This is a genomic window from Chryseobacterium shigense (genome assembly GCF_014207845.1).
GTDB lineage: Bacteria > Bacteroidota > Bacteroidia > Flavobacteriales > Weeksellaceae > Chryseobacterium > Chryseobacterium shigense_A.
This window is the reverse complement of the sequence record NZ_JACHLC010000008.1, coordinates 1-57,671: the sequence shown is the minus strand read 5'-3', so window position 1 is coordinate 57,671 and position 57,671 is coordinate 1. Positions and strand designations below refer to the sequence as shown.

Here is a 57,671-nt window from a genome sequence, read left to right as displayed (position 1 = left end):
AAAAATTGATGAAATAGGCAACATTAATATCCTGCCTCCTACTACCAACAGTGTTAAGCTTAATATCCTGACAGAAACAGGAGCTGCCGTTACAGTAAACGGAGCTACTCCTCCTGCCGCCCAGGGCCCATATCCTGTATCCGGAACCTCATCATGGGTATCCTACTCTGTACCGAACGTTACCGGAAATGTAACGATCACTTCTTCGAAAGCAGTAACCGCAGGGATCTCCGGGGGAAGTGGTGTAGTGGGTTATGGCGGATATTTCGCCGGCTTCTCTTCTATTCCGGTGATTGCCAAACAGACTGGCGACTGTATTCCCGGAATTGTACTGGAACTGGATGACAGCTTTGATTCTTATCAATGGTTCAGGGATAATACACCCATTGCCGGAGCCACAACCAATTCCTATATTCCGACACAGTCAGGAAACTATACCGTAAAAATAACGGTAGGCTCCTGCCCTCCTGTAACTACTCCTGTATACAAAGTATTTACTTGTCTTACAGAAACCACATCAAACCAAACTGTATGTGATGGCGTTAAACTTATTGTCCCGACATTTACAAATTCTACCCAATCGGTAGTCCCTGGCAGTGTAATTATCGTAACACCACCTGTTAACGGTAATGCGGTAATTGATCCGGCTACAGGGGTTATCAGTTATGCTCCTGCTTATAATTATGTGGGACCTGATTCTTTTGTTTATAAATTTTGCGGCAATAACCCAGACTTTACAGACTGTGAGGAAGTAACACTCAATTTAACAGTTTCTGAAAGTCCTATCGTTAACAATGCATCTCTAAGAACGTGTTATTTAGAGGCCAATCCGGCTACAGGGTTATTTAATCTTACTAATGCATCGGTAACCACACAGGTTGGAGTTACCAAAAAATATTATCCTTCCCCTACAGATGCCGATAACAGCACGAATGAAATCCTGAATCCGGCTAATTATATTGCCCCTACCGGAGTGGCTTATGTAAAGGTAATCAATGCCAACGGCTGCTACAGAATTGCAGAAGTTTCACTTACCGTTCTTCCACCTGTAAAATCTACTGTTCTTGTTGATAAAATTATTTGTGTAGAAGATAAAACAACACTTGACGCAGGCCCCGGCTTTAATGGATATGAATGGAGTACGGGTGCAACCACACAGGCAATCCAGAATGTAGGAGTAGGAACCTATTGGGTAAAACTGAAAACCGGAGACTGTATCACTTTGCAGACAGTAAAAGTATACGCCTCCGAACAGCCGGTTGTCACCAATATTGACATTTCAAATACTACGGTTACGGTATATGCAACAGGCGGAAATCCTCCATACCAATATTCACTTGATAATATCCTGTGGCAGGATTCCAATATCTTCACAGATGTGGCGAGAGGAATATCGGCTGTGTACGTAAAAGATAGTTATAACTGCGACCCGATTAAAGTGGAAATCACCATTCCTAACCTGATCAATGCAATTACCCCTAACGATGACGGGGTAAATGATGTTCTTGATTATTCATTATTATCAGGTAAGAAGAATCTGGAGTTCACTATTTTTGACAGATACGGCAGCAAAATATTCCAGGGAGATCAATCAAACGGATATAAATGGAACGGAACATTAGGCGGAAGCAAAAGAGTTCCTACCGGAAACTACTGGTTTGACATTCACTGGAACGAACCTACTGGTAAACAGACTGCTGTAAAATACACCGGGTGGATTCTTGTTAAAAGCAGAGAATAATCTCTGAAAAAATACAGCTTTTTAAACCGCAGTTTCAGTACTGCGGTTTTTTTATTACTTTTTCGAGGTATAAATCCATTTTATTATTAAATTTGTGTTAAACCCTCCCCACTGAATGAAAAAAATTTTATCTTTTTTGTTTATACTTTTCTTTTTCACCTATTCCTTCGCTCAGTTGGACAGGGAACATTGGTTCGCACCAATGATGGATAGAAGTGCAAGCCCCAATCCTTATCAGAAATTATACTTATCTACCAACAGAACAACTCCTTTCCCTGTAAACATTTACAGCGACAATGTTCTTATCGGTACAGTAACCATCAGTAAAAATAATCCCCAGAAATTTGATGTACTCAGAAAATACATTATTACTACCCTTCAGGCAGATATGTTCACTCCTACCACGAAAGGATTATATCTGCAGGCAGAATTCCCTTTTTATGCCAATCTGAGATTTTCCGTATTCAATCATGCGGAGATCATAACTTCGAAAGGTATACCTTCTACAGGAAAAAACTTTTATGTGGCCAATGCACCCATAGCAGTTGTGAATCCCATCTTAAACTTCATGGCCAGCGTTCTTGCCACCGAGGACAATACAACGGTTACAGTAAGCGGTTATAAACCAACAGTACAGTTTTCAAACGGAACTACCGGGGTTACCAATCCCACAATGACTTTTACTCTTAACAAGGGACAATCCTATATTATAGACGGCTCCGGTACCACCAATACTGACGGCTTCATCGGGGCTAAAATTACGGCCAATAAACCTGTGAACGTTACCAATGGAAATTTCAACGGCCAGTATGCTGGAAATTTCCCTTCAAGCTCTGACATCTTAATGGATCAGGCTGTTCCTGTTGAAAGACTTGGAAGCGAGTTTGCCCTCGTAAAGGGAAACGGCAGCGTAGGATCCAGTATGGAAGGAGCCATAGTAATTGCTACCGAAGACAATACCCAGATCTTTGTTAATGATGAAATTCCTCCGCTTGCCACTTTAAATGCAGGCCAATATTTTATCATTCCGAATACAAAATATAAGCTACAGGGAACCTCACATTATAACCTTTACCTTAAAACATCAAAAAATGCCTACGTCTACCAGGTTCTTGCGGGAGATTCCGTTTCAGGAAGTGAAGTAGCAACCGGCGGATTCAATTTTATTCCGGCACTGAACTGCTATCTCCCAAAACAGATCAATGAATTGGGTTTTATTGATGAAAATTTTGTTCATTCCACTGCTAACCCTTCAGGAATTCTTAATATCCCGACAAAGCTGAATCTTATTACGGAAAGGGGCGCCACCGTTACAGTAAACGGAGCTGTTCCACCTGCCACAACGGGTCCATTCAACATGACAGGAACCAACAATTGGGTTACCTACGGCATACCTAATGTAACAGGGACCATCACTGTGATTTCTGACAAAGCAATTACCGCAGGAATTAATGCGGGAAGTAATGCGGTAGGATACGGAGGTTTCTTCGCCGGCTTTCCTACGCAGCCCGTTATTTTAAGATCGGGAGGAACCTGTGCTCCGGGAATTGTACTTACGGTAGATCCTGTAATTTATGACACTTATCAGTGGTATGTGAATGGAAATCTTATTCCGGGGGCTACAGGGTCATCTATCAGCCCTACGCAGTCCGGATATTATACCTGCTCAGTAACTATGGGCAGATGCGGTGCTTTGGTAACGGAACAGGTTAAGGTACTGAACTGTACAAAACTGACGACATCAATGTATAATGTATGCAGCTCACAGACCATAACTCCTACATTCAGCACCTCTCCCCAGACGCCTGTACCTTCTACGGTTGCCATCCTCACCCCTCCTACGTTGGGAACTGCAGTAATTGATCCTGTGACTGGTGCTATCACGTATACAGTCAATAATCCCGGAACTACCGGAACAGATACTTTTACCTATACTTTCTGTGGAAATGATCCCGTTTTTCCGGATTGTGAAACAGTAACTGTCACCGTGAATGTTCTTGCCCTTACCGTGACCAATGTTACATTGCATGCCTGTAATATCAACGGGCAGGGAACCTTTAATCTTACTTCCGCCAATGTAACCAATAACTCACCTGTAACCATTACGTACTACCCTACTTTAGCAGATGCCCAGACAGAAAATCCGGGAGCACTTATTACTTCTATAAATGCTTATACCGCACCGGACGGCACGGTTGTATATGCTGTGGTAAAAAATAATCAGGGTTGTAAAAGTATCGCCCAGATCACCCTTTCATTATACAATCTGGCTATTGTAGTGAATAATTATAATGGGACTTTCTGTGATGACAATATGGACGGAACAGTTACTGTCATGCTATCCAATATAACGGGCATCGTGCTGAATAATCCCGGTTACTTTACCAACGTAAGATATTACGCCACTCTTACCGATGCCAATGCCGGAAATGCCAATACACTCCCTAACAACTGGAGTTATACCGCAACAACCACAATTTACATCAGGGTGGAATCTCCTGATGGCTGCGCTGTAGTTGTGAAGCCTTTACAGTTCAGTATCGGAGCCCGTATTACTTTACTGACACCAGCAGTTGTTACAAGCATGTGTGATGATGATCTTGACGGAATAAAAACAGTAAACCTCACCCAGTTTATTCCACAGTTTACAGCAGATCCCGGTGTAACATATACTTTCCACGGAAGTTTAGCTGATGCTCAAAATAATATTAATGCCCTGTTAAGTACAGTCAACGTTACAGGCACACAAACTTATTATATCAGATTCGAGAAAAATGGTGTCTGCCCTGAGGTAGGATCTATCAAAATCACCATTAAAACCCCTAAAAAATCTGACATTTTAAAAGACCAGATCATCTGTCCAAAAGCTACCACTAAACTGGATGCCGGCCCTGGATTTGAAAAATACCTGTGGAGCACAGGGGATACTTCTCCTTCCATTTCCAATGTTCCTGTGGGTAGTTACTGGGTAGAGCTTACATTCAACGGATGTGTTTACAAACAATTTGTTACCGTTACAGAAGCTCCTCTTCCGATGATTGCTTCTATTGAAATTAACGGATCTACTGTAACTGTTGGAGCAAGTGGCGGAACTCCTCCCTATGAGTACTCTCTGGATGGGGTTAGTTGGCAGAGCTCAAACGTATTCAATAATGTACCGAGAGGAAGTCATATTGTCTTTGTGAGAGACTCCAAACTATGCGATGAAGTCAGTAAGCCGTTTGCCATCATCAATCTGATCAATACTATTACTCCTAATGGTGACGGGCATAATGATGAAATAGACTATTCTGCTTTAATGAGCAATACCAATCTGGAATTTAGAGTATTTGACCGCTACGGAGCCGAAATTTTCAGGGGAAGCCCGAGCAACCGATATACATGGGATGGAAGAATGGGCGGAAGACCTGTACCTACGGCTACTTACTGGTATTTTATCACCTGGACGGAATATGGCACTTCCACTTTTGTAAAATATACGAGCTGGTTGCTGGTAAAGCATAAATAATACTGTGTTTTTCCATTTAAATCTCATTTATAACATTCATTAACAGTTTAATGTTAAAGTTTAATATAACTTTAACCTGTAATCACTATCTAAATAGGTATAAATTGCTGTATTTCTACGTAATTTTGCCCTAATTATATGAAGAAGCTAATTACCCTTTTGCTGCTGATTTTTCTGGCAAAAATCCATGCACAGACCTATTCCGGAGAGGTATTTTTGAGAGACAATTCAATCTTGTATCTCAACCAGGTTTACGTAACCAATCTGAATACTCAGAAAACAGTGCTTACGGACTACAACGGTACTTATAATATTCCTGCAGTTCCCGGAGATGTCATCCGTTTTACTTCCATCGTCACAGAGCGGAAAGACGTGAAGCTTACTCCCCAGATGATGGAACAGAAGAACCTAATTGAATTAAAAATTGCCTATTACGAGATCCAGGAAATTGTACTGAACAGGTTTAAACCTACCGGAAATCTGAGGTATGATGTAAATTCCATAAGAAAAGAAGACAAGGGGCTGGCCATTAAAAAAGTAATAGGATTGCCTGAACCAAAAGGTGACGGAACTTCTCCTGAGCTTCCCGTTGCAGGGTTAAGGGATGGAGGACTTACTTTCAGCCTGGAAAGTATCTATGATATCCTTTCGGGGGACAGAAAGAAGAAACAGCGCTACATGGCTTATGAAAGAATGAATAATTCTGTGACACAGATCAAAAATTATCTTGGTAAGGACTATTTTGCAAAGTTCAAAATTCCGGAAAACCTCGTTGACAACTTCCTTCAGTTTGTTTATACTTCTGAAAATATTGAAGCTTATGTACTGTCCGGTAATTTTGAAGCGATAAAAGTTCCTATAGAAAAATACCTGCCGATCTACCAGAAAAGGCTTAAAACTTCAAACCTCCAGGAAATCGTAAAATAGACTCTTTAGTATATAACTTTCAAAGAAATGTATGTCAATGATAATTTTATAGTGTACATTTCTTTTTTTATTTAAAATTATGCTTAATTTTATCTTCCAGTTAGGGAATTAAAATAAAAACAATAGTATTTCCGTTATTGTAATAAACTAATTGCAGAAAACACAAATTAAGAAAAGAATATCAGCTTTTAACTTAATAATTGTTAATGAAAAAATTACTTTTACTTTTTGTTTCTGTACTATTTTTTAATATGTCTGCCCAGAAAAGAGGGAAAGACTACAGCAATATTTTAAAAAGTAAAAATATCTATGAGATCAATGCGTTTCTCAGAGATGCACACCCTGATGATCCCCGAAGATCTGTTCTGAAGCCCCGGGTAATGGAAATGATGACCCAGTACATCAAAGAGGCACACCCTGCCGACCAGAAAGTAAAAGATATGCAGGAAATGCTTGCCCTTCTGAAAAGAAGGCCTTCCACAAAGATCAGTTTTGATGAGATGAATGCCATCATCAAACAAAAGCAGATTGCCAAATACAAGGCAGAGCTTGCCGCAAAACAATCTACAGTAGTGTATACGCCAAGTACCTCTCAAAATACTTTTGTTGTGAATACAACCGCCAATGCCGCCGTTCCGAATGCGGAAGCAGAAGAGTTTAATATGCTGATGGCTGAAAATCCAGTTGAACACAAGAATAAAACCGTAAAAATATTAAACTCACTGTTTGATAACGATCCAAGCAGTAAAGTAAGTATAGTCCTTATAAAAAATAATTCTGACTGTAATATCATCGTAAGAATGGAAGGGGTAGGAACCACTAAATACAGGCTTGCAGTTCCGGCTCACGATGACAGCACAATTGTTATAGATAAGGGGCAGTACCTTTTCACCAGTCTTGTTTGCGGCGCCCAGTATGCTTCTCAAAAAACAATTGAAAAAGCTATTATGGTTACATTGGGAAGTTCCGCAACACCGTAAACTTTTCTTAAATACACACAGGTCTGTCTTTTAAGTACAAAAGACAAGGTAGTCTATGTAAAATTTGCTATTTTTGCGGGATTTTATAAATGACTCGATGGGCAAAAATAAATTAGCAAGATTCGCAGAAAACAAGATTTTACCAAACGTAATCCAACCGACAAGAGAAGATGCATTAAACGGTTTTCCACTTAAAGGAAACTGGAGAAAAGATTTCTTTAAGAATGACCATCCAATTGTACTGGAACTGGGTTGTGGAAAAGGAGAATATTCTGTGGGACTTGCAAAAACTTTCCCTGAAAAAAACTTCGTAGGAATAGATATCAAAGGAGCCAGATTCTGGTTCGGAGCTAAAGAAGCTGTGGAAAAAGGAATGAATAATGTAGCATTTCTCAGAACACAGATTGAGCTTGTAGATCATTTTTTTGCAGAAAATGAAGTAGATGAAATCTGGATCACGTTCCCTGATCCTCAGATCAAATACAAACGTACGAAGCACAGGCTTACCCATCCTGACTTTTTAGAACGATACAAAAAATTTTTGAAACCTGGTGGAATTATCCATCTGAAAACGGATTCAGAATTCCTGCATGGCTATACATTAGGCTATCTGCAGGGTGCCGGCTATGAAATTATTACCGCGCACCACGACATTTACGGTGCTCCTGAATATGATCCCAATACGGAGCACCTGAGAGACATAAAAACATATTATGAAGAACTTTTCTCAGCTAAAGGAAAGACTATAACCTATATAAAATTCCGGATAAGCTGATGAAATAAAAAACAAATTGATGAAAAAAATTTTAACGACCCTCCTCTTCCTGATCCTTGCTTCAGGTTCTGCTTCTGCGCAGAAAAAAACCAAAGACATTTTAAAAAGCACAAATATCAAGGAAATTGAAGAGTACCTCAAGAATGCGCATCCTGATGACCCTAAAAAGATTGTGCTAAAACCTAAGCTCATTGCCTTAAAGAATTCTGCATGGACAAAAGGTGCCCAAACGGCAAAACCTATGGAGGCAAGGCCAGTAATGACTGATATCCCGAACAGGTTTATGAGGAATTCTAATTCCAGTGATGCGGAAGAATTCAAAAAACTTATTGCCGAAACTTCTGACCAGCACAAAGACAAAACGGTAAAACTTCTGAACGCTATGTTTGATGAAGATATTACGGGAAAAGAAGCTGTACTTTTGTTCAGAAATAACTCGGACTGCAATCTCGTCCTGAGAATTGAAGGAAAAGATTTTTACAACCTGGCAGTGCCGGCTCACGGAGAAAATTTCGTCACCCTCAATAAAGGTTCGTACACCCTGAACAGTAATGTTTGCGATGTAAAATATACCTCTCAAAAAGACATAAAAAAAAGTATATTTGTAGTAATTGAAAATCCGGGCACACCTAAATCTGAGGTAAATAAAGATGCGGCAAAAGCGCAAAAAGAAGAAGCACCGGTAAAATCTTCAAAAAAGAAAAGATCAAAAAAATAACTGTATGAAAAAGCTGTTTGCTTTCTCCGGAATTTCACTTATTCTCATGAGTTGCAGTGTAAACTACAACAATTATCCTGTAACAAGAACACCTTCTATACCCGGCACAGGAGGAAGTACTGCAATGAGTACGGAAAGAGAATATGCGGAACTTATTAAAACCTATAAGCCTGAAACTGCAGACGTTTTAAATGACCTTCTCAATGAGGACTCTCCTACTAATCCGAGAACTTCTATTTCAGTGGAAAACAAATCCCCCTGCAATATGGTTCTTACTGTAAGCAGCAGTGGCTTCTTTAAAAAAATTCCGATAGGCTCCGGTAAAGTTGGCTATACAATGGTTCCTAAAAACAAAAATTACCGGCTTTCGGGAATGCTCTGTAATTCGTCTTATGAAGCTACAAAGTATGTTACAACCTCTTATGCTATAAAGATCAGCAATTAAGGATAAAAAACCGCTCTGTTAAGCGGGGTTTCTTATATATTGCCGGATAAGCTTTATTAAATATCAATAAAAAAACGCCGGACAAAATATCCGGCGTTTTTCCTATATTAAAGAAAATCTTTAATTATTCTGCATCGAAATCAGCATCTGTATCAGCAGATACTTTTTCTCCTTCTTCTTTAGATTTTTCTTTATCAGCTTTTCTTTGAGACTGACCTTCTTTGATAGAATCAGAAACGATGTTTAAGATCATATCGATAGATTTAGAAGCATCATCGTTTCCTGGGATAACGAAGTCTACTTTTCTTGGATCAGAGTTTGTATCAACAATACCGAAAACTGGGATACCTAATTTCTTAGCTTCAGTTACAGCAATATGTTCTCTCATAATATCTACAACGAAGATTGCAGAAGGAAGACGAACCATGTCAGAGATAGAACCTAAGTTTTTCTCTAAGTTAGCTCTTTGTCTGTCTACCTGTAATCTTTCTTTTTTAGATAAAGTTTCGAACGTACCGTCTTTTTTCATTTTGTCGATATGGTTCATTTTCTTTACAGCCTTTCTGATTGTAACGAAGTTCGTTAGCATACCTCCAGGCCATCTTTCTGTAATATAAGGCATATTAAGTTCAGCAGCGTGCTTAGCAACTACTTCTTTCGCCTGCTTTTTAGTAGCTACGAAAAGAACTTTTTTACCTGCAGAAGTTAATTTTTCCAAAGCGCTGCACGCTTCATCCAGTTTAACTGCTGTTTTATGTAAGTCTACAATGTGAATACCGTTTTTCTCCATAAAAATGTATGGAGCCATATTTGGGTTCCACTTTCTGGTCATGTGACCGAAGTGTACGCCAGCCTCTAAAAGGTCTTTTACATTTGCTTTTGCCATGTTTTCTGTTTTTGTTAGTTTACTTTCCGTCTTTTAAACAATCAACAACTTCTTTAGATGGGAGAAGCGTTTGGATGCTAAACGTAACGGGCAATTTTTTTGTTTAGATAATAGAGCCAAGAACCAAGAGTAAAGATTTGCGACCAAAAAGTCTTGAATCTTGCGTCTGATATCTTGAATCTTGATATTAACGTTTTGAGAATTGGAATCTCTTTCTTGCTTTTTTCTGACCTGGCTTCTTTCTTTCCACCATTCTTGCGTCTCTTGTAAGTAAACCAGCTGGTTTCAAAGCTAATCTGAATTCAGCATTGATTTCGCATAAAGCTCTTGAAATACCTAATCTGATAGCTTCTGCCTGACCTGTATTACCACCACCGAAAACATTTACGGTAACGTCATACTGACCAACAGTCTCAGAAAGGATGAACGGTTGGTTTAATTTGTAAACCATCACGTCTGTAGAGAAATATTCTTTAGCATCTTTACCGTTTACTGTAATGTTTCCAGAACCTGGCTTTACATAAACTCTAGCTACAGAAGTTTTTCTTCTTCCGATTTTGTGAACTATAGACATAATTAATTATTTAAATTCGTTAACATTAATTGTTTTAGGCTGTTGAGCTTCATGTTTGTGCTCAGTTCCTTCATATAAATAAAGGTTCTTCAATAAAGCTGATCCTAATCTGTTTTTTGGCAACATACCTTTTACAGATTTTTCCAATACTTTTAAAGAATCTTTCTTTTGAAGTTCAGCCGCAGTCATAGACTTCTGTCCACCAGGGTAACCTGTATGCCAGATGTAAGTCTTATCAGCCCACTTGTTTCCGGAAAGTGTAATTTTCCCAGCATTCAAAACGATTACGTTATCACCACAATCTACGTGAGGTGTAAAGTTCGTTTTGTGCTTACCTCTCAAAATCTTTGCAACCGTAGAAGCTAGTCTTCCTAACGGCTGTCCTTCAGCGTCTACCACAACCCATTCTTTATTAGCAGTAGCTTTGTTCGCTGAAACAGTTTTGTAACTTAATGTATTCACACGTTTTAGTTAAAGATTAAACATAATTTTCCCCTAAAAGGGTGTGCAAAGGTACAAATTATTTCTGTAACCCAAAAACATATTTTATTTAATCTATCCCAGTGTCTGTATTTCACCTGTTTTTAATAGATTGTATCAACTGTTTTGGCATGGAACCTGTAAAATGAGTGGCGGATGAATGTTGCCATTTCTACATTCTGTTTTCTATCATTTTATAGAAATGTTTATAATCGTATCAATGTACAAATTTTCTAGCCGTAGGCAGGCTTGGCAGTTTCTCATTCACTTATGAGATTAAATTTATCTAAAGCTGTATACTGTGTATCCGTATTTTTTCATTGTTAAATATTGCCTCTTTTATGATTTCAAACTTAGAATAGTAGTGTAATTGAATTCTCTTATTACATTCAATTCTTAAATAATCATAATAACTCACTTCTATTGCTTTTTCAGTAGGCTGTTGGGGTTCAATAGTAATAAATATGAAATAATGATCTATATAATTTGGACTTGTATTGAGTGAATCGCCTGATGAAAACGGTATAATTTTTTTACTTTCAACCATACATTCATCTTCAATTAATTTTACATCGGAATTATTTAATAATCTCATATACCGAAGCAACCTGGTGACAATATATATCAAAATAAAAACAATCCAACTAATTCCTAAACACACTACAGATATACCAAATCCCGCATTACCCTTACCATCATTTATAAGATAAAACAATACACCAATTACTATAACTGAATATAATAAATGTGCTCGAATTTTTCTCTTATTTTCTTTGTATAGAGCCAATTTAATAAACTTTTTATCAGTGCTTTCAATTGTTTTTACGATCATGTATTGGTCTAAAATTTAGTTAAAACGATACTATTGACAGCCTATATGTAATCCGTAATTTTCAAATTATACGTGAATTACCTTTAAATATACAAAATCTTTTTAAAATTTTCATACAATAACTTTTACACAAACGCAACAACAACCAATTGATATACTGCTATTTACGTTTTTAAAACCCTAAAAATTCATATTATCTTAATTCTAGAAATACTTTTTATTTCCTGAAATATTTATATTTGCGCTAAAACCATATTTCCCTATCCATGAGCCACGGAAAAATCAGAGAAGATAAAACCTGCCTGAACTGCGGGCATACTGTAGAAGAAAGATTCTGCCCCCATTGCGGACAGGAAAATATCGAAAGCCGCCAGCCATTTTATTTTCTCTTCACTCATTTCATTGAAGATTTCACCCATTATGACGGGCAGTTCTGGCAGACTATCAAGTATTTACTCATCAATCCGGGAAAGCTCACCAAGGAATATCTTTCCGGAAAGAGGCAACTTTATGTGGCACCTGTAAAGCTATACATCTTCATCAGTTTTATTACATTCCTGCTTCCCGGCTTTTTACCGGAGTCTAAAAATGCTGAGCCAAAATCAGAAAAAACAAGAATTGAAAAGGCTGAGGACAAGAAAAAAACGCAGGAAAGAGTCCTGGACAAATTGGAAAAAAAAGGGTACATATCCTATCATGTTTCAAATGAGGTAAAAAAAGGAATGGATACCATAAAGGCAAAAGACTCCATACGCGATGCCTTTGCAAGAAGCGAAGATATTATAGAAAATACATTAAGCGCTAAAGAATCTTCAATCCTTAATGCCTATAATATGAAGCAGTATGATTCAATTCAGGCCAAAGATAAAACCGGAATTTACCAATTGGGGAGACCCTTTGCCCAAAAAGTTTTTAGCTTAAAGGAAGAGGGATTCACCAAAGAACAGATTGGAGATAAATACAAAGAAACTTTAATCCATGCCATTCCGAAAGCACTCTTTATTTACCTTCCTGTATTTGCTTTCTTCTTATGGATATTCCATAATAAAAAGAAGTGGTGGTACTTTGATCACGGTATATTTACCCTTCACTATTTTTCTTTTTTGCTGCTTTCCACTCTTTTTTTTATTATTCTTATCAGAATTTTTGATGCTACTCCTAATTATAGTATTATCAACCTGATATTTGGGCTTTTGTTTACTGCATTATTCTTCTATGCCTCCATTTACTTTTTTGTAGCGCATCACAGGGTTTATGAAAACAGTAAAAGAATAAGTATTTTTAAAGGAATGAGTTTATTTATAATCAATTCTATAGGAATTACGTTAATGCTTTTGATATTGATGTATGTAAGTTTTATAATGATGCATTAATTACGCAAAGATTTGCTTCCTCTGAAACTGGCAATTAAGTAATACGCAACAAAAACCGTAGAAAACTTCAGTATGGAAGGAATGGCAAGCTCAAGATTGAAGATCAAAGCACCAATCAGCACAAGAACACCCATAGCGGCAAATGACAATCCCAGTTTTTTAGGCAGGGAAAAATCCGGTGTATCAAGATAATAAGCCAGTCCCCAGGCAAATCCAAAAGCAATCGCATAATAAAAATCCAGCCCCATGTTCTGTGAACTCCAAAAGAAATAATTGATAAGGAAACTTACTCCCGTTCCCAAAGCGAAATAAACCAAAGCTTTCTGCATATCTATAAAATGTTATGCAAAAATAAATAATTTACTTATCATTTTTAAACAAATGATTATTAAGCAGGGAAAAAACCAATATCCTACAGATAATCAACAATCTAACAATCAACCAATTAAATAAAACCACAAGGTTCTTATTTTATTATTATATTTGAAAATTCAGAAATTTTCTAGATTTTTTATGGAAACCCAAAAATATACTCCAACCAACAAAGTAAGAATCGTAACAGCGGCGTCATTATTTGACGGACACGATGCTGCGATCAATATCATGCGCCGCGTGATTCAGGGAACAGGATGTGAAGTGATCCACCTTGGCCACGACAAGTCAGCAGAAGAAGTTGTTAACACAGCGATTCAGGAAGATGCCAATGCTATTGCGCTCACCTCATATCAAGGCGGCCACAATGAATATTTTAAATATATCTATGATCTTTTAAGAGAAAAAAACTCACCACAGATCAAAATTTTCGGTGGCGGTGGCGGAGTAATCCTGCCTGAGGAAATTTCTGATCTGATGGATTACGGGATCGACAGAATCTATTCTCCGGATGACGGCCGCGAACTTGGCCTTCAGGGAATGATTGATGATCTGGTGAAAAGATCAGATTTTGCAACTGGAAAGGAAGCTACAGCAAACGATTTGGATGCCATCAGCTTTGAAAACGCTACAAGTATTGCAAAAATCATTTCAGCCGTTGAAAACTTTTCAGAGGAAAAACCTGAATTAGTAAAGGCAATTGACGAAAAATCAAAAGATTTAAATATTCCTATCATTGGTATTACAGGTACTGGTGGAGCGGGAAAATCTTCACTTACAGATGAACTGGTAAGACGTTTCATCCGTTCCAATCCTGATAAAAAAATTGCCATTATTTCCATTGACCCTTCCAAAAAGAAAACGGGAGGCGCCCTTTTGGGAGACAGAATCCGTATGAATGCGATCAATGACCCTAGAGTTTATATGCGTTCAATGGCTACCAGAGAAAACAACGTTTCCGTTTCACCGTTCATTCATTCCGCATTGAATGTTTTAAAACTGGCTCATCCGGATGTAATCATTCTGGAAACTTCCGGTATCGGTCAGTCAGGCTCAGAAGTCTCTGATTTTGCAGATGTTTCCATGTATGTGATGACTCCTGAATATGGAGCTTCAACTCAGCTGGAGAAAATCGATATGCTGGATTATGCAGATTTGGTAGCTTTAAATAAATCCGATAAAAGAGGAGCTCTTGATGCACTTCAGGCCGTAAGAAAACAGTTCCAGAGAAACCATTTATTATGGGAGCAACCGTTGGACGAAATGCCGGTTTATGCAACAAAGGCTTCCCAGTTCAATGACCACGGAACCACAGAATTATACAACAGACTGATTTCAAAAGTAAACGATAAGTTTTCAGGCCTGGATTTAAAAACTTTCGCTGAGCAGGAAATCACAGACGAAGTAACCATTATTCCTCCAAAAAGAGTACGTTACCTTTCTGAAATTGTAGAAAACAACAGGATATATGATGAAAACATTGAAAAGCAGGCTGAGCTTGCCAGAAAAATGTATCATATTGACGGCGTAAAAAAAATCATTTCCAATGAAGCTTTAGATGCTGAATATCAGAAGGCTGAAAAAGAGCTTCAACAGGAAAACATCGACTTCCTTAAAACCTGGGATGATACCAAAAAAGCTTTTCACGAAGAATTCTATTCTTATTTTGTAAGAGGAAAAGAAATTAAAGTGGAAACCTCAACAGAATCTTTATCCCATCTCAGAATTCCGAAAATCGCCCTACCTAAATACAACGACTGGGGCGACCTGATCAAATGGAAAGGCCAGGAAAATCTTCCGGGAGGATTCCCTTACACGGCAGGAATTTACCCTTTCAAAAGAACAGGAGAAGACCCTACAAGGATGTTCGCCGGAGAAGGAGGACCGGAAAGAACCAACAGAAGATTCCATTATGTTTCTGCAGAAATGCCTGCAAAACGTTTGTCTACAGCCTTCGACTCTGTAACACTTTATGGTCAGGACCCGGCATTACCACCAGATATCTATGGTAAAATCGGAAATGCAGGGGTTTCTATTGCCACTTTGGATGATGCTAAAAAACTCTATTCAGGATTTGATCTTGTGAATGCGCTGACTTCAGTTTCAATGACCATCAACGGACCGGCTCCAATGCTGTTGGCTTTCTTTATGAATGCAGCCATTGATCAGAATGTTGAAAAATACATTGCCGAAAACGGTCTGGAATCGAAAGTTGAAGCCGTTTTAAAAGCAAAATTTGACGACAAAGGTTTAGCAAGACCAAAATATAACGGAGAACTTCCCCCTTCCAATAATGGCTTAGGCTTAAAACTATTGGGAATCACAGGAGATGAAGTTATTCCTGCAGATGCGTATGCTGAAATTAAGGCTAAAACCATTGCAACCGTTCGCGGAACCGTTCAGGCAGACATTTTAAAGGAAGACCAGGCACAAAACACCTGTATTTTCTCCACTGAATTTGCTTTGAGATTAATGGGTGACGTTCAGGAATATTTCATCAAGGAGAAAGTAAGAAACTTCTACTCAGTATCCATTTCAGGTTATCACATCGCCGAAGCGGGAGCAAATCCGGTTTCCCAGTTGGCATTTACATTGGCAAATGGTTTCACCTATGTGGAATATTACCTGTCAAGAGGAATGGATATCAACGATTTTGCACCGAACCTGTCTTTCTTCTTCTCTAACGGTATCGACCCTGAATATTCAGTGATCGGACGTGTGGCAAGAAGAATCTGGGCAAAAGCAATGAAAATGAAGTACGGAGCAGACGAAAGAAGCCAGATGCTGAAATACCACATCCAGACTTCAGGACGTTCTCTTCACGCTCAGGAAATTGATTTCAACGATATCAGAACGACACTTCAGGCATTGTATGCCATCTACGATAACTGTAATTCCCTTCACACCAATGCTTATGACGAAGCGATTACAACTCCAACTGAGGAATCTGTAAGAAGAGCAATGGCCATTCAGCTGATCATCAACAAAGAATTAGGATTGGCTAAAAACGAAAATCCGCTTCAGGGATCATTCATCATTGAGGAACTGACAGATTTAGTGGAAGAAGCCGTTTACGCAGAATTCGACAGAATTACCGAAAGAGGCGGTGTTCTCGGAGCTATGGAAACCATGTACCAGCGTTCTAAAATCCAGGAAGAATCCATGCATTACGAGTGGCTGAAACACACAGGAGAATATCCGATTATCGGGGTAAATACCTTCTTAGGAAAAGACGGTTCACCAACTGTTCGTCCGGGTGAAGTTATCCGTTCTACCGAAGAAGAAAAGCAGGCTCAGATTGAAAATCTTCATAATTTCCAGCAATCTAATGATGATAAATCTGCTGAAGCTTTAAAACAGTTGCAGCATGCAGCGATCAACCAGCAAAACCTGTTCGCAGTAATGATGGATGCTGTAAAATACTGCTCTCTTGGACAAATCACCAATGCTTTGTTTGAAGTGGGCGGTAAGTACAGAAGAAATATGTAAGCTTGTTTCAAGAATTATAAATTAAAACCTCAAGGAAATTTCTTTGAGGTTTTTGCTTTAAATATCTATGTTTGCGGAATGAAACCAAAAGCCATCTTCAACTGGAGCAGCGGAAAAGATTCTGCCCTCGCTCTATTCAAAATTCTAAAGGAAGACCAATTTGAAGTTACTTCTTTACTGACAAGCATTAACGAAGAGTTTCAACGGATTTCTATGCATGGCGTTCACGTTTCATTACTGGAAAAACAGGCTGACAGTTTAGGTTTCAGCCTGATTAAAATAGAGATCCCAAAAGAACCATCGATGGAACAGTATCGGGAAATTATGATCCGTACCATGCGTGAAATACAATTGCAGGGTGTTACCCATTCAATTTTTGGGGATATTTTCCTGGAAGATCTCAGGAAATACCGTGAAGAACAGCTCAAAGCTGTCGGAATGGAAGCCGTTTTCCCTTTGTGGAAACAGGATACTTCAGACCTCATCTATGAATTTCTGGATCTCGGATTCAAAACGATCGTCACTTGTGTGAATGAAGCTTACCTGGACAATAGTTTTGCCGGAAGAATTATTGATCAGGATTTCATCAATGATCTTCCGAAAAATGTTGATCCGTGTGGAGAAAATGGGGAATTTCACACATTTACATTTGGTGGCCCCATCTTTAGAGAACCTATTCTATTTGATATCGGAGAAACCGTAAAAAAAACCTATCCCAAACCGAAATCAGGTCCGGAGGATGAAGAAGGAGAATATGTTTTCTGGTTTTGTGATTTGATTCCAAAATAAACCATCAGATTATAAATTATATAATAAAAGCCGTTCATATATAATCAAGACGCATGATGTACATTCATTACATTTTCAAACCTTATACTAAGCTTTTTACGGATAATGAAAAGTTTGAGAAAACTTATGCCGCTTTTATAATAAAAAGATCTAAAAATAAAGTATTCGATTAAAAAAACGCATATTAACCGACACATTCTCACCGTTTACCTCAATTTATTTTCTTATTGATATCTAAAATTTAATTTTATAAAAATTAAATTAACAATGAGAATAATAAAATTTTTCACCAAAACCCTGTTTTTGTTTTTATTATTGTTTGCTGTATTTTCCTTTGCACAGACAACCATAAAGATCACTTATTACACAGGCCCGACACAGAACTACACAATCGATACCAGCGGGAAACTCTATTTTTCGGGAAGTAATCTGCTTGTAAAAACTACAAACACTGCATCTGATGTTTCTATCCCGACTAATATTATCCGAAAAATTACTTTTTCTTCTACAGTTTTGGCAACTCAGGAAATCGGGACGAATAAAGATCAGATCAGGCTGTATCCAAATCCATCCACAGATTTTATCCGGATTAGTTCCGATAAAAAAGAAGCATTGAAAGTAAAAATATATTCAGCCGAAGGAAAACTTGTCCTTAATGGAACCTACAATCCTAATGACGATATTAATATCAGCAGTTTCAGGGAAGGATTTTATTTGGTGCAGGTCAACAATACAACTTTAAAACTGATCAAAAAATGAGAAAGCATATTTATATTTTAATCGCAGTTCTTTTATCCTTCGGATTAAAAGCACAAAGCAATATCATTGTTTACAATTCCGGCAATACGATGTATGCTTCTCCTACTCCTGCCGTGGACAGTATAAAATTTGATACAAACTATGCCAGACTCAACATCAGCGGAAGCACGACAAGCCTGGATCTGCCGAAGAGCACAGTTGATAGTTTGACATTCTCTCCTACTGCCGTCAGCTTAACTAAAATTTACATTATTTATAAAGGTTCAGAAAATGCCACGATTATTAATCCTTATTCTGCTCAGGGAGTAAATATTACAGCAACAGGCGGAACAGTGAATGTTGTTTCCACAGCTACGATCAATAATCTGGAATACAATTTATTGGGAACAAGCACAACAGGAAGCCTTACCATGAGTTCTGCACTTCCTGCAAATTTTGTGATGAACAACCTTAATATTACAAACACTTCCGGACCTGCAATTAATATCACAGGTGGTCAAACGCATACTTTTACTATTCAGGCAGGTACAACAAATTCGTTGGCAGATGGCTCTTCAAGTACAAAAAATGGAACATTGCAAACCGATGGGAAAATAATTTTTGCAGGAACAGGAACCTTAAATATTACAGGAATAAAAAAACACGGTGTTTCCACTTCGGCAGGAATTGAAGTTCAAAGTGGAAATATCAAAGTAATATCTGCCGCATCAGACGGTTTCCATTCGGAAGGCTATGTGATGAGCAACGGAACGGTAAACATTACCGCAACCGGAGATGCAATAGATGCCGGGGATACCGCTATTTCAATTTCAGGAGGAAGTGTGACAACAGCTTTAGCTTCAGCTGATGTCAAAGCCATTAAAACCGGAACTTCTACTATTGGAATTTCAGGAGGAACTTTCAACTTAACATTGACAGGGGCGCAGTCAAAAGCAATCAGTGCAAAAGGAAATATTACTTTTGACGGTGGAAATATTACAGCCAACCTTTCGGGAGCAGCAGTTCTTACGGCTTCAGGAAGCGGCTACGATCCATCCTACTCTACCGCCATTAAGACTGATGCAAACGTTATTGTAAACGGAGGAACCTTTAATCTTTCCTTAGCCTCAACAGCGAATGGAGGAAAAGGAATTTCATCCGGACAAAATATTACCATCAACAACGGAAACATTACCATCACAGCTGCAGGAAACGGTGCAACCTATACCAATACAACAGGAGTACTGGATTCTTATTCCTCTTCTGCAATAACAGCGGACGGAAATCTTCTGATCAACGCAGGTTCTGTAACAACAACAAGTTCAGGAACAGGCGGAAAAGGCCTGAAGGCCGATGGAACGGTAACGATTGGAAGCACAACAGGAAATCCGGTTCTATTAATTAAAACAACAGGAGCGAGATTCTTGGTTTCCGGAACAGATTACAGTCACCCCAAAACTTTAGTTGCAGCCGGAGCAATTACTATTAACAATGGGAATAACACGTTCAATTCCACAGATGATGGAATTCATTCCGATGCATCTGTTACAATAAACGGAGGAAACAATACCGTTTCGGCGATCTCCGCAACCTCAGGAGTCGGTGAAGGTGTAGAGGCTCCGATCATTACCCTGGCAGGCGGAGTCAACAACATCACCGCATCCAATGACGGAATTAACGCAACATACGGGACCGTTTCAGGAGGAACAGAAGCCAATGACAACAGCCAACTGTACATTACGGGAGGAATACACATCGTTGCCGGAAGTGATGCCATCGACAGTAACGGAAATATCACCATTACAGGCGGAACTACCATTGTAAACGGACCTACCAGCCAGCCTGAAGAAGGAATCGATTATAACGGAACTTTCCTGATGAACGGCGGGCTTTTAATCTCTGCAGGGTCCAATTCAAATATGACAAAAGCAATGGGTGCAGCTTCCACACAGGTTGGAATGTATTTGAAGTCAAGCACACAGCTGGCAACAACTTCAATGCTGCATATTGAAAATGCGGCAGGAACAGAAATGGTAACTTTCAAGCCTAAAAATGGGGTATATTATTTCCACTTTTCCAGTCCCAATCTGGCAAAAAATGTTTCTTACAAAGTATATTTCGGAGGAAGTTATACAGGCGGAAGCTATGTTGGAGGAACTTCAGGATGGGGACTGTACACCGGAGGAACCTATTCAACTTCAGGAGGAACTTTAAAAAGTACTTTTACAACATCAGCAACCAATACCGTAAATACTGTTTCATTTTAAAAATTAATATTTTTGCCTGAATTTAAAACCTCTTAAGTAAAATCAAGAGGTTTTGTTTATTTTTGGGGCTAAATTACAGTTGTAAACATTCACAAATGATCAAAAACATCCTCACAACCTTCGCTTTTATATTTATTCTGGCCAGTTCAGTTTCATGTAAAAACGAACTGATTACCGTTTCTAAATCCGTTGATAAAAAAGAGATTATTGACTCCACAATTACTGCCTTCCAGAAAACAATTCTGGAGCAGCAGATTGATTCTGTTTTCAAAAAATATAATTTTAACGGAAGTATTGCCGTATTTAAAGATTCATTAGAATTATACAGAAAAGAAAACGGTTATTCTGATTTTAAAAACAAGGTAAAAATTGACAGCAATACGGTTTTTGCGATAGGCTCAGTAAGCAAACAGTTTACCGCCGCTCTTATTCTTCTTCAGATGGAACAGGGAAAACTGAATGTTACCGATAAGGCATCCAAATACCTGAAATCATTCCAGACCAAAGAATATGAAAATATCACGATTCACCAGCTTTTAAACCATACTTCAGGATTAAATACATTCGGGGGAAAGCTGATGTTTAAAAGCGGGTCGGATTTTTTCTATTCCAATGACGGCTTTAATGCTCTGGGACAAATTGTAGAAGCTGTTTCGGGAAAATCATACGATGAAAATGCCACGGAACTGTTCAAAAAAGCAGGAATGAAAAATTCTTCCACGGGAAATATTTTTAAAGGAACTGAATTTGCCAGCGCTTATTTAGGTAATCCCTCCAGATTCTCAATTGTTCCGGATATGCCCAAACGGCTTGGCAGTAAAGACATAGGAACTCCGGCAGGCGGAATTCTTTCTACTATAGACGATCTCCGCATCTGGAATAATGCTGTTTATGGCGGAAAAGTGCTTAAACCTGAAACTTTGAAGCAGTTTGTTTCCAAAAGTTCTGAAAGGCATCATGCCATTCTGGGAAAAATGGGCTATGGCTATGGGATCATGATTAATACGGGAAGCCCTGAAAGTTATTTTCACAGTGGCTATGTAAAAGGCTCTCCTTCTCTGAATATCTATTATCCGCAAACTAAAACTTCAGTTATTATTCTCTCTAATATTGCTGATGAGGAAAAAGGCAAGAGTTGGGCTTTCAGACCGCATGTGGAAGTTAAAAAGATTACGGATAACCTGGAAAACACCTTATTACAACTTAGAACAAAGCATTAATTTTGAAGGATGAAAAAAATGTACTTCATTGCGATCTATCCTCCTCAGGAAATCATTGACGAGGTTAAGGTATTCAAAAAAGATCTAGCTTTGAATTATGAAAATTCAAAGGCATTAAAAAATGATGCTCACATTACTTTGTTTCCCCCATTTTCCAGAGATATTGATCTTGAAAGTGACATTTATATTGCTTTTCAAAAAATTAATACGGAAATTTCTCCTTTTGAGATATTGCTGAATGGCTTTGGAAGTTTTCCCAATCCAAAAAGTCCGGTCATTTTTGTACAGCCTGAGATGAATGAGAATCTGAATTTACTCCATCAAAAAGTAGGGCAATATTTCAATTTCATTAAATACTCTTTTTCCCCTCACATGACAGTTGGATACAGGGATCTTAGTTTTGATAATTATCTGAAAGCATGGGATGTTTACAGGAACAAAACATATAAAACTAAATTTTTAGTCGATAAAATTCTGCTTCTGCGTCATGATGGGAAATGGGTTCCGATTGCTGAAAAGTATTTACAATAAATTCAAAACAAGCTTTTCTCTGAATTTCGTCAAAAAACATTTATAAACCCTATCTTTGAACCATGATTTCAGAGAAGATAATTTTAGGTATTGATCCCGGGACAACCATTATGGGCTTCGGGATTATTTCCGTGAAAAAAAGCAAAATGGAAATGGTTTCTATTCACGAACTGATCCTGAAAAAATATCCCAACCATGAAACAAAACTGAAATATATCTTCGACAAAACGTTAGCGTTGATCGATGAGTATCACCCTGATGAAGTGGCTCTGGAAGCGCCATTTTATGGTAAAAATGTACAAAGTATGCTTAAACTTGGCCGTGCCCAAGGAGTCGCAATGGCTGCAAGCCTTTACAGAAATATTCCTATTACGGAATATTCACCAAAAAAGATCAAAATGGCGATCACCGGGAACGGAAATGCCAGTAAAGAACAGGTAGCAGGAATGCTTCAGAATCTTTTAAACCTGAAAGAATTCCCTACCAAATACCTGGATGCCTCGGATGGTCTGGCGGTTGCGGTTTGTCATCATTTTAATTCCGGAACCATAGCAGATACAAAATCTTATACCGGATGGGATAGTTTTTTGAAGCAGAATCCGGATAGGGTGAAATGATTGTATTTTTCACTTATTTTTTAAGTACATCTTATAATTTCTGCTAAACCCAAGCATTTTCCAAAAACAAAAATAATCCAATGAAAATCAATTCATTAAATAAAAACACACAATTACTTGGCAAAACATAATACTATCTTTTACATTGGTATGATTTTTAGTACTACATTTGTATAAATTTTCAGTTATGAAAACAAACCAACAAACTATAAATCAATCGAATCACAAAATAAACTGGTTCCAGAAGTTTCTGATGGTATGCTCCGGAGGAAACATTCATATTTTGAGAAAGACCCCAAGCGAATGGAATAAATTTTCAGGTATTGGCGGGATCGTATTATTCACCGCTGTATTTGCAACTTTATCTGCGGGCTATGCCATGTATACGGTATTTGATAACATTTGGACCTCTGTAGGATTTGGAATTCTGTGGGGACTGATGATCTTCAATCTGGACCGTTATATCGTTTCCTCTATCAAAAAAACAGGAACGTGGTGGAACCAGGTTTTAATGTCTATTCCCCGTCTGATTTTGGCAACATTTTTAGGAATTATTATTTCTAAACCTCTGGAGCTTAAAATTTTTGAAAAAGAGGTTAATAAACAGCTTAACACCATTATCCAGAGAAATAAAAAACAGCTTCAGGGAGAAATGAGCGGCAGAATCCTGCAACAAAGCGGACCATTTGAAATCGAAAAAAAGCAGATTGCCGAAAAAACCGTACAATACCAGAAAGCTTATGACTCAGCAGCTGTAGAACTTGAAAAGGAAATTCTTGGAAAACAGTCCGGGCTTACCAGCGGAAAAGAGGGGTATGGCCCCAACGCAAAACGTAAGCAGGAATTGAAAGAACAGCGCCGTAAGGACCTGGAGGATTTTCAGAAACAAAACGCTTCCAGATTGGAGTATCTGGATAAAGAAATATCCAAAGTGTACACAAATCTTGAAACAGAAAGAAAAACTTCAGACACTTTTGAAGATAAATTCAATGGATTTGCGGCAAGGCTGCAGGCTTTGGATGAACTGGGTAAAAATTCGGCAATTATCGGATTAGCCGCAGCGTTTATCATGGGGCTTTTTATATGTCTTGAGATTTCCCCCGTTTTGGTAAAATTAATTTCCCACGTTGGCCCTTATGATTACCTTTTAGAAAAGACGGAAAATGATTTCAGGCTCTATTCTAAAGAAAAAATTGAAAAAGGAAATGCTTTAACCGATTTCAGGATTGATGATTTTAAGGATAATTTAAAAAAATAGCGTATTTTTCGCGCATGATTATTGATAAAGAAGAGATCCGGAAGAAAAAGAAAAAACTGGACGACTGTACGGCATTCCTGAAAAAAGAATTCATCGGAATTGATAAGATTATTGATGATTTAATGGAATACATACAGATATGGTACCTGATGCCTGAAATTCTGACCCGTCCCGTAGTAATCAATCTATGGGGAATGACGGGTGTGGGAAAGACAGATCTTGTGCGGAAAACTGTCCGGTTCCTGGAATTCCAAAACCGTTTTGTAGAGATAGAACTCAGCAACAGCGATGAAACCTCATGGAGCAAAAGTGTTTCCGATATTTTTCAGAGTAACCGTCTCAATGATGAGAAACCGAGCATCGTCCTTTTTGACGAGATCCAGCGTTTTAATACCATTGATCCTGACGGAACTCCTGTTCCACAGACAAAGTTCACGGATTTCTGGGAGCTTTTAAGTGATGGCAGGTTAAGCAAAAGAGAGCGTGATGATCTTGAACATTACCTTTTCTCCTATCTTTTAAGAAAAAAGGAAAACGAGCGGCGTAAGACAAGCGGTGAAACGGAAGTGGATGAAAACCCATACCTGAACCTCTGGGACGCAAAAGAACTGAAAAAGTACCTCAGCATGGAAGATGATGTGATGAGCATTATTGATATGAAGGAGGAAGACATGATCAAGCTGATCCTGAAGAAACAAAAAGAAAAGAAGATCTATGAGCCGGTAGATTACAGCAAAATGCTGATTATCATCAGCGGAAACCTTGATGAAGCCTTTCAGATGTCCCGCGAAACCAGTGAAGCAGATATAGATGCCAACATTTACCATGCATTCACAAAGAAAATAACTGTTGTTGACATTAAAAATGCATTATCAAGAAAATTCAGGCCGGAGCAGGTAGCCAGGTTCGGAAATATTCATTTGATTTATTTTTCACTGAAAACAGAAGATTTCCAGGAACTTATTCAACGGGAAATCAATAATCTTAAAACCAAAACGAAAACAAAATTCGGGATCAGTTTAAAAATCAACAAAAGCATTAATGAGCTGATCTACAGGAATGGTGTATTTCCCGTACAGGGCGTACGTCCCGTATTCAGCAGTGTGGTAGATATCCTGGACACCAACCTCAGCAAATTTCTATTTGAAGCCGTCATCAACGATGATAAAACCATTGAAATTGATTATCCTGTCAAACAGAAAACAATTACAGGGAAAATAGGAAACCGTATTATTAAGATCCCTTACACCGGGAGAATCGACAAAATACGCCAATCCAATCAACAAGATGCAGTGGCCAACATCAGTGTTCATGAATGCGGACACGCCGTTTCCTATATGCTGTATACAGGTTTCGCCCCATTGCAGCTGAAAAGTAAAGTGGCCAGCAGCTATGCCGCAGGGTTTACCTTTCCACATCAGATTCATGACACAAAAGAGAGCTTGCTGGACAGGATTAAAATCTATCTGGCCGGAGGTATTGCTGAAGAAATTGTTTTTGGAGAAAATAATGCAAGCATAGGAAGAAGCCACGACAGGGAACAAGCTACCATGCTTGCCACAGATTATGTCAGAAAATACGGTTTTGATGAAGAATACCAGGCAACATACAGCCTGGAAGAATATCCGCACCGCATGCAGCATGATATCACAGATAAAAAGATTGAAAGACTGATGCAGGATCTCGCCAAAAAAACGAAGGAAGATCTTATTCTCCATTTAGACCTGCTGAAAGATATGAGTATTGAACTCAGCAAAAAAGGAAGCATGTCGCCTAATGAGATTTATCTGGCTGCAAAAAAACACCGACTCGAGGTGAACATTAAAGAAGAAGGGTATCTTCATATTGCAGAATATCACAAGATGCTTGGTCAATAGAAAAAAATTCACAATAACATAAACTAATATTAATAAAATCTTACCTTTCGGTTAATTCTGAAAGGTTTTTTCTATATATAAATATTCTATCTAAATATTTTATATTTTTACATCACTAAACTAATCATCATGAAAAACTTAATTTTAGCATGTACGCTGCTGGTAAGCAGTGCATTCATTTCTACTCTAAAAGCACAGGCAGAACCATTCCTTGGACAGATCGCTTTTGTACCCTATAACAGAGCACCCAACGGATGGGCAGACTGCAACGGGCAGTTATTGTCAATAGCACAGAACCAGGCCCTTTTTTCATTATTGGGAACCACTTATGGAGGTAACGGAACCACTACTTTTGCCCTGCCTGATATGAGAGGAAGAGTTCTTATTTCTCAGGGACAAGGACCTGCCAATTCTCAGAACTACCTGATAGGTGAAACAGGAGGAAGCGAAACAGTAACGCTGACACAGCAGCAGATGCCTGCCCATAACCATACCGTAAATGCTGTAACAGCAGAAGGCAATCAGAATACTCCTACAGGAAATCTCCCTGCAGACACCAAACTTTTAGACAAAGAATATTCTGATGTCAATGCCAACACAACCATGAAAGCTACTATGGTCAATCCGGCTGGAGGATCTCAGCCCCATGAAAACAGGCCTCCGTTTGTTACCATGAGATGTATTATAGCATTACAAGGTATTTATCCATCTTTTAACTAACAGGTTATGAAAGCTCTATACTTATTAGCCATAGCTTTTGGAAGTTCATTGGTCGCGCAGACTATTACCTTCAACGGATGTCATAATTTATTTGACAATCAGAATTTTATATTTACAAAAACCGGGGTTGATTCTTACAATAAAGGTATTTATATTACAACACCGGTTGACGGGCAGCCTTGCGGAGGTCTTGGAACCTGTGAATTTAAAATCCAGTGGAACAATACCCTTACCAGATGGGAATTTATTGCCGATGAAGGAAACGGAACCTTTACCACTCCTTCCCTGATCTATTATAATTCAACGGGGAACAATGGCAGCCAGCGACCACCAAGCAATACATTTGGAACATGGATAGAAAATACAGCAATAACTACCGGCCAATGTGGAGGAAATCTTACGGGAACAAACTCTACCATGACAGGAGATGTACACAGTTCTTCACTGGGAACATCAGATCTTACAAAATCTAAAATCCAGATTTTCCCGAACCCTGTTTCAGATGTTATCCGAATTTCAGGAATTGACAATGGGCAGACAACGCAAATCTATAATTTGGACGGGCAAATGATAAGATCTGAAGCGTTCGATGAAAAAATCAATGTATCTTCTCTTTCTACCGGAGTTTATGTTTTAAAAATCGTCACGAAAAATTTTGAATCTCATGAATTTAAATTCGTGAAAAAATAGAGATACAATGTCTTTATAGCATTAATTGATTATTGATACAGCCTCCGGAAACCACGGAGGCTATTTTAGGGAATATTTTTTGCAGTTTATCTAACATGCCATCAAGTGTTATCAACAGCTATATTTATTTTCCGGAGACTGAGATATTGAGAGTTATCTACCAGTCCAGAGCTGTTTACGATTATCTTAAGGTTCCGATGTTTGTAGCTGAAAAATTCAGGGAGGCCAGATCTAAAGGAAGATTTCTGAACAGTGTCATTAAACCCGGTTTTAAATATACTAAGATCAGTAGAAGAAATCATAAATAAAAATGCCCCCATTACTGGAGGCATTTATTTTTGAATAATCAAAAAATTATTTAATAATCAGTTTAGATGTTTTACTGTCTTTTCCGTTGGAAATCTGAACCATATAAACTCCTTTTTCAAGCTGCTGGTTTACTCTGTAGATTCCGCTTCCTTCTTCAGTTACAGACGGGCTTGCTACCAATCTTCCTGACATATCGGAGATAGAAACTTTCAGATCCTTACCGTTTTTAGCTTTGATAAATACTTTATCACCTGTTGCAACAGGGTTAGGATAGATCACAAGATCGTTATTGTCTGCCTTCACTTCGCTTGTTCCCAAAGTAGTAACTAATTTCACAACATAATCCTCAGCCTGACCATATCCAAGCTGCCCACATGGCGCGAATAAACTAGGAGAATCAGCATCAGCAATAACTCTCATTCTTAACGGTGTATTTAAGGTTGCCGTAGCCGGAGGAGTAAAGTTTGCGGTAAAGGTTCCGTACAGATTTGTTCCAAGAGGCACATCATCTCCGGAAGCTACCAGTTCACTTGCTTCAAAAGTTCCGTTGTTGTTATAATCTATCCAAACACGTACAGACTGGGAATTCTGAAAAATTCCTACCTCAACAGTTTGTTGTTGATTAACTACTAGCGGAGTATATATTTTCATAGAACATGCTTTCGTTGTATAATCTACATAATACAAAGCATGCGCCGCCCAATATCCCGGAGATGCATTATCTATTTGTCCTAATTTTACAGAAACCGGACCGGCTAAATAATTCCCCGGATTAGCTAAACCTGAAGGCGAACAAGCGGCAATCGGAACAACTGATGGTGCCGGAGTAGCAGGTAATGCATTACCGGTTTGTGAAGTTGTAAGACTGCTTCTGAACAGCATAAAGGAGTCATTAATTCTCTGTCCCTGTCCAGCAGTAAATTTCTGGGCAACAGAATTAGAGTAATTCATCATATTATACTGTACTCCCTGATAGTTTACACCGGTACATGAGTTAATTGATGAATTAGAAGGAACCGGCCATGCATAGTAACCGCTTCCTGATCTTTCGGTATCACAAACCTTATCATCATCAGTAGTACAAACACCGGTAGTAGCCGGACAATAATCCGAATCAGCAGGAACGGCATCATATCGACCATTTTGGAAGGTATGGTATAATCCCATTGCATGCCCAAACTCGTGTGCAAATGTTGTGTCATGAGCTTTGGTTACGACCCCGGTTTTCATAAATGACTCATAATTAGAATCAAGGTTATTAGGGAATGCAGCAAACCCCATCAGACCTGAGTTAGGTGTTGTACTCCCGTCAAATGTAGTAATTACATAAATATTAAAATAAGAAGCTTCCGGCCAGTGTGGAGCCAGCCCTTTGATAGCAGCTCTGGTTGCTCCATTTGATGTTTGGTAAGCCATTCCGGATGTATTATAACCGGACAATGAGCTTCCGTTATATCTTACAATACCTGTTGTAGCATTACAGTTCGGATCTCTTTTGGCCAAAACCAATTTAATCGGGAATACCGCTGACGTTCCGAAATCTGAAGGTACACCAGACGCAGGCCAGGCATAAGTTCCCGCATACATTTTGTTGGCATTATCCAACCATTGCTGAATCTGTGCGTCAGTTCTTGTGAACGAAGCATTACTGCCTTCAATAACGTGAACTACCACAGGAATTTCATAAACGCCATTCACAGTTCCTTTAGCAGCTGCTGAAGGATTGGCCATTCTTTCGGCCTGAATATTTTGGATAACTTTATCAAAAATCTGTCTTACTCCAGGGATTGTTTTATCCTGTAATTGTAACTCCTGATCGAAACCACAGATTTTCTGCTGCTGTTGCTGCTGCTGTTGTGCAACTAATGAAAGTGAACACAACATTGCTCCATAAAGGAAAGTTTTCTTCATAACTTCAAAGTTTAAATTTTAAAAATCTATTCTCAATAAAAAAGATAGATTTACCCTTTCTATTAGTAACAATAAATGACTTTTGTTACAAAAATATTCTTTTTTTCCAGAAATCAGCAGAAAAAACAACTAGCTACAAACTAAAACCAATCATTTTAATCTAAAAAATTACATTAAAAATAATTAAAAATTAAATAAAATTCCGTTATCAATATAAATAACAAAATAATATCCATCATAAAATATACATAGAATAACTCGTCATTAAATAAAAAAACCGCGCAAAATATGCACGGTTATATATTATGATAATTGCTTTGAATATTCTATAAAGAATAATTCGGGGCTTCCTGGGTGATAATTACATCATGCGGATGAGATTCTTTCAACCCGCTTCCGGTAATCATTACCATCTTGGTATCTTTCTGTAAAGCTTCAATATCTTTAGCTCCACAATATCCCATACCAGCTCTAAGGCCTCCTGTTAACTGGAAGATCACATCTTCTAGCTTTCCTTTATGCGGCACTCTTCCTTCAATTCCTTCCGGAACGAATTTTTTAGCTTCACTCTGGAAGTATCTTTCTTTTCCTCCTCTTTTCATGGCGGAAAGGCTTCCCATTCCCTGATAAGATTTGAATTTTCTCCCCTGGAAAATAATTTCCTCTCCCGGAGCTTCATCAGTTCCTGCTAAAAGAGATCCCAACATTACAGCTCCTGCCCCACTTGCAATAGCTTTTACGATATCTCCTGAAAGTTTGATTCCTCCGTCAGCAATTACTGCTACGTTTTTGGATGCAGCATATTCGTAAACATTGTAAATTGCGGATAACTGAGGAACTCCAACTCCTGCAACCACTCTTGTTGTACAGATAGAACCTGGTCCCACTCCTACTTTAAGAACGTTTGCTCCGGCTTCAATAAGATCTCTTGCTGCTTCGGCTGTTACAATGTTCCCTCCAACAATATCCAAGTCCGGATATGTTTTTCTGATTTCAGCAATTTTATCTAAAACTCCTTTTGAATGTCCATGGGCAGAATCGATACCGATGATATCCACTCCAGCTTTTACCAAAGCTTCGATTCTGTCTAAAGTATCTTCACCAACTCCTACACCGGCGCCTACGATAAGGCGTCCGTTCTCGTCTTTATTAGCATTCGGATACTCAAGCTGATTGTCAATATCCTTGATTGTAATTAATCCAACCAATTTATTGTCCTTGTCTACAATCGGAAGTTTTTCAACCCTGTTTTTAAGAAGGATTTCCTTTGCTTTTTCAAGGTTGGTATTTTTATCGGAAGTGATCAGGTTTTCTTTGGTCATGATCTCTTCAACTTTCATGTCAAGGTTTTCCTGGTATTTTACATCTCTGTTGGTAATAATTCCAATCAGTACGTTTTCGGAATCCACTACAGGAAGGCCGGAAATTTTATATTTGGCCATTGTTTCTTTAGCCTGAGCTAAGGTATGATCTTTTGAAAGGGTAACAGGATCAGAGATCATCCCGTTTTCTGAACGTTTTACACGGTTTACCTGGGCCGCCTGTTCAGCAATCGTCATGTTTTTGTGAATAAATCCCAAACCTCCCACTCTTGCCAGGGCAATAGCGAGATCTCCTTCCGTAACGGTGTCCATCGCAGCAGAAACTATCGGAACATTCAGCGTAATTTTGTCGGTAAGTCTTGATTTTAATGATACCTGATTAGGTAAAACTTCTGAATAAGCAGGGACTAGAAGAACGTCATCGAAAGTGATGGCTGTCTCTACAATTTTGTTATGAATAGACATCTTTACTTTCTTTGCAAAATTAGGTTATTTTGGTGAGATATGAAAATCCTTTTCAATAGTTTAAATAAAATTTAATAATCAATAACTTAAATGAAAAAACCGCTCTTATTAAAGAACGGTCTTTCTGTACAAAATAATTAGTTAGTATGAAACTACTTGTTTTTTATGATTTTTATTGAACTATTTTACCACTTTCGTCCAGCTTGTCAATATGCGTCTGGTTATTTTTATTTACATAAATCTTAAGGCGTATACGTCCGTTACTGTGTCTTTCAGGAAAAGTGATTGGTGATGAAAATTATTTATCTGTAGCAGCATTAATCATCTTTGAAATATCATCTGCTGTAAAACTTCCCTTTACATCTACAAAGACCAATTCTTTATCTGAATTTACAGTGATCATCATATTTTTGATGGTTTCTCCGTTTTGTTTTACCCTGACATTGACGTTTTCACCGTTGTGTCTTATGGTAGCCCATTCTTCAAAGTTATTGTTATTCAGATATCTGGAATATTCGTTCAGCATGTCTTTACTTCCGTTATCTACTGTCATTATTTTTATTTTGGAAACCTTTTTAATGAGATCAATCACCTCCTCACTTTCTCCATCTTCTCTCAAAGCTTTCTTAATAAAAGGTTTCGCCATAAACACAGGTACATTGAAGCTGACAAATCTTGCTCCTTTAAAATTGTACTCCGACTGCCTGACGAATTCCATATTTGGCCTTCCTGAGGGAAGGCACGACTGCAGCAGCCACAATACAAGGATTCCTAAAGAAATGTTTTTGAGAGTTTTCATGGTGATTATTTTTAGTCGATAGGTTTAAGGGATCCTCCGGATGTTTTGCTGATATTGGATTCTATTTCCGGTCTTCCTTTATATTTTACCAAACCTCCTGAAGAAGCTTTTACTTTCAGCTTAGTGGAAACATTTACTGAAAGGTTTCCTCCTGATGTAGCTTCTGCCTCAAGGCTATTCAGTCTAAATTCATCTGCTTTACAAAGCGCACCGCTGCTGATGTCTATGATTCCGTTATCTGCTTTTCCTTCAATGGCTGTATTGGAACCGCTTGATGCTTTCAGCATAATGTTTCCTGCTGTAACGCCTGCCCTGATGTTGGCCCCCGATGAAGTTCCAATATCTAATGTATTAGCAGCCTTAAAGTTACCTTTCAGGTTAGCTCCTGACGATACATCAATGACCAGGCTGTTTTCATTTACGGAATTCACCGCGCTGAAACTGGCCCCTGAAGAAACTTTGATATTATCCATTCTCGGAGAAGAAATATTAACGTTTAAGTTTTTGAATCTTAAATTCTTTACGCCTTTATTATCTACATAAACCTTCAATATTCCATTTTCTACTTTTGTAATGATGTACTGAAGTTTATCTGCATCGGCTATCACTTTTACACTGACAGGACTTTCCTGCTTGAAAACCACATTCACACCTGTACTTACATTGATGCCGGAGAATTCTCCTACATTCCTGGCTTCTCCGTTAAGGTAGGACGAATTATTTTCAGAGGTAAGGCTGCTTCTGAGATTGGTTACAGGATTGGTCTTGGTTTCGCTGGAGTTAATAATCTTGTTCACATCGTCCATAGATAGTTTTCCATCCAGCATAACGAGGATATTTTCTCCTTTTCCTCCGTTAATGCTCAACAGAAGATCATCCAGCATTCCGTCTTTTGCATCGGAGGAAAGAAATTTTATCTTGGCTCCGGAATTGTTGACGGACATTATTTCATTATAGTTGAGATTCTTCAGAAATACGGAAACATCCTTACTCAACCTTGAAAGGTTATCCTGAACTTTACGCCCTTCCGTTGTATCGGCATTTTCCGGATTTTCGGTAATAAGAATTTTTAAGCCGTTGATTTTTGACAACAGTGGCTTGATCTGATCCAATTGGGAATCATCAATATTAAGACTGCTGAGCATACCAAACATGGGCTTTGCAATTTTAATGGAAGTAACGCCTTCCACCTCCTGGTATCTGTCGAAAAGTGTGTCGAACTTATCCCGCTGGCCATACATCGTAAAGAAATGGGAAAAAGCGAGTGCGAATATTATGAATAGTTTTTTCATGAGTCAATTTTTATTTTTCTAAGCTGATTATTTTTTGCCTGATCAGGAGCATAATCTGTTTTTATTTGTTAATAATCATCAGCTACCACTGCAGGCTGAGCTAATTTTTCACTAACGTTATTGGCGAATATCTGGAATGAATATTTAGTTACATTAATGGCTTCGTCTACATTATCGATCCTTTTACCGTTTACAATTACATAGGAATCTTTATAACCTGTGGAATCTTTTAAAGTTGTTTTATTATTGAAGGAAGAATTACTTACAAATCTGGGTTTCGATTCTTTTTTCAGTCTTCCTCTTTTTGGCAGAATTTCATCTAATACATCTTTTTCCGCTACTGAGTTTTCCTGGAAAACAGAGTCTTTTTTGGCCCCGGAAATGGAATCAGTATGGTTTACTGCTACCTGTTCCTGGTGGTCATTGTTCTCTTCAATAAATTTTGATTTCTGCTTTAAAACCTCATCTTTTACCAACTTCTCTCTCTCTGCTACATCTGTACGGTAATTGTTAAAGAGAAAACCGATACTGAAAAGAAGCACTAATCCGGCTGCCATCCAGAACCATTTCGGGAAAGAAGGTTTATTTTTTTGAAGCGGAATGACAGGCACCTCGCTTGTTTCAGAGCCGGTATCCCCTTCTGCTTTCTGAAGAAAATCTTCAAAACTCCAATCCATCTTTTCTTCCTTTATATCGTGGAAGATCTCGTCGTATTTATTTTGAAATTGATCTTTGCTCATAGCTCATCAGTTGTGATATTTGTTCTTTTACTTTTTGTCTCGCCCTCATCAGGTTTACTCTTACTGCATTTTCTTCCATTTCCATCATTTCGGAGATTTCCGAGACCTCATATTCTTCTACATCTTTCAGATGGATTACCATTTTCTGTTTCTCCGGGAGCTGGTTGATAAATCCTATAATATGCTCCTTCAGATTATTGATATCCATGCTGTACAATTCCGAGCGGTGAAGCTGCAAATCTGCAAATCCTAACTTTACATCGTGGTGCTTCAGCCGGTTCAGACATTCGTTCCGGACGGACTTTAAAGCATAGGATTTTAAATTTCCAAACTGCTCCAGCTCTTCCTTTTTCTGCCAGAACTTCACCATCAGGTCCTGCACCACATCTTCTGCTTCATCACTGCTCATAACGAATCTTTTCGCAAAACGATACATCTCGTCTTTGAGAATAAACACCGTATTCTTGAAAGTTTCCTGGGTCATGAGTTTTGTTTCTATAGGTAAGACAATTAAAATCTTAATTCTATTACATTACAATATAAAAAAGTGATGCTTTTTTTGCATTTTTATTTTTAGCACTCTCATAAAGCCTTTTTACAGAAGTGTTTTTATGATTGTTATAAAATTAATTATTTTTTTCTTTTCTATACATTTTATGTTTTCTGGCAATAAGACACAATCATCTGGGAAAATCTACAGGAAAACAAATAAGTCTCATCCGATATCCATAATATAAAAAGCCTCCAAAAATGGAGGCTTTTTATATTAATAGTTATCAAAAATATGCTTCAATATCGCTTTATCTTCATCCGTTAGAGGAACTTTCCTTCTTCCCATTGCCCTTTCTGCCACTTCATAGGCTTTATCCAGCTTGAATCTTTCATCATCTTTACCTCCACCCCATGAAAAGTTTTCCACAAGGTTTGGCGGAAAGCCCGGCTTAAATATATTAGAAGCAACACCTACCACAGTTCCTGTATTCAACTGGGTATTGATCGCTGTTTTGGAATGATCTCCCATTATCAGGCCTGCAAACTGAAGTCCGGTATCTTCAAAAGCTTTTGTTCTGTAATTCCACAGCTTAACCTGACTGTAGTTGTTTTTAAGGTTGGAAGAATTCGTATCCGCACCAAAATTACACCATTCTCCGATTACAGAATTCCCGACAAATCCTTCATGTCCTTTGCTTGAATATCCGAATATGATAATGTTATTCACTTCCCCACCTACTTTACAGTGTGGACCAATTGTTGTAGCACCGTAAATTTTCGATCCCAGATTAAACTTGGAATCCTCACCCAGCGAAACAGGTCCGCGAAGATTGCAGCCTTCCATCACCTCAGCATTTTTCCCGATATAGATTTTTCCCGTTTTTGTATTGATGGTGGAAAATTCTATCTGAGCTCCTTCTTCAATAAACAGATCCTTTTTATCCCCTAAAAAACCATTGGTAGAAGATAACTCCTGAGAAGTTCTGCCTTCTGTAAGCAGGTTGAAATCGAAATCTATGGCAAGATGGTTATAGGTAAATAAATCTGACGGTTTTTTAAAGAATGTCAGTTTTTCCTTTATATCCGTCATTTTTTCAATTTGGTTTAAGGAAAATCCTTTCATATTGATCCTGGCGGCAACCAGTTCATCTTCATAAACCAGAGCTTCACCCTGTTTAAGATCTTTGATTTGCTGAATCACCGTTTCGGTCGGCAGAAAATTCGTTACCAGGAAAAGACTTTCTTTTTCTTCCGGATTTTTAAATTTATCCTGAAGATAGTTTTCTGTAAAATAAGAAACCTCCATATTCCCTAAGATCTTTTGCCACCGTTCGGAAAAAGTAAGGATTCCGCAACGCATTGCGGCAACAGGACGGGTAAAGGTAAGCGGAAGAAAATCTTCCCAATATTGGGCATCTGAAAATACTAATTGCATTATATAGAGGTTAGAGATTAAAGTTGAAAATCAGAAGCTGAAAAATGGAAGTTTGTGTTTTACGATCAACTTACAGAATCTGATTTCTGTTCAGAACAAAAATACAAAAATAGCTGAAAAGTGGAAATCGGGATATGAGACATTATTTAATAATAGTTTTCGTTTTTAATATCTGATTTCTGCCATAAAAAAAAGTCTTCCAGTAAAACCGGAAGACTTCAATATCTTTATTAACAAAAAATTACTTAGCGAATTTTTTGTATTTGTTCATGAACTTATCAACTCTACCTGCAGTGTCAACTAATTTCACTTTACCAGTGTAGAAAGGGTGAGAAGTTGAAGAGATTTCCATTTTGATCAACGGATACTCTTGTCCTTCATATTCGATAGTATCTTTAGTTTCTGCAGTAGATTTGCAAAGAAACACCTCGTCGTTACTCATATCTTTGAAAACAACAAGTCTATAATTTTCCGGGTGGATTCCTTTTTTCATAATACAATTTTTAAAAAATTAAAGTTTGCTTTCGAAATAGTAATGGATATTTCTCTGCTAATTTTAGGTTGCAAAAGTACAACATTTTTTTAAATATACAAATACTCAATCTAATATTTTTTCTTGATAAGAAATTCAAACTATTTTCGTTAAATTTGGAATCTTAAACCTTAATTTCGATGAAATTCAAACTATTACTGGCTTTTTCTTTCTGGATGCTTCTTGTAGCAGTATCATGTAATAAGGATGAAATTAGTTTTGACGCTCCTTCCCAGCAGTTAAGCTTCTCAAAAGATACCGTATTTTGTGATACGGTTTATCATCAGGTACGTTCAGAAACCTATCTTGTGAAAGTATATAATAATGAAGACAAGGACGTTCTTATCCCGAGGATTAATCTGGAAAAAGGAAGTTCATCATTATACAGGATCAATGTAGACGGAAAACCTGGCTATGATTTTAAAGATGTACCCCTGAGAAAAAAAGACAGTATGTATATTTTTGTGGAAATAGCACCCGAAGCAACAGGGCCGGAAGCTATTGCCGAAGACAAGATCCTTTTCAGCAGCGGTGCAGGACAGCAGCATGTAACTCTGTTTTCAGTAGTTCAGGATGCCGAATTTTTCATCGAAACCCCTACCAATCCTAATGTAATTTCTTCCCATACAACATGGAATAACAATAAAGCAAAGATTATTTACGGAAATCTTACCATCAATCCTAATATCACCCTGGATATCCAGCCCGGAACCAAAGTTTATTTCCACAAAAACAGTGGTATGAAAGTATCATCCGGTGCTACTTTAAATATCAACGGAATTTTTGATAATGAAGTAATTCTCCGCGGGGACAGGAATGATCCATATTATGATACGATTCCTAAAAACTGGAATTCTATCCGCATGGAGCCAAGCTCTATCCTCAATATGAATTTTGCAAGACTTTTCGGAGGAACAAGAGGTCTGGATATGCAGCAAAACACCGCCAATATCAGCAACTCATTCATCCATACTTTCTTTGAATATGGTATGTATGCGGTGGGCTCAACGGTTACCGCTAAAAATTTAGTAATGAACAATTGCGGTGAATCTTGTATAGGAATCTTCAGAGGTGGAAACCACAGCTATACTCATGCTACTATTGCAAACTATTCCAAAACAATGGGATCTTTCAACAGAAACGGAATTACTGCGGCCAATGAATGGAAAAATGCTGCAGGAACCACAGAACAGGGAGCACTTCAGCGTTTGGATATAAAAAACAGTATCGTCTTTTCAGACAGGGATAATTCTGTGAATTTTGAACAGACTCCGGGCCAGCAGTTTGAATTTCTGATCCAGAATTCACTGTTAAAATATTCAGGTACATCGGAAGCAGGATTCAATTTTGATAATAATGTTAGAGTAATACAGAGTATTAAGAATGAAGATCCACAGTTCCTTAACTATTTTGCAGCCAAAATGAACCTGAGAGTGAAAACAGCTTCTCCGGCAAAAGGAAAAGGAAACGTGACGGTAGCAGGAACGGTACCTTTTGATATTGTGAATGTATCAAGAACAACTAACCCTACTCTGGGAGCCTATCAATAATGGAAATAACACAACTGCAGCAACAGGTTGACGAATGGATCAAAACCATAGGCGTCCGTTATTTTAATGAACTGACCAACATGGCCATGCTGACCGAAGAGGTAGGCGAAGTAGCCCGCATTATTGCCAGAAGATATGGCGAACAGAGCGAAAAGGAAAGCGACAGGAGCAAGGATCTGGGCGAAGAGCTGGCAGATGTATTATTTGTTACCTTATGTTTGGCCAACCAAACCGGAGTGAATCTGCAGGAAGCTTTCGACAGAAAAATGAAGATTAAAACTGACCGTGATAAGGAACGGCACCAGAACAACGATAAGTTGAAATAATAAACAGATATCAGATGACAGGCAGCAATATCAGATTACAAAAGGTATGAGATCTGGCATCTGATGTCTTTTAAACAGAAGAAATAATGAAGTTAGAAAAATCAAAATTAATATCAGATAAAACGGTTCAGATCAGCGGTTCGAAAAGTATTTCGAATCGTTTGTTGATTTTGGAAAGTTTATTCAACAATATACATATCGGGAATCTATCCAATTCCCAGGACACCCAGCTGTTGAAAAAAGCACTGTCTGAAAACACAGACACCGTAGACATTCACCACGCAGGAACAGCTATGCGGTTTCTTACCTCTTATTATTCAATAGCCGAAGGAAAAACAACTGTTCTTACCGGATCCAAAAGAATGAAGGAAAGGCCCATTAAAAACCTTGTCAATGCATTAAAAGACCTTGGTGTTGAAATTGAATATCTGGAAAACGAAGGCTTTCCGCCTTTAAAAATCACAGGAAAGAAAATCACTCAAAAGCAGGTTAACGTTCCGGCTAACATATCAAGCCAGTTCATCACTTCTCTTCTTCTGATTGCCGGGAAACTGGAAAACGGAATGGAAATTAATCTGGTTGGTGAAGTTACCTCAAGATCATATATAGAAATGACGCTGGATATCCTGACAAGATTCGGAATAAATAACAGCTTTGAAGGAAATACCATTAAAGTAGAACCGTTTAATATAAATGGTGAATCACCAATAGTGAATTATGAAGTGGAAAGTGACTGGAGCTCGGCTTCGTACTTCTACTCGATTTGTGCGTTAGGAAGAGAAACCATTCATCTGAAAAGCTTTTATAAAGAATCTACCCAGGGAGATTCCGCCATCGCCAAAATTTACAAAGATTTTTTCGGTATCCATACGGTCTTCACTGAAAGCGAGCATAAAGTTACACTTCAGCCGGAACCTGATTTTATTTTCCCGGAAAAAATAGTCCTGGATATGAATAACTGCCCGGATATTGCACAAACCCTGTGTGTAACTGCAGCAGCATTAAAAATTCCTTTTGAAATTTCCGGACTGGGAACTTTAAGAGTGAAAGAAACCGACAGACTCCAGGCTTTATACAACGAGCTGAAAAAGCTGGGTACTGAAACGGAGATCACCGACCTTACCATTAAATCTGTGAGTTTCGGGGAACCGGAAGAAAATATTTCCATCTCAACCTACCAGGATCACAGGATGGCAATGAGCTTTGCCCCGTTCTGCCTTATTAAAGAAATTACCATTGAAGAGGAAGATGTAGTGGAAAAATCTTACCCGATGTTCTGGAAGGATCTGAGTGAGATAATGATATAAAATCCTGAAAATCCCAACGTAATGAGAAAGTATTTACTTCTTTTTTGCCTGATTATCCCTATGTTTTCCCTGGCACAGTACCTGCTGCCTAATGAAGAAACCGTTTTTTCATTTAAAACAAGTAACGGGAAAATCATGGCTTTGGTTAAAGATAAAAAGAACGAATATATCCAGTACAGGTTCGGAAGCAAAGATCATGTCGAAATGGAATTTCCGAATGAAAGGACAAAAGAAAGCTGGAAAAAATTCCAATACAATTCTTATCTCAGAGGCGGCGGAAAGCAGAATGCAGGAATGGAAGTGGATAATCTCTCATTTACAAACAACGGATACCAGTACCTGCTGTTCAGAACTTACTTTGCCGAAGGTGAAAAATTTGCTGCCGGAATTATTATTACCGACAGCAAAGGTAAAGAAACACGCATTCCAGGGAATTATAAAACAGTTGAAGGTTGTATCTGTAATCTTGAAGATACCGGGATGATTCAGAAAGAGGATATTGGCTTAACCTTTTAAAGTATCTTCGATGAAAAATCTTTTTTGTTTTTCCGCTTTACTTTTAATTGTCCATTTTCGGGCTCAAAACCTGAAAGATTTCTCCGTCCCCAAAGGATATAAAAAAATTGCAGAAGCCAAAGGCGATCTGGATAAAGATGGAAAAGACGAAACAGTAATTATTTTCAATACAGATAAAAAAACTATTCTGAATGACCGTGATGATTTTCCGAGGTCATTATTCATCCTGAAAACAATAGACGGAAAGCAGAAAGTCTGGAAAGAGAACAAAACGTTTCTTCTTTCAAGCGGAACAGGATTTTACCCGGAAGATAATGCGCCGCCTGAAATATCTATCAAAAACAACAGTCTTTCTGTTACGCAGATATTTAATACCAATTCGAGGCATACACAGACTTATAAACATACGTTCAGGTTTCAAAATGGTGATTTCTACCTCATCGGTTCGCATGACAGATTTGAGGATACCTGCGATTTCAATTACCTGAATGAGATCAATTTTTCAACAGGAAAAGGAATTATTGATGAAGAACATTCTTCGTGTGATGAGGAAGAAAGAGAGATTCCAAAAAATGTCCACAAAGAATTTATCCATCCTTTTAAGGCGTTAATTAAAATGAACAATTTCAGGATTGGGGAAAACAAATTTAAAATACCCGGTTCAAATAAAGATTTTAGTTATTGATTATCAGAAATATAATACATATAACTAAAGCCTCGCTTATTTTTCACTTACCTACTTATCCACAGAGTTATCCACAATTTATAAATACTATTTTTATTTACAGGTTCAGAAAACAAAAGTGTAAACAAGTTCCATAATAAATAATAGAGTTCCTGTTTCTTTTTTTACATTTGCTGAAAATACGGTTTGTGCTGAGATACAGCTGCCGGAGAAACAATAAAGTTTAAAATTATAAACAACCCAATGACTATCATCATCACCGGAACCTCATCAGGAATAGGTTTTGTACTGGCTGAATATTTCGGAAAAAAAGGCCATAAAGTATATGGCTTAAGCCGGAAACATACGGAAAGTCAATATTTCAGATCTATTCCGACAGATATTACTGATAATACCGCTGTTCAGAATGCCATCAGTGAAGTTTTAAAAACAGAATCAGGAATTGATGTCCTGATCAACAATGCGGGAATGGGAATGGTAGGTGCCGTGGAAGATTCTACGAAGGAAGATATTTTAAAGCTGTTCAACCTGAATCTTGTGGGCGCTGTTCAGATGATGAGTGCCGTTCTCCCGAAAATGCGGGAAAATAAATTCGGGAAGATCATTAATATTTCAAGTATCGGAAGTGAAATGGGACTTCCTTTCCGTGGTTTCTATTCTGCTTCCAAATCTGCTTTGGATAAGGTAACTGAAGCTATGAGATATGAAGTATATCCCTGGAATATCGATGTTTGCTCGTTACATCTTGGCGATATCAAAACAAATATTGCAGAGAACAGGGTAAAAACAAAGGTTTCTGAGCCGTACAAAAATATATTTGACAAAGTATATGCATTGATGAACTCCCATGTGGGCGATGGAACCGAACCTTTGGAAGTGGCCACTTACGTTGAAAACCTTTTGAATAAAAATAAATGGAAGGCCCATTATTATTTTGGTAAATTCGGGCAGAAGATCGGAGTTCCGCTGAAATGGATCCTTCCACAGGGAACCTATGAAAATCTGATGAAAAAGTATAATAAACTGGATTAATTTCAGTTATTTAAAAAATTATTTAAATATACATTTGAACCGTTAAGATATACTAAGCTGTTAAGAATGATTAAGTGATCCTCGCTTTTTTATTAGCGGTTTAAATAAATTGAGTATTGAAGTTATTTCTGAAAATATTTTTTGTCCTGTTCTGCGTTTTTGTACAAGCGCAGAAGAAGCAGTATTGGCTTATTGATACGGAAACCAATGTCCGGAAAAAAGTCAAAGATTCTGTTTCTGCGGTAAAATTTCTGGATTCTTTGTCACAAAATAATTATTTCTTCACCAAACTGAAAGATGTAAAAATAAAGGGCGACAGTACAGAAATCTTCTACGACAAAGGAAAAAACTTTAATGAAACCTATGTAGATCTTTCCGATTCTATTGCGCTTAAATTAAAGGTTCAGAAGGATTTTTTTACTAAAAATTTAGATTCAACAAAGAAAAGCATCAGCAAAAGATATATTGATGACGGTTATTCTTTCAGCCGTCTGAAATCTAAATACAAAGGCCAGAAAAACGGCTATCCCGTCATAGAACTGGATATCAACAAAAATGATAAACGGACGATTGACAATTTTGTGGTAAAAGGCTACGAAAGGGTTCCCAAAAGGTTTATGAAAAATCTGGAAAAGGAATTCAAAGGAAAAACGTATGACGACAAAAACCTTTTGGCCATCAGCAAAAATTTCCAAAGTCACGCTTTCGTTGCCCTGGAACGCCCGCCCCAGACTTTATTCACCAAAGATTCCACGAGCATTTACCTGTTTATGGAAAAGAAAAAGACGAATACGTTTGACGGGGTAATTGGTTTTGGAAATGATAAAACAGAGAAATTCACACTGAACGGAACCCTGAACGTTAATTTCAGGAATATATTCAACGGTTTTGAAACAGTAAATCTTTACTGGCAGAGAAACCCTGACAAAGGGCAGACTTTTGACCTTCAGACTGATATCCCGTATCTTTTGAAATCTAATGTAGGTATGAACCTGAAAGTCAATATTTTCAGACAGGATTCTACCTTTGCGAATGTAAAATTCCTTCCTGCCTTCTATTATCATATCAATTCCCGAAACAAAATCGGGCTCAGGGGAACACTGGAATCTTCCAGCATTATAGATACATTGTACGTTCAGGGTAAAGATTATAACAAAAAAGGTCTTGGAATCTGGTATGAAATGACGGAACCTACAGATATTGATCTTTTCCTTTATAAAACAAGGATCAATGCCGGCTATGATTACCTGACAACGACTTATACGAAAGATAATATCAAGGCTAACCAGAATCAGTTTTACTTCTTCGGTGAGCATAATTATCATATTTCCGGAAATCATTTTCTCAATATAAAAGCAGAAGGAGCTATGATGGATTCCAAGGTTGAATTCTCCGCGAATGAATTATACCGTTTCGGGGGCTGGAATTCCATGCGGGGTTTCAATGAGAAATCCCTGGCCGCCGATTTCTATTATTACGCAGGATTGGAATACCGGTATCTCATTGGAAGTCAGGCATTTTTTGACTTCTTCGGACAGTACGGGCAGCTCAACAACAAATCTTTGAACGTAAAGCCTAAACTTTACAGTGTAGGACTTGGGTTTAATTTCTTTATACCAATCGGCCTCATGAGCTTCCAGCTGTCAAATGGTAATGAGTTCGGGAATCCTTTTAAATTCAATGACATCAAGATCCATTGGGGTATTTTAAGTAGATTTTAGGGAGGATACTTTTTTGTTTAAATAATTTTAAATAGTTTTTTTAACGTAAAATTTCCATATTATATCTCCGATATAAAGAGTATGTTACGTCACTGAATAAGCGGACGTATTATCCACACGCTTCATCAAATCAATTTCAATTGATTTTTTACTTTGCATTCTTAAAGTATAAAGTACTAGTTTCAAACTTTGCGTTAAAAAAACACCTAGCCTGCCTATGGAAAAACATTCTTTTGGAGAGTATAATAAACACAAATATTAAAATACAGCAACCTTTTCAGTTTTATTATTATGTTAAATATACTTGCCAAAAAACAGTAAAAAGTATTTTTATTGTAATACCCCATTAAAATTCAGGTAACAGCAGCTGTCTAAATTTGTCCTCAAAAAAATGAAGAAGACTTTAGCTACTTTTGCTGTTTTTTTACTCCCCCTTTACCTTACTGCCCAAGAAATCAACATTTCCGGAAATGTAAAATCCGAAAACGGCTCCGGTATGCCTGGAGTAAGCATTACCGACAAAAATACCGGAAAAACTGCCATGACCGATGAAAGCGGTAATTTTACCATCTCCGCCAATCCGAAAGACATCCTTGAATTTCATGCTCAGGATTTCACAATGTATTCTGTAGAAGTTTCTTCCAAAAGGCAGTACTCTGTTGTTTTGAAAAAAGCTAATGAAAAACAAATTGAAGGAATTGTTATTACCGCTTTAGGCATTGCCAAAAAGAAAGAAAAGATAGGCTACGCTACCCAGGAAGTAGGTACCAAACAGTTTGAAACCATCACCACCCCAAGTATAGGAAATTTATTTTCAGGACAGGTGGCCGGACTTAATGTTTCTAATCCTACAGGAATGCAGCAGGCACCACAGTTTACATTAAGAGGAAATTCCAATCTTGTTTTTGTGATCGATGGTGTGATCGTGGAAAAAGAAGTATTCCAGAATCTTGATCCCAATAATATTGAAAATATCAATGTTTTGAAAGGGGCAACCGCCTCCGCACTATATGGTTCAAGAGGAAGATACGGAGCTGTTCTGATCACAACGAAAAGTGCTAGGAAAAAAGGTTTCTCCGTAGAATTTTCACAAAATACGATGGTAACAGCAGGATTCACCAATCTTCCCAAAACACAGAACGAGTACGGAAACGGATCTCATGGAAAATACGAATTCTGGGACGGAGCCGACGGCGGTGTAAATGATGGTGATATGATCTGGGGGCCGAAATTTGTTCCCGGATTGAAAATTGCCCAATGGAACAGCCCAATCAGGGATAAACTGACTGGACAGGTAATTCCCTGGTATGGAGCGGTATCAGGAACGCTGTACAATGACAAATCAAGATACGAAAGAGTACCAATCGACTGGAAATATCATGATAACTTAGATACATTTTTAAAGCCTGCGGTAATCAACAATAACAGTTTCGCAGTAAGCTATAAAAACAATAAGGACATCTACAGGCTCTCCGGGAATTTCATGAATTATGACGACAGGATTCCGGGTTCTTACCTACAGCGTTACGGCATCAATTTCTCTTCTGAAAACCGTTTGGGAGAAAAATTAACTTTTGATACCAAATTCAATTTCAATCAAACCTTCACGCCTAATATTCCCAACTACGACTACAACCCAAGCGGACATATGTATACCATCCTGATCTGGATGGGAGCTGATGTGGACGGAAGAGACCTTAAAAACCATATGTGGATTCCCGGGAAAGAAGGTACCGCACAGGCTAACTGGAATTATGCATGGTATAATAACCCGTGGTTTGGAGCTGAATATTATAAAAATAAAAACAGGACCAACGTTATCAATGCACAAACCGGCCTGGAATATAAAGCAACTGAAGATTTCTCGGTAAAAGGTAAGATATCAATTGTCGAAAACCACAATAAGCAGGAAATATTAAGCCCTTATTCTTATTTCAATTACAGCGCTCCGAGAAGTGGCGGCTATCTTCTGAATGATACCAAAACATGGAATCTCAATTCTGATATCTTAGCTACTTACAAGAAAAAAATATCTGATAATTTTGATTTCACAATCAATGCCGGAGGATCAACATTTTATTATAAAAACAATATCGACAATGCATCCACAGACGGACTGAAAATTCCTGAACTATACACACTGGAAAACTCAACCGGTGCTGTAAAGTATTATGATTACCTTAAGGAAAAACTGATTTACAGTGCCTACTCAACCATTGATATTGGATTGTACAATGCTTTTTTCATCAACATTTCAGGACGTAATGACTGGTCATCTACCCTTCCGAAAGCCAACAGGTCTTACTTTTATCCTTCCGCATCGGTAAGTACTGTTATTTCTAATCTGGTGAAAATGCCGGAAGCCGTTAATCTTTTAAAACTTTCAGCTTCGTGGGCGAAGGTGGCTTATGATTTCCAGCCCTATTCAATAAGGAATTACTATCTGAATAATAAAGGGGCCACTTTTAACGGAAACCCGATGTTCAACTATCCTACCATCCTCAATGTTGAAAATTCTTTAAAACCTGAACAGACAAAATCTTATGAATTGGGATTAAGTGCAGGATTATTCAAGAACAGGGTTACTTTAGACGTTACCTATTTCAGAACATTAGACTATAACAACATCCTTGAATTCCCGGCAGCACCTTCATCAGGTTTTACTTCGCAATATGTAAACGGGAATGAATATACGACAAAAGGCCTGGAAATCTCTTTAGGACTGATTCCTGTAAAAACAGCCAATTTTACATGGAGATCCCTGATCAACTGGAGCACTTATGAGCAGAAACTCACCTCTATTTATGATGATATGCCAAACTACAACAATATCAAGCTCGGTGAAAGAATGGACAGCTTCTACGATTATATCTGGAAGAAATCCCCTGATGGAAAAGTAATTCTAAATGCCGCTACAGGAATGCCTACAAGAGCGGATGCACCAAGCAATTTAGGTCACTTCAACCCGGACTGGACTTTCGGCTTTAATAATACATTTAAGTATAAAAAATTCTCCTTAAACATTGGAATTGACGGAAGCATAGGCGGTGTTATGAGATCACAGGTCGTAGAAAAAATGTGGTGGGGCGGAAAACACCCGAACTCAACCGCCTACAGAGACCTTGAATATGCCAATCCGGGAACGTATTATTTCGTACCGGACGGTGTGAATTACAATGCAGCTACCGGAACTTATACTCCACATACAAAACCGATCAGTTTTCAGGACTGGGCACAGAATTATCCTTACCAGGCAAGGGTAACGGAAGATGAAAGTGAATTGTTTGCGAATGTTTTCGACAGAACTTTCATCAAATTGAGATCTGTGGTACTGGAATATGATTTCTCCTATCTCCTTAATCCGAAAGGAATGATCAAAAATTTCACAGCCAATATTTCAGCATATAACCTTGCCATGTGGAAAAAGTCTAAAAATCTTTATTCCGATCCGGATTATCAGCTTAAGAAAAGAGATGACAATGATATCCAGGACCCTTCCAGCAGATGGATAGGAATCGGCTTTAATCTAAAATTTTAATTAACAAGCACCTGAACAATGAAAAACAATATAAATGTTGCAGCAAAAAAGCAAAACGGTAAAAAAGTTAAATGGCTGAAAAGATCCGTTATAAAATCGGTTGTCTTTGCAGGACTTCTTATCCTGTCTTCCTGCGAAACGGATCTTGATAAGATCAACGAAAATCCTAATGATCAGGCCAGCGTAGATCCCAAAGTTCTTTTAACGTATGTTTCAAAAGATGCTTTTCAGGTAAATGGCGATAATATGTATGCCTCAAGAATGATGATCGGTACCGACGGAGAAAATACCTATCAGTACATGAAATGGAATGATGCTTCCTTCGAAGTATACACAAAAGGCATTCTGAACACGGTAAAAATGATGCAGGAAGCCGAGAAAATCAACAATAAAAATTACAGCGCCATCGGTAAATTCTACAGAGCCTATTATTTCTTTAATTTAAGCTTAAAATTCGGAAGCATTCCATACACAGAAGCTGCCAAAGGCGAATCCGGAATTACCCAACCTAAATACGACAGCCAGGAAACAGTAATGGCAGGAATTTTATCTGAACTGAAGGAAGCCAATGACCTGATTAATTCCAATGATAAAATTGAAGGTGATATCATCTACAACGGCGATGCTTCAAAATGGAAAAAGCTGATCAACTCTTTCCGTCTGAAAATCTTAATCACTATGTCTAAAAAAACTACGCTGGGAAGCTATAATATAGCGACTGAGTTCGCTTCTATTGCAGCCAACCAGCCTTTAATGACCTCTATTTCAGATAACGGAGAACTTAAATTTGCAGATGCAGCAGACAGCAGATATACCATGTTTAACAACAGCGGTTACGGATCAAGCTTATATATGGCTGATTATTTTATCAACTTTTTCAAAGCCAGACAGGATCCTCGCCTTTTCACTTTTGCAGCACAGACTACAGCTGCCAAAGAAGCAGGAAAACCTGTTACAGATTTTACAGGATATAATGGTGGTAATCCAACCTCTTCCTATTCCGATAACGCAGCTTTAATCACCGCAAAGAATATTTCTAAAGTAAATGACCGTTTTTATAAAGATCCCACCAATGAGCCATCTTCAGTTTTGAGCTATTCGGAGCTGGAGTTTATTCTGGCCGAAGCAGCAGCCAGAGGATGGATTTCCGGATCAGCTAAAACGCATTACGACAATGCCATAAAAGCAAGTTTCAGTTTTTATCAGACTTATGTCAAAAATTCGGGACAATATTTTTCAGGGTTCAATGTGAACCAGTATTTGGCAGCTCCGTTGGTAGTTTATAATGATGCCGATCCGCTTCAGTCTCGTTTAGAAAAAATCATGACCCAGAAATACATGACAATGTTCCACCAGAGCCAGTGGACTTCTTATTACGATTATTTAAGAACTGGATATCCTAATTACCCTTTACAGGCGGGAGTTTCTGCACCATTAAGATTCAGATATCCGCAAGCTGAGTATAACTATAACAGCACCAATCTGAAAGCTGCACTAACTGCTCAGTACGGAGGAAACGACAATATCAATTCCAAACCGTGGTGGCTTCAATAATGCATAAATATTTATATAAAAAACAGGTAAACCGCAGGAAAATCCAATTAACTTGCGGTTTATTTCTAATTTAGACTGAACATGAACAGAAGAGAATTTTTAGAAAAATCAAGTCTTTTGCTGGCCGGGCTGGGAACTTCAAGCGTTCTTCACCCAGCTATTTTAAAAGCACTGGCCATTGAACCTGCAGCACTTTCTACCTTTTATGATGCAGAACATGTTGTGATCCTGATGCAGGAAAACCGTTCTTTCGACCATGCTTTCGGAGCATTAAAAGGAGTAAGGGGTTTTCTTGATAAAAGAGCTTTCGTTAAAGAAGACGGCCATTCCGTTTTTTTTCAAAAAGATGACACGGGCAAATATGCTTCACCTGCCAGATTAGATCTCAGAAATACAAAATCTACATGGATGAGCTCTCTGCCACATTCATGGGCGGATCAGCAGAAAGCTTTAAACAAAAGAAAATACGACAAGTGGCTTCAGTTTAAGGCTTCCGGGAATAAAGATTATAAAAATATCCCGCTTACGTTAGGCTACTATAACCGGGAAGATCTCCCTTTTTATTATCAGCTGGCGGATGCATTCACAATATTTGACCAATATTTCTGCTCTTCGCTTACGGGAACAACTCCGAACAGGCTTTTTCACTGGTCGGGAACACTTAGAGAGCAGCAAAACGGAAAAGTAAAAGCCAACATCTACAATGAAAATATTGATTATGATAAAGCAAGACAGGCACACTGGAAAACCTTTCCCGAAATTTTAGAAGAACAGCATGTTTCATGGAAAATATATCAGAACGAGATCAGTCTTCCAAAAGGGATGTCCGGTGAGCAGGAAGCCTGGCTGAGTAATTTTACAGACAATCCCATTGAATGGTTTTCAAAATTCAATGTCAAATTTGCAAAAGGTTATCATCAGAATATTCCTAAAATTATTGCTTACCTGAAAGAAGAGGTCGGAAAAAATCCTGATCAGCAGAAAAGACTTGAAGCGATGATTGCTGAGCTTGAAGAAGATCAGAGAAAATATACTCCTGAAAATTATTCCAGACTTTCACAGCAGGAAAGAAACCTTCACGAAAAAGCCTTTACCACTAATATTAACGATCCCGATTATTGGAATCTTGAAATCGGGAATGATGAAACCGGAGAAAGGCTGGTGGTCCCGAAAGGAGATATACTCTTCCAATTCCGGAAAGATGTGGAAGAAAAAAAGCTTCCGCTGGTTTCATGGCTGGTAGCTCCCGAGCATTTTTCGGATCATCCCGGATCGCCGTGGTATGGAGCATGGTACATTTCAGAAGTTTTAAACATTCTGACCAAAGATCCTGAGATGTGGAAAAAAACTATTTTCATTATCAATTATGATGAAAATGACGGATATTTTGATCATGTTCTTCCTTTTGCCCCTCCGCTGAATCCAAGCCAGCCGATTGATATGAACAGCAAAGAAGGTGTGGAATATGTAGACAAATCCCAGGAATATATGTCTTCTCTTCCATTAAAAGATCATGAAAGAATAGAAGGTACTGTTGGACTGGGATACAGGGTTCCGATGATCATTGCATCACCCTGGACAAAGGGTGGTTTTGTAAACTCCGAAGTTTCGGACCATACTTCTGTTCTACAATTCCTGGAGAAATTTATTCAGAAAAAATACGGCAAAAATGTTAAGGTTGACAATATCAGTGACTGGAGAAGAGCAGTATGCGGTGATCTGACTTCTGCTTTTAATTCTTCCGGCACAAAAGCTCCCCAGATGGATTATCTTGATCAGAAAGATTATGCCAAAACCATCAATGCAGCCAAAAGCAAACCTGTTCCGGACCTGAAATGGTATTCGGAAAATGAAATCAGCGACAGTCTTCTGGAAATTCAGGAAAGAGGAACCAAACCTTCCCATCCGCTTCCTTATCATTATCATGTGAATCTGGAAAACGGAAAGATCAGAATGACGAATTTAAAAGAAACCGGTATTCCGTTGTTGATTTATGACAGAACACAATTTAACAATGGGAATTATCATTTCTCTTATGCTTTGTACTCAAAACAGGAACTCTCACATATTGTAAATCCCGGAAAATATGATTATGAAGTTTTCGGACCTAATGGTTTTTTCAGAAAATTCAGCGGAAACAATGTTTCTGAAACAGAAGTACTCTTCATCAATAACAATTCAAAAAATGAGGCCCAATTAATTTTTAAAAAGAAAAAAGGAAATGCGTCTGTTATTGTAGAAGATCTTTATGGGAAAAATAAAAAGACAGTCTCTTTACATCATGCAGAAGAAAAAATAACTGTTGATCTCAGCAAAAATAAAGGTTGGTATGATCTAAAAGTCATACTTGACGATCATATCTGGCATTTTGCAGGAAGAATTGAGACCGGAAAAGTTTCTATTTCGGATCCTCACTGGGCATAAACCCGACAAATAACAAAAATGAGAGCCCTGCACAAATGATGCAGGGCTTTCATTATGATTAAAATCATAGATTGATATCACAATTTTATATAATTTTCATGCATATATCTTAATACATAAAGTAATATTGTAAATGAATAATTAATAATAATTAAAAAACATAATTTTATTATCATTTATCGTTGATTTTTATTAAATTCACCTAACTAATTAACAAGCATCATGAAAAAATCGAACCTAAGCCTTGCGGTATGCTTAATTACAGCCGCATTTTCCGGTAGCTTACAAGCACAAGACACTAATACGGACAATCACACTGTCACAATTTCTATTCCCGAAGTTGCGTTGGTAGATATTGAACCTGCTGCCACAAAAAACATTACGTTAGGTTTTACAGCTCCAACAGAAGCGGGTAATCCTATTACACCAACCACATCCAACAATACGCTTTGGCTGAATTATTCGTCTATTAAATCGGTAGCAGACCCTACCCGTAATGTATCTGTAAAAGTAAATGCGCTTATTCCGGGAGTTGACATCCATGTAACAGCTGCCGCCGCTACAGGCAGTGGAGGAGGTACATTGGGCACACCGGCAGCACAGCTTACACTAAGTGCAGCAGATCAGACCATTATTTCAGGGATTGGAAGTGCCTTCACAGGAAACGGAGCCAATAACGGTCATAACCTTACCTATGCACTGGCAGCAGGAAGCGGCCCCGGAGGCGTAGCCGTGTATGCAGATCTACAGGCAACAGCCACTACTGTAGCAACAGTTACCTATACGATCTCAGACAACTAGCCTAACCAAGTTTTCAATTTAAGATAAAACAGGAAGAAATTATCTATCAGTTTCTTCCCGGTTTTATATTGTCTATAATTTAATTTTCAAACTTTACATAATTATGATAAAGCGCATTTTCCTTTTGATGTTTCTGATGCTGCAGTTTAGTTTTTTGCATGCGGGTATTGTTGTTCTAAACGGTCTTACCCATACTTACAAAGTGGAAAACGGAAAAGTGTATAAAGGAAAAATCGGTATTGAAAATACAGGCAGCACTCCTCAGACCGTAAAATTATTTTTACAGGACTTCATCTATAAGGCTGACGGGTCCATAAACTACACCACTATACACACGAATAACAGAACTAATGGTGACTGGATCAGGCTTAATACAAACCTGATTACATTGAAGGCAAAGGAAAAAACCGAAGTATTCTATGAAATTACAGTTCCCGATCAGCCCGCCGATCCCGGAAGTTACTGGAGTGTCATCATTGTTGAGCCTGTAGAAGATATTAAGCCAAGTAATGATAAAATAGGAGTGAATATCACTTCTGTGATACGCTATGCTATTCAGGTCATTACCGATTATGAACCGGAAAAGGCAAAACCTGATCTAAAATTTGAAAGTGTAAAAATAGAAAAAGAAGACGGAAAGCAAACCGCAAAAATTGCGATAGCCAACAGCGGTAATCTGTATTGTAAACCAACAGTAACTATTGAAATTTATAACAGAAAAACCGGAGAACGTATTGGAAGCTATACAAGCATTGCAATGGGATTATTACCGCAGACCTCCAAATCATTTTATATTGATATCAGCAAAATTCCGGCAGACCAATACAAGGCCGTACTTATAGCTACGGATGAGGAAGACAATGCATTTGCACTCAATGTGGAATTAGAAATAAAGAATGATTAAAAACTGGATTTTATATATTGTCCTTTTATCACTATTCCCGGCACAAACTTTTTCTCAACAGCTGTCCAGTAAACCGGCCGGCAAAAAAGATAGTCTTATGCCGGGAATGTCTACTTCTATTTCCTTTTCTTTAGAAAATATTTCAGCGGAAGACAGAGTTTACGATATGACAGTTACCGCTTCAAGCCCTTTCATTGCACCTATTTTAGCAAAAGGAGAATTTAAAATAGCAGCTGGTGAAAAAACAGTTTATATTGTTCCCGTTCGTATTGCGGCAGAAGCTGTACAGGGCCAGTATTCTGTTATTCTTCATGCAGCGGACCAGAATGACGGAATAATTTTTACAAAAACCTCACAGATAACAATTTCCGGAAACAGAAAACTTAGCCTGACCGCATTAAATTCACCGGAGTTTATCCGGGCAGGTGAAACAATCCGGGCATCTTTTCTTTTGAAAAACAACGGAAATATAAGTGAAAAACTGATTCTTGAAAGTAAAAATGCCGTAGTAGACAATGATGCTATTATAACCTTAGCACCGAACGAGTCAAAAATAATTGATATCTATAAAATTACCAGTCCGGAGCTTGGGCAAAATGAGTTTCAGAATCTCAACCTTTCTGTTTATTCTCCGGATAATCCAAAAGAAAACCAGACTGCTTACGTTAGTATAAAAGTAATATCAGTAAAGCCTGTAGAAGATGATATTTACCACAGGTTACCTGTTTCGGCATCTCTATCATTTATCGGAATGAAGAACATGGGGGTTTACAATGATGGTTTTCAGGGAGAAATTTACGGGAAAGGAAGCCTGGATAAAGAAAATAAAAACCAGATAGAATTTCACGCCGTGTCAGCCAATCCTGTTGAATTCAATTCTTTTACCCAATATGAAGAATATTTCATTAATTATAAAAGGGATAATTTTTTTGTTCATTTTGGGGATAAGATGTATTCTGCTTCTTACTTAACGGAATTTGCAAGGTATGGCCGTGGAGCGGAAGTCCGTTATGATTTAAAAAAGATCAGCCTGGGAGGGTTTTACAATCATCCGCGATTTTTCAGGGATATCAAGGATGAGTTTAATGTTTATTCCACCTTTAAAATCCGCAAAGAATCTGAAATCACCGCAGGATATCTTTATAAAATTCCGAGGAAAGGAGAAATTAATTTTGGAAATGTAAGGCTGTATTCTGAAACGCACCTTCCTTACACAGCCGGAAAATTTAAACTTTCAAAAAATATAACTATTTCCGGTGAAGCTGCGTACAGTAAAAATAAAGAAATGGACGGAACCGCTTATATGGCCCAGGCTCAGGCCACTTTTGAAAGGCTTAACGGTAATATTATGTATATGAGAGCAAGCCCGCACTTTGCAGGATATTTTACCAATACCAGTACGTTTAACGGAAATCTTCAGTATACCCTTTCCAGAAAGATCAGTGTATTTGCCAATTATGTACAGGACGCCAGAAATTTCCAAAGGGATACTTTATTTCTGGCAGCTCCCTACAGAAGTTTTCTCCAATACGGAATACAGTACAAATATCTGCGAAACGGCATGGTTACATTATACAATGGATTCCAGAAATATCAGGACCGCCTGGAACCTAAACAGTTTGATTATTATGAACGGTATTTTAAAGTAAGTGTTGACCAGCAGATAGGAATGTTTCAGGTAAACCTGCAGGGGCAGTTTGGAAAAACAAATAATTACCTGAGCGGATTTAACGGAAATTCCAGTTTTTATACTGCCAATATTGCCTTTGAAAAGTTCAAAACGTCTTTTAATATTTATGCGAGCTATGCCGTCACTTCAAGATATCAGATGCAGAATGAAAAGCAAATTTATTACGGAGCCAGAATCTTCAGCAGGTTTTCTGATAAGAACAGCCTGAGTCTCTTTTACCAGAATAATTACGTACCCGAGGAATATTTCAGAGACAGGAATCTTTTTGAAGTTTTATATCATCAGCAGCTTTTTCCGGGCAGCGATCTCTATTTATCCGGAAGATATTCATTACAGCGTGGTGAACTGGGTAATAAGGATTTTATATTTTCGCTGCGTTATACACTCCGTCTCAATGTACCTGTACAAAAGACTGCCGATTATACTTCTCTTTCAGGAAACATCAGTAATCTGGGTGTAAAAAAGACGGAAGGGATCAGATTAATGCTTGGCAGCAACTTATCTGTAACGGATAAGGATGGAAATTACCTGTTCAAGAATATTGTCCCGGGAGATTATTTTTTGGAGATAGACCGTTCTACGACAGAAATTAATGATATTCCCAATATTTCCTTACCTGCATCATTACATCTTATCAATAAAGAGAATGTTTTCAATTTCGGGTTAACAACTGCATCAACGATTAAAGGAATCATCCTGCTTTCTGAAGATGAAGACAAAAATCAATACAGCTTTGCACAGTTTCAGCCTAAAACAGAAAAAAAGAAAAGACAAAGCATCATTATTGAAGTGTCAGATGGTGAACAGACTTACCGGAAAATAGTATTTATCGGTGAAACATTCGATTTTACTTACCTGCGCCCGGGAGAATGGAAAGTTAAGCTGTATAGAAACGGTCTGGATAAAAAGTATAAAATAGCGGCAGATTCATTTCAGTTCAGTATCAAGCCTTCCCAAATACAGAGCATGGCTATTCATATTGTTAAGCAGCAAAGTGAAATCAAATATCAGCAGGAAACGATAAAGGTAGGATATAACGAAGTAAAAAAGAAAAAATGAAATTTAAAGAGCATCTCATATGTCTGATTTTTTGTCTGATGTCTGCCCCAATCTTCTCACAGACACTTATCGCTGTGACACTTCCCATTGTCACATTATTGGATATAGAGCCAACAGGAACTTTCACACTGAATTTTACTGCTCCCACAGAAGCGGGACAAGCTTTAACCACTCCCGCAGCCAATACTACAAAATGGGTTAATTATACTTCCGCAATTGCTTCCGGAGGTCTTACGAGAAGGGTTACAGCATCTATTAATCAGACCATTCCCGGTGTTAATATAAATATACAGGCTGCTGCTGCCTCCGGAGCCGGTGGAGGAACATTAGGTACACCATCCGGGATTGTTACCTTATCAACAACGGCAGCAACCATTATTACAGGAATAGGAGGTGCTTTTACAGGGACGGGAGCCAATAACGGACATAGACTTACCATCAGTCTTGCTGTAAATTCTTATGCCAACCTTTCGGCCAGAACAAATACACCTGTTATCATTACCTATACTATTACCGAATAAATTAAAAAGAAATGAAATGTATCAGTATTATTCCCGATAAAAAACTTTTGACAAAATATATCTGTTTTATTTTTATCATGCTTAACTGTTATTACAAAGCACAGTCGGTAGCAGTCTCAGGAACGAACTGGACTGCAAGTATTCCCAGTATTACAGAAGCGGGAAGTAATTATGCAGGGACTTATGCCAGTGCAACTAATCAGACTATTCTCAATGTGGGTTTACCCGCATTACTTGGAAGTGTAAAAGTGTATGTTCATTATGAACCTAATCCTACCTGGAACAATTCCTTAGTTTTATCAGCAAAGAGAACAAGCAACGGAACCACTTTATGTGTAGGATGTACTATATCAGGGGGAACTGCTTATCAGACGGTAACCCAAACTGCTCTTGAATTATTCAGAATATCCACAATCTTATCCGTTACGTCTTATAGTGGGATTAATATACAATATCAGCTAAGCGGAGTATCTGTAACGATTCCTGCAGCAACTTATAATAGTAAAATAGTATTTACTGTGAGTAATTAATCGTTAGTGAATTAATTATGAGTGATGGGTTATAGGTGAGTGTTTTTCATTTGAACCACAGATTCCACGGATTTCCACAGATGCTGGTGGATAAGAACAGCAAGGAATGATAATCTTATGCTATTAACAGATCGCTCCTACGGAGCTCCCGGCTTATGGCTTATGGCTTATGGCTTATGGCTTATGACAAAAATAATGTAATAATGTATAATGCATATAGCGGTATTTCCGATGGATCATTCAATCTTAGGTATGATCTATATTTATGGATTATGGATGAATATAGCTTATAAATATGGAGTAAGTCTCCAAACAAAAAAAGTCTCATACAACAGTGTTGTATGAGACTTTTAATAAAAACTGGCGGCGACCTACTCTCCCGCTTTCGCAGTACCATCGGAGCTGGTGG

The 57,671-nt window shown here is 38.0% G+C and carries 48 protein-coding genes (1 of these 48 running past the window's edge); 35 read left to right on the top strand and 13 right to left on the bottom strand.

Annotated elements, in window-relative coordinates; genetic code table 11:
* From HNP36_RS18685 to HNP36_RS18655, 7 genes are all read left to right on the top strand, one after another.
* Positions 1–1,741, top strand: partial view of a T9SS type B sorting domain-containing protein gene (locus HNP36_RS18685; RefSeq protein WP_184167423.1) — the 3' portion only. 1,103 nt of this gene lie to the left of the window's left edge; the window shows 1,741 of its 2,844 coding nt (coding positions 1,104–2,844); its start codon lies beyond the left edge, outside the window; its stop codon occupies positions 1,739–1,741.
* A 115-nt stretch (positions 1,742–1,856) separates the two neighbouring features.
* Positions 1,857–5,249, top strand: a complete 3,393-nt coding sequence (locus tag HNP36_RS18680) for a T9SS type B sorting domain-containing protein (RefSeq protein WP_184167420.1) — start codon at positions 1,857–1,859, stop codon at positions 5,247–5,249.
* Positions 5,250–5,387: 138 nt separating this feature from the next.
* Positions 5,388–6,176, top strand: coding sequence for a hypothetical protein (locus tag HNP36_RS18675; RefSeq protein ID WP_184167417.1), 789 nt, complete (start codon positions 5,388–5,390; stop codon positions 6,174–6,176).
* Between the two features lie 206 nt (positions 6,177–6,382).
* A complete protein-coding gene (locus tag HNP36_RS18670) occupies positions 6,383–7,156 on the top strand; it encodes a DUF6759 domain-containing protein (protein ID WP_184167414.1) in 774 nt (257 codons plus the stop codon).
* A gap of 97 nt (positions 7,157–7,253) precedes the next feature.
* Positions 7,254–7,931, top strand: a complete 678-nt coding sequence (trmB, locus tag HNP36_RS18665) for a tRNA (guanosine(46)-N7)-methyltransferase TrmB (protein ID WP_184167411.1) — start codon at positions 7,254–7,256, stop codon at positions 7,929–7,931.
* A 19-nt stretch (positions 7,932–7,950) separates the two neighbouring features.
* Positions 7,951–8,649, top strand: a complete 699-nt coding sequence (locus tag HNP36_RS18660; protein ID WP_228456442.1) for a DUF6759 domain-containing protein — start codon at positions 7,951–7,953, stop codon at positions 8,647–8,649.
* A 4-nt stretch (positions 8,650–8,653) separates the two neighbouring features.
* Positions 8,654–9,094 carry a DUF6759 domain-containing protein gene (locus HNP36_RS18655; RefSeq protein WP_184167408.1) on the top strand — a complete coding sequence of 147 codons (441 nt, stop codon included), beginning with the start codon at positions 8,654–8,656 and terminating at the stop codon, positions 9,092–9,094.
* A 124-nt stretch (positions 9,095–9,218) separates the two neighbouring features.
* Here the strand turns inward: HNP36_RS18655 and rpsB are convergent, their stop codons facing one another.
* The 4 genes from rpsB to HNP36_RS18635 form a co-directional block, all read right to left on the bottom strand.
* Positions 9,219–9,980: a 30S ribosomal protein S2 gene (gene rpsB, locus HNP36_RS18650; protein ID WP_048508339.1), complete on the bottom strand. Its 762-nt coding sequence runs from the start codon at positions 9,978–9,980 to the stop codon at positions 9,219–9,221.
* A 187-nt stretch (positions 9,981–10,167) separates the two neighbouring features.
* Positions 10,168–10,554, bottom strand: a complete 387-nt coding sequence (rpsI, locus tag HNP36_RS18645; RefSeq protein ID WP_007843277.1) for a 30S ribosomal protein S9 — start codon at positions 10,552–10,554, stop codon at positions 10,168–10,170.
* Positions 10,555–10,560: 6 nt separating this feature from the next.
* Positions 10,561–11,016, bottom strand: coding sequence for a 50S ribosomal protein L13 (gene rplM / locus HNP36_RS18640; RefSeq protein WP_034706094.1), 456 nt, complete (start codon positions 11,014–11,016; stop codon positions 10,561–10,563).
* Positions 11,017–11,320: 304 nt separating this feature from the next.
* Positions 11,321–11,866, bottom strand: coding sequence for a hypothetical protein (locus HNP36_RS18635; RefSeq protein ID WP_184167404.1), 546 nt, complete (start codon positions 11,864–11,866; stop codon positions 11,321–11,323).
* Between the two features lie 266 nt (positions 11,867–12,132).
* Here HNP36_RS18635 and HNP36_RS18630 point away from each other — a divergent pair, with 266 nt between their 5' ends.
* Positions 12,133–13,239 (top strand): DUF3667 domain-containing protein, encoded by a 1,107-nt coding sequence (locus HNP36_RS18630; protein WP_184167401.1) that lies wholly within the window; start codon positions 12,133–12,135, stop codon positions 13,237–13,239.
* Here HNP36_RS18630 and HNP36_RS18625 read toward each other — a convergent pair.
* Positions 13,236–13,568, bottom strand: a complete 333-nt coding sequence (locus HNP36_RS18625; protein ID WP_184167398.1) for a hypothetical protein — start codon at positions 13,566–13,568, stop codon at positions 13,236–13,238. The genes HNP36_RS18630 and HNP36_RS18625 overlap by 4 nt on opposite strands.
* Positions 13,569–13,752: 184 nt before the next feature.
* Between HNP36_RS18625 and HNP36_RS18620 the strand changes: the two genes are divergently transcribed.
* The 12 genes from HNP36_RS18620 to HNP36_RS18565 all read left to right on the top strand — a co-directional run bounded on the left by HNP36_RS18620 (position 13,753) and on the right by HNP36_RS18565 (position 28,115).
* Positions 13,753–17,100, top strand: coding sequence for a methylmalonyl-CoA mutase family protein (locus tag HNP36_RS18620; RefSeq protein WP_184167395.1), 3,348 nt, complete (start codon positions 13,753–13,755; stop codon positions 17,098–17,100).
* A 78-nt stretch (positions 17,101–17,178) separates the two neighbouring features.
* A complete protein-coding gene (locus tag HNP36_RS18615; protein ID WP_184167392.1) occupies positions 17,179–17,889 on the top strand; it encodes a diphthine--ammonia ligase in 711 nt (236 codons plus the stop codon).
* Positions 17,890–18,156: 267 nt separating this feature from the next.
* Positions 18,157–18,648, top strand: a complete 492-nt coding sequence (locus HNP36_RS18610; RefSeq protein ID WP_184167389.1) for a T9SS type A sorting domain-containing protein — start codon at positions 18,157–18,159, stop codon at positions 18,646–18,648.
* Positions 18,645–20,894 (top strand): carbohydrate-binding domain-containing protein, encoded by a 2,250-nt coding sequence (locus tag HNP36_RS18605; protein WP_184167386.1) that lies wholly within the window; start codon positions 18,645–18,647, stop codon positions 20,892–20,894. Before HNP36_RS18610 ends, HNP36_RS18605 begins: the two co-directional genes overlap by 4 nt.
* 95 nt (positions 20,895–20,989) lie before the next feature.
* Positions 20,990–22,114: a serine hydrolase domain-containing protein gene (locus HNP36_RS18600; RefSeq protein ID WP_184167383.1), complete on the top strand. Its 1,125-nt coding sequence runs from the start codon at positions 20,990–20,992 to the stop codon at positions 22,112–22,114.
* Between the two features lie 9 nt (positions 22,115–22,123).
* Positions 22,124–22,645 carry a 2'-5' RNA ligase family protein gene (locus HNP36_RS18595; protein WP_184167380.1) on the top strand — a complete coding sequence of 174 codons (522 nt, stop codon included), beginning with the start codon at positions 22,124–22,126 and terminating at the stop codon, positions 22,643–22,645.
* Between the two features lie 62 nt (positions 22,646–22,707).
* Positions 22,708–23,262: a crossover junction endodeoxyribonuclease RuvC gene (gene ruvC / locus HNP36_RS18590; RefSeq protein ID WP_184167377.1), complete on the top strand. Its 555-nt coding sequence runs from the start codon at positions 22,708–22,710 to the stop codon at positions 23,260–23,262.
* 187 nt (positions 23,263–23,449) lie between these two features.
* Positions 23,450–24,520 carry a DUF4407 domain-containing protein gene (locus HNP36_RS18585; RefSeq protein ID WP_184167374.1) on the top strand — a complete coding sequence of 357 codons (1,071 nt, stop codon included), beginning with the start codon at positions 23,450–23,452 and terminating at the stop codon, positions 24,518–24,520.
* Between the two features lie 14 nt (positions 24,521–24,534).
* Positions 24,535–26,397 carry an AAA family ATPase gene (locus HNP36_RS18580; RefSeq protein ID WP_184167371.1) on the top strand — a complete coding sequence of 621 codons (1,863 nt, stop codon included), beginning with the start codon at positions 24,535–24,537 and terminating at the stop codon, positions 26,395–26,397.
* Positions 26,398–26,526: 129 nt separating this feature from the next.
* On the top strand, positions 26,527–27,117 hold the full coding sequence (locus tag HNP36_RS18575) for a phage tail protein (protein WP_184167368.1): 591 nt from the start codon (positions 26,527–26,529) through the stop codon (positions 27,115–27,117).
* A 6-nt stretch (positions 27,118–27,123) separates the two neighbouring features.
* Positions 27,124–27,807 carry a T9SS type A sorting domain-containing protein gene (locus HNP36_RS18570; protein ID WP_184167365.1) on the top strand — a complete coding sequence of 228 codons (684 nt, stop codon included), beginning with the start codon at positions 27,124–27,126 and terminating at the stop codon, positions 27,805–27,807.
* Between the two features lie 95 nt (positions 27,808–27,902).
* The gene (locus HNP36_RS18565; protein WP_184167362.1) at positions 27,903–28,115 is read left to right on the top strand and encodes a KTSC domain-containing protein; all 213 of its coding nucleotides are present in this window, start codon (positions 27,903–27,905) and stop codon (positions 28,113–28,115) included.
* Between the two features lie 46 nt (positions 28,116–28,161).
* Here HNP36_RS18565 and HNP36_RS18560 read toward each other — a convergent pair whose 3' ends face one another.
* The 8 genes from HNP36_RS18560 to HNP36_RS18525 all read right to left on the bottom strand — a co-directional run bounded on the left by HNP36_RS18560 (position 28,162) and on the right by HNP36_RS18525 (position 37,065).
* The gene (locus tag HNP36_RS18560) at positions 28,162–30,027 is read right to left on the bottom strand and encodes a GEVED domain-containing protein (protein WP_184167359.1); all 1,866 of its coding nucleotides are present in this window, start codon (positions 30,025–30,027) and stop codon (positions 28,162–28,164) included.
* Between the two features lie 326 nt (positions 30,028–30,353).
* On the bottom strand, positions 30,354–31,814 hold the full coding sequence (gene guaB, locus HNP36_RS18555; RefSeq protein ID WP_184167357.1) for an IMP dehydrogenase: 1,461 nt from the start codon (positions 31,812–31,814) through the stop codon (positions 30,354–30,356).
* Between the two features lie 298 nt (positions 31,815–32,112).
* The gene (locus HNP36_RS18550) at positions 32,113–32,613 is read right to left on the bottom strand and encodes a DUF4252 domain-containing protein (RefSeq protein WP_184167354.1); all 501 of its coding nucleotides are present in this window, start codon (positions 32,611–32,613) and stop codon (positions 32,113–32,115) included.
* Between the two features lie 11 nt (positions 32,614–32,624).
* Positions 32,625–33,905 carry a DUF4252 domain-containing protein gene (locus HNP36_RS18545; RefSeq protein ID WP_184167351.1) on the bottom strand — a complete coding sequence of 427 codons (1,281 nt, stop codon included), beginning with the start codon at positions 33,903–33,905 and terminating at the stop codon, positions 32,625–32,627.
* A 68-nt stretch (positions 33,906–33,973) separates the two neighbouring features.
* Positions 33,974–34,645 (bottom strand): hypothetical protein, encoded by a 672-nt coding sequence (locus HNP36_RS18540; protein WP_184167348.1) that lies wholly within the window; start codon positions 34,643–34,645, stop codon positions 33,974–33,976.
* Complete coding sequence (locus HNP36_RS18535; RefSeq protein ID WP_184167345.1) at positions 34,620–35,129, bottom strand: RNA polymerase sigma factor; 510 nt, start codon at positions 35,127–35,129, stop codon at positions 34,620–34,622. Before HNP36_RS18535 ends, HNP36_RS18540 begins: the two co-directional genes overlap by 26 nt.
* Before the next feature lie 282 nt (positions 35,130–35,411).
* A complete protein-coding gene (locus HNP36_RS18530) occupies positions 35,412–36,572 on the bottom strand; it encodes a GlmU family protein (protein ID WP_184167343.1) in 1,161 nt (386 codons plus the stop codon).
* A gap of 241 nt (positions 36,573–36,813) precedes the next feature.
* The gene (locus tag HNP36_RS18525) at positions 36,814–37,065 is read right to left on the bottom strand and encodes a type B 50S ribosomal protein L31 (protein ID WP_040997690.1); all 252 of its coding nucleotides are present in this window, start codon (positions 37,063–37,065) and stop codon (positions 36,814–36,816) included.
* Positions 37,066–37,244: 179 nt separating this feature from the next.
* On the opposite strand from HNP36_RS18525, the gene HNP36_RS18520 reads away from it, so the two are divergent.
* The 15 genes from HNP36_RS18520 to HNP36_RS18450 all read left to right on the top strand — a co-directional run bounded on the left by HNP36_RS18520 (position 37,245) and on the right by HNP36_RS18450 (position 57,262).
* Positions 37,245–38,654: a hypothetical protein gene (locus HNP36_RS18520; RefSeq protein ID WP_184167340.1), complete on the top strand. Its 1,410-nt coding sequence runs from the start codon at positions 37,245–37,247 to the stop codon at positions 38,652–38,654.
* Complete coding sequence (locus HNP36_RS18515; RefSeq protein ID WP_184167336.1) at positions 38,654–38,980, top strand: nucleotide pyrophosphohydrolase; 327 nt, start codon at positions 38,654–38,656, stop codon at positions 38,978–38,980. The genes HNP36_RS18520 and HNP36_RS18515 overlap by 1 nt, the downstream gene beginning before the upstream one ends.
* 86 nt (positions 38,981–39,066) lie before the next feature.
* Positions 39,067–40,287 carry a 3-phosphoshikimate 1-carboxyvinyltransferase gene (locus HNP36_RS18510; RefSeq protein WP_184167333.1) on the top strand — a complete coding sequence of 407 codons (1,221 nt, stop codon included), beginning with the start codon at positions 39,067–39,069 and terminating at the stop codon, positions 40,285–40,287.
* 21 nt (positions 40,288–40,308) lie between these two features.
* A complete protein-coding gene (locus HNP36_RS18505; protein ID WP_184167330.1) occupies positions 40,309–40,803 on the top strand; it encodes a hypothetical protein in 495 nt (164 codons plus the stop codon).
* A 10-nt stretch (positions 40,804–40,813) separates the two neighbouring features.
* Positions 40,814–41,488, top strand: a complete 675-nt coding sequence (locus HNP36_RS18500) for a hypothetical protein (RefSeq protein WP_184167327.1) — start codon at positions 40,814–40,816, stop codon at positions 41,486–41,488.
* A 243-nt stretch (positions 41,489–41,731) separates the two neighbouring features.
* Positions 41,732–42,520, top strand: coding sequence for an SDR family oxidoreductase (locus HNP36_RS18495; protein WP_184167324.1), 789 nt, complete (start codon positions 41,732–41,734; stop codon positions 42,518–42,520).
* 116 nt (positions 42,521–42,636) lie between these two features.
* Positions 42,637–44,241 carry a hypothetical protein gene (locus HNP36_RS18490; protein ID WP_184167321.1) on the top strand — a complete coding sequence of 535 codons (1,605 nt, stop codon included), beginning with the start codon at positions 42,637–42,639 and terminating at the stop codon, positions 44,239–44,241.
* Positions 44,242–44,632: 391 nt separating this feature from the next.
* Positions 44,633–47,779, top strand: a complete 3,147-nt coding sequence (locus HNP36_RS18485; protein WP_184167318.1) for a SusC/RagA family TonB-linked outer membrane protein — start codon at positions 44,633–44,635, stop codon at positions 47,777–47,779.
* An 18-nt stretch (positions 47,780–47,797) separates the two neighbouring features.
* Positions 47,798–49,333, top strand: coding sequence for a SusD/RagB family nutrient-binding outer membrane lipoprotein (locus tag HNP36_RS18480; protein WP_184167315.1), 1,536 nt, complete (start codon positions 47,798–47,800; stop codon positions 49,331–49,333).
* A gap of 81 nt (positions 49,334–49,414) precedes the next feature.
* Positions 49,415–51,757 carry a phosphocholine-specific phospholipase C gene (locus HNP36_RS18475; protein ID WP_184167312.1) on the top strand — a complete coding sequence of 781 codons (2,343 nt, stop codon included), beginning with the start codon at positions 49,415–49,417 and terminating at the stop codon, positions 51,755–51,757.
* Between the two features lie 222 nt (positions 51,758–51,979).
* Entirely contained in the window at positions 51,980–52,558 is a 579-nt protein-coding gene (locus HNP36_RS18470; protein ID WP_184167309.1) for a hypothetical protein, read from the top strand.
* Positions 52,559–52,661: 103 nt separating this feature from the next.
* A complete protein-coding gene (locus HNP36_RS18465; protein WP_184167306.1) occupies positions 52,662–53,462 on the top strand; it encodes a WxL protein host-binding domain-containing protein in 801 nt (266 codons plus the stop codon).
* Entirely contained in the window at positions 53,455–56,211 is a 2,757-nt protein-coding gene (locus tag HNP36_RS18460) for a hypothetical protein (RefSeq protein WP_184167304.1), read from the top strand. The genes HNP36_RS18465 and HNP36_RS18460 overlap by 8 nt, the downstream gene beginning before the upstream one ends.
* Positions 56,208–56,732 carry a hypothetical protein gene (locus tag HNP36_RS18455; RefSeq protein ID WP_228456440.1) on the top strand — a complete coding sequence of 175 codons (525 nt, stop codon included), beginning with the start codon at positions 56,208–56,210 and terminating at the stop codon, positions 56,730–56,732. The genes HNP36_RS18460 and HNP36_RS18455 overlap by 4 nt, the downstream gene beginning before the upstream one ends.
* Positions 56,733–56,743: 11 nt before the next feature.
* A complete protein-coding gene (locus HNP36_RS18450; protein ID WP_184167301.1) occupies positions 56,744–57,262 on the top strand; it encodes a hypothetical protein in 519 nt (172 codons plus the stop codon).
* The last annotated feature ends 409 nt before the right edge of the window (positions 57,263–57,671 follow it).

Coding starts and splice junctions, on each gene's coding strand:
- HNP36_RS18680 (WP_184167420.1), top strand. CDS start 1,857: ATGAAAAAAATTTTATCTTTTTTGTTTATACTTTTCTTTTTCACCTAT.
- HNP36_RS18675 (WP_184167417.1), top strand. CDS start 5,388: ATGAAGAAGCTAATTACCCTTTTGCTGCTGATTTTTCTGGCAAAAATC.
- HNP36_RS18670 (WP_184167414.1), top strand. CDS start 6,383: ATGAAAAAATTACTTTTACTTTTTGTTTCTGTACTATTTTTTAATATG.
- trmB (WP_184167411.1), top strand. CDS start 7,254: ATGGGCAAAAATAAATTAGCAAGATTCGCAGAAAACAAGATTTTACCA.
- HNP36_RS18660 (WP_228456442.1), top strand. CDS start 7,951: ATGAAAAAAATTTTAACGACCCTCCTCTTCCTGATCCTTGCTTCAGGT.
- HNP36_RS18655 (WP_184167408.1), top strand. CDS start 8,654: ATGAAAAAGCTGTTTGCTTTCTCCGGAATTTCACTTATTCTCATGAGT.
- rpsB (WP_048508339.1), bottom strand. CDS start 9,980: ATGGCAAAAGCAAATGTAAAAGACCTTTTAGAGGCTGGCGTACACTTC.
- rpsI (WP_007843277.1), bottom strand. CDS start 10,554: ATGTCTATAGTTCACAAAATCGGAAGAAGAAAAACTTCTGTAGCTAGA.
- HNP36_RS18635 (WP_184167404.1), bottom strand. CDS start 11,866: ATGATCGTAAAAACAATTGAAAGCACTGATAAAAAGTTTATTAAATTG.
- HNP36_RS18630 (WP_184167401.1), top strand. CDS start 12,133: ATGAGCCACGGAAAAATCAGAGAAGATAAAACCTGCCTGAACTGCGGG.
- HNP36_RS18625 (WP_184167398.1), bottom strand. CDS start 13,568: ATGCAGAAAGCTTTGGTTTATTTCGCTTTGGGAACGGGAGTAAGTTTC.
- HNP36_RS18620 (WP_184167395.1), top strand. CDS start 13,753: ATGGAAACCCAAAAATATACTCCAACCAACAAAGTAAGAATCGTAACA.
- HNP36_RS18615 (WP_184167392.1), top strand. CDS start 17,179: ATGAAACCAAAAGCCATCTTCAACTGGAGCAGCGGAAAAGATTCTGCC.
- HNP36_RS18610 (WP_184167389.1), top strand. CDS start 18,157: ATGAGAATAATAAAATTTTTCACCAAAACCCTGTTTTTGTTTTTATTA.
- HNP36_RS18605 (WP_184167386.1), top strand. CDS start 18,645: ATGAGAAAGCATATTTATATTTTAATCGCAGTTCTTTTATCCTTCGGA.
- HNP36_RS18600 (WP_184167383.1), top strand. CDS start 20,990: ATGATCAAAAACATCCTCACAACCTTCGCTTTTATATTTATTCTGGCC.
- HNP36_RS18595 (WP_184167380.1), top strand. CDS start 22,124: ATGAAAAAAATGTACTTCATTGCGATCTATCCTCCTCAGGAAATCATT.
- ruvC (WP_184167377.1), top strand. CDS start 22,708: ATGATTTCAGAGAAGATAATTTTAGGTATTGATCCCGGGACAACCATT.
- HNP36_RS18585 (WP_184167374.1), top strand. CDS start 23,450: ATGAAAACAAACCAACAAACTATAAATCAATCGAATCACAAAATAAAC.
- HNP36_RS18580 (WP_184167371.1), top strand. CDS start 24,535: ATGATTATTGATAAAGAAGAGATCCGGAAGAAAAAGAAAAAACTGGAC.
- HNP36_RS18575 (WP_184167368.1), top strand. CDS start 26,527: ATGAAAAACTTAATTTTAGCATGTACGCTGCTGGTAAGCAGTGCATTC.
- HNP36_RS18570 (WP_184167365.1), top strand. CDS start 27,124: ATGAAAGCTCTATACTTATTAGCCATAGCTTTTGGAAGTTCATTGGTC.
- HNP36_RS18565 (WP_184167362.1), top strand. CDS start 27,903: ATGCCATCAAGTGTTATCAACAGCTATATTTATTTTCCGGAGACTGAG.
- HNP36_RS18560 (WP_184167359.1), bottom strand. CDS start 30,027: ATGAAGAAAACTTTCCTTTATGGAGCAATGTTGTGTTCACTTTCATTA.
- guaB (WP_184167357.1), bottom strand. CDS start 31,814: ATGTCTATTCATAACAAAATTGTAGAGACAGCCATCACTTTCGATGAC.
- HNP36_RS18550 (WP_184167354.1), bottom strand. CDS start 32,613: ATGAAAACTCTCAAAAACATTTCTTTAGGAATCCTTGTATTGTGGCTG.
- HNP36_RS18545 (WP_184167351.1), bottom strand. CDS start 33,905: ATGAAAAAACTATTCATAATATTCGCACTCGCTTTTTCCCATTTCTTT.
- HNP36_RS18540 (WP_184167348.1), bottom strand. CDS start 34,645: ATGAGCAAAGATCAATTTCAAAATAAATACGACGAGATCTTCCACGAT.
- HNP36_RS18535 (WP_184167345.1), bottom strand. CDS start 35,129: ATGACCCAGGAAACTTTCAAGAATACGGTGTTTATTCTCAAAGACGAG.
- HNP36_RS18530 (WP_184167343.1), bottom strand. CDS start 36,572: ATGCAATTAGTATTTTCAGATGCCCAATATTGGGAAGATTTTCTTCCG.
- HNP36_RS18525 (WP_040997690.1), bottom strand. CDS start 37,065: ATGAAAAAAGGAATCCACCCGGAAAATTATAGACTTGTTGTTTTCAAA.
- HNP36_RS18520 (WP_184167340.1), top strand. CDS start 37,245: ATGAAATTCAAACTATTACTGGCTTTTTCTTTCTGGATGCTTCTTGTA.
- HNP36_RS18515 (WP_184167336.1), top strand. CDS start 38,654: ATGGAAATAACACAACTGCAGCAACAGGTTGACGAATGGATCAAAACC.
- HNP36_RS18510 (WP_184167333.1), top strand. CDS start 39,067: ATGAAGTTAGAAAAATCAAAATTAATATCAGATAAAACGGTTCAGATC.
- HNP36_RS18505 (WP_184167330.1), top strand. CDS start 40,309: ATGAGAAAGTATTTACTTCTTTTTTGCCTGATTATCCCTATGTTTTCC.
- HNP36_RS18500 (WP_184167327.1), top strand. CDS start 40,814: ATGAAAAATCTTTTTTGTTTTTCCGCTTTACTTTTAATTGTCCATTTT.
- HNP36_RS18495 (WP_184167324.1), top strand. CDS start 41,732: ATGACTATCATCATCACCGGAACCTCATCAGGAATAGGTTTTGTACTG.
- HNP36_RS18485 (WP_184167318.1), top strand. CDS start 44,633: ATGAAGAAGACTTTAGCTACTTTTGCTGTTTTTTTACTCCCCCTTTAC.
- HNP36_RS18480 (WP_184167315.1), top strand. CDS start 47,798: ATGAAAAACAATATAAATGTTGCAGCAAAAAAGCAAAACGGTAAAAAA.
- HNP36_RS18475 (WP_184167312.1), top strand. CDS start 49,415: ATGAACAGAAGAGAATTTTTAGAAAAATCAAGTCTTTTGCTGGCCGGG.
- HNP36_RS18470 (WP_184167309.1), top strand. CDS start 51,980: ATGAAAAAATCGAACCTAAGCCTTGCGGTATGCTTAATTACAGCCGCA.
- HNP36_RS18465 (WP_184167306.1), top strand. CDS start 52,662: ATGATAAAGCGCATTTTCCTTTTGATGTTTCTGATGCTGCAGTTTAGT.
- HNP36_RS18460 (WP_184167304.1), top strand. CDS start 53,455: ATGATTAAAAACTGGATTTTATATATTGTCCTTTTATCACTATTCCCG.
- HNP36_RS18455 (WP_228456440.1), top strand. CDS start 56,208: ATGAAATTTAAAGAGCATCTCATATGTCTGATTTTTTGTCTGATGTCT.
- HNP36_RS18450 (WP_184167301.1), top strand. CDS start 56,744: ATGAAATGTATCAGTATTATTCCCGATAAAAAACTTTTGACAAAATAT.